Raw genomic sequence first — 57,671 nt, forward strand, 5'->3', positions numbered from 1 at the left:
TACATGGTTTCAGTAGCTTGATCGTACCTAAGTTCTTCTAGCGAAATTTTTTTATTGTCCACTTCAACAAAATCAATTTCAAAAGGTAAGCCAATGAAATTAAATCTCAAGGTCTCATATTCAGTTGTGAATTTTCCATCCTTGTACTGAGAGATCACCATTTCCTTTTCTGAGCCTCTGAATTGTAGATTGCGCAGACTGAAACGACCTTTTTTATAATCGTATCCATCATTGGCATCTTCATAAACAATGGATTTCTCAGTTCCAATCTTATAATACACGTCCAAGGTCAGGAACTCAATGGGCTTTTCACCGACATACTGCATGACTGGGTATCTCGGGATGATAGAGCCAGTTTTTACAAATAATGGGATTTCATCAATATCGGCATCCACCCAGGCCTCCTTTCCACCGGTGATCGTCTTACGTGTCCAGTAGTTATACCAATCTCCTCGAGGGATGTACATCCTACGTCCTTTGGCATTCGGCTCCTGAACTGGACAAACGAGTATTTTATCACCAAAAATAAATTCGTCATTCCGATAATGCGTCTGCGGATCTCCCTGATCGTAGACTACCAAGGATTTTAGCATCGGGATACCTTCTTCTGCATACTGCCAGAAAGCAGTATAGATATACGGCAAGAGTTTGTAGCGCAACTCAACAAACTTTCTTGTAATGTTGGTCACATTCTCATCAAAGGTCCAAGGCTCTTGATCACCGTGATCACCGCTAGAATGTACCCTACAAAACGGATGAAAAATCCCTAGGGCAATCCATCGTGCAAACAGCTCTCCCGTGGGCTGCTCAGCAAAACCGCCTATATCAGAACCAGCAAAGGATAGTCCTGACATGGCCATGCGTTGGGCTTGAATATTGGCGATATTGAGATGTTCCCAGGTAGCCACATTATCGCCAAACCAACTTGAGGTATAGCGTTGGGTACCTGAATAAGCTGAACGGGTGATCACAAAGGGTCTTTTGGGATAAATGAATTTCTTGACGCCTTCATAAGTGGCCCGTGCCATTTGAGCACCATAGATATTATGCGCCTTTCTGTGGGAGCAAGGATGCCCGTCATAGTCATGTCGAACGTCATCAGGGAAGGTCTTATTGGGCACTTCCATGACCGCAGGCTCATTCATATCGTTCCAAATACCCGACAATCCATTGTCTGCGATCAGTCCCTTGAACAGATCAGCCCACCATGCTCGTACTTCTGGATTGGTATAATCTGGGAAGTAACATTGGCCTGGCCAAACCTTTCCTTTCATATAGGGTCCATCGGCACGTTTACAGAAGTAATCATTTTTCATGGCCTCTTGATAGACATAATAATCTGGATCTACCTTGATTCCCGGATCAATGATGGCAATGGTTTTAAAACCGTCCTCCTTGAGGTCGCTGATCATTTTTGTGGGATTGGGAAATTTTTCCTTGTCCCAGGTAAAACAACGGAATCCGTCCATATAATCGATGTCCAAATAGATGGCATCACATGGGATTTGCAACTCACGGAACTTTGCTGCGATTTCCCTGACATTGCTCTCTGGGTAATAAGACCACTTACATTGATGATAACCCAGCGCCCAAAGTGGCGGCATTTCTGGCTTACCGGTCAGGTCGGTATAATTGCTAACCACACTGTCGATTTCCGGACCATAGATAAAATAGTAATCCATGTTCCCTCCTTGCGCCCAAAAACTGGTTACATGATGACGTTCTTGTGCAAAATCAAAATAGGATCTAAAAGTGTTGTCAAAGAATATCCCGTAGGCAATCTTGTTTTGAAGGCCTATAAAAAAAGGAATGTTCTTATATAATGGATCGGTATTTTTTCCAAATGCATATTGATCAGTTCCCCAAAGTTCAAAACGCTTGGCGCGTAAGTTATTGTCAGCTGGTTTGTCCCCCAGCCCATAATAACTCTCGCCTGGTTGGGCTTTTTTGGACATCTTTACGATCTCCCCACCATACTGATAGCTTTCTTCATAATGAAAACCTAATTCATCCTCACATACAATGTTTCCAGCCAGGTCAAAAATGCGCGAACGCAAATCCAGCTTTGAAATATGACATACGATTTTAGCGGTGGTAATCTCGTAATGATCATTCTTTTCTACTACTTCAAGCTTATTATAACCTCTGTTGCCTTCTTCACTGACTGCATAAGAAAAATCCTTGACCAGTTTTCCTCCGGTACCGTACTTGAATCTCAATACACTGTCCCTAAACACCTGAAGTCTTAAGATTACTCCATTGGCCGTATGGAAGGTTAAAGTATCTACTACTTGTTCAAAGTCGGTTAATGATCCAGGAAATATATTACCCGTCTGATGTAATTCTGTATTTGTGATCATAGGCAGTCGTTGAAGTCTTTAGGTTTTTCCCTAAAAATATGCGTTCCAAATTTAGAGGGAAAGTATTAAAAAAGTCACTGAATCCTGCGTTTTTGCGAATTAACTTACGCAAGCGATTGAGGTAGGCAGTTCAAAGCATTGATTGGCGAATTTGGTTGAAAAATTATTGTGTTCTGGACATCATGTTCCACTGAATGAATGAAATCTCACTTGTTACGATATCTTGTATCACTACTTTATGTATGAAAAAAAAACAGCTCTTGAAGATCTGTTTTTTTCATATTCAAATCGGGACGATTTGCCAACCTATACGGAGAATCACTATTTTTTTAAGGGATATTCCTCAAAAATGGCATTCACCATTTCGTTCATAGCGGCAATGTTTCCTATATCGTAAATGGCATCACTACTGACACCTCTCCATACGTTATTTTTGGTTTCACGATCCACCAATTGCACTACTAGAGTACCTTCTTTGTATTGGTAGGTATCTTTTTCATAACCGACTACACCATTATAATTACGATATCCCGTAAAATAATAGTTATTATAATATGGACTCACTGTCACATTAGGCGTGTTGTAAAAGCCGTAGGAGGCATATACTGGATCCACTTCTGTTTCAGTTTCTTGGTCCACTTGGGTACTTACAAGCACCAACAGATCAGGATTGTCTCTATCTAATCTGTATCCTTCGTCCATCATATTTTCATTGATGGTTTCTACAACCAGCGAATTGACGCGATCTTTCATTTCCCGATCAGGCAATTCCAATTCTGCATTGGGTAAATAGGCAAACGTTTGATAGCTGTCCAGATCGGCTGACGCTGATTTTATCGTGGAGACCGTCGGTCCACAAGCCGTTAAACTTACCGCAATCAATAATAAAGTAAGGGTTTTAAAAATTTTCTTAGCGTTTTTTATTTTAAGATAAGCATCCACATTCTTGAAGTACCAGAAATAATTCCTAATTGAGCTAAGCTTAACGCCATAAGCGGCTTTTTATCAATTATTTGGCACTTTTACGGTCAGATGCGAACCAGAATTCATAAAGATCGTACGTCAAAAACAAGACTTTATATTCAACCCTTCCAAGAATCATCTTCTGCATGAACTCAATGAAAACTTTATGATCTCTCACATCTTTTTTTTGTCATTCCTGCTGTATAATAATTGGTAGCGCTCTATTTTGATAGCCCCAGTCGATAATAGGATCTGGGTACTGATGTAAGATTGAATAATACATCGACAAACTCTGTCTCAGCCTTTCTAGCAAAAGACAGCACCGGATTTCACAGTGATCGATCCTTTGAAGACCTCCTGACCCAAATGGCTTGTCATTTAGCGACCTAGATCCTCTATATCATTCAATTATAGCAGTAAACCAATCAGTATAACCTTGATGCGGTGCATATTCGAACAGATACCAATCCAAACTACCTTCAAAATTCCATCCCTCACGCGGACCGAATTCTGTATTGGTTATTATAAAAAGAATGGGTTGTAAAACGTATTGATTGAGAAGGAACTCTATCAAATCAAGATCCAAATCAAAGAAATCAGGCGGTATTTTAACTGTTAAAACGCAATTTGTCCCCCAAGCGATGGCGATAGCAAAAACTGACTTGTACTTCTTATAAACACTGGCTTCAAGTACTCATCAATCATCAAAATCAGCTTTAAATCTTTGTTAAGCGACCCGTTAAAAATGGTTAATTGCCGCTTCGAAATTTTGACACAGAACTATTTTTCGGCAACTCTAAACAATTAATTAAAAAAATCATGAAAAATTTAATGAAGTTTTTAGCATGTGTCATGTTATTGGGATTCACCTTTTCCTGTAGCGACGATGATAATTCTGCTGAACCTGCCAGAATGAGTGTCCGACTTGTGGATATGCCAGGAGATTATGAAAATGTATTTATCGACGTACAAGATGTTGTCGTTAAATATGAAGGTGAAGATGATGAAACTGTTATCGGACCTGTAAATACTGGAATTTACGATGTATTAGAATTGACTGGTGGTGCCAGCGTTCTATTAGTAGATGACGAATTGCCAGCAGGTCGTATCAGCCAGATCCGTTTGATTTTGGGTGAAAACAACTCTGTAGTGATCGATGGTCAAAGCTATGATTTAGATACACCCAGTGCACAACAATCTGGATTGAAACTCAATTTAAATGAAGACCTTGAAGGCGGTATTTTCTATGAGTTCGTACTTGATTTTGATGCAGATAAATCAATCGTTGAGCGCGGAAACGGAACTTATTCTCTACAACCTGTTATAAGAGCAGAATTAGTAGCAGAAACTGGTGCGATAGCAGGAAGTATCACTCCGATTACTGCGCAAACCATGGTGACTGCGACAGATGGGGTAACCGATATCACCACTTTTGCTGATGATGCAGGAAACTACGTTTTAAGTGGAGTACCAGATGGAACCTATACAGTGACCATTACACCAGATCCAGCTTCTGGGTTGCAAACAGTAACCATTTTAGATGTGGATGTAGTTTCGGGTCAAATTACCGATTTAGGAAGCTCTGACTTGAACTAATTGAACAATTTAATTGCCCTGACGGCAGTTATAGGGGAAGCAGGTCCAATTATGGGCCTGCTTTTTTTATACTAACTTATAAACCAAAACCGATAGGCCTGGCAATTCCACGGTACTACTTGTCGCTCTTCCATGCCAACTTGTTTTTTCTGGTTGCAGCCATTCTTTAACTTCCATTCCTGCACCATAATAAGAAATGTCATCACTATTAAATCGTAGTTGAGCCTTTGCTTCTCCCGGCCATCCAATCCTATAGTTGGATCTAGGCACCGGAGTAAGGTTGCAAATCACCAGTAGCTTTTCTCCTCCACCTTTACGTACATACGCAAGAACTGAGTTTGCAGCATCATCATAGGAGATCCACTCAAATCCATCCGCATTGAATTGCTCTTTATATAAGGCAGGTTCCTGTTGATATAAATCATTTAATCCGCGCACGCAGTCTAGGAGTCCTTGATGCGGTGCATATTGGATCAGGTGCCAATCCAGACTACCTTCAAAATTCCATTCTTCGTGCTGACCAAATTCTGCGCCCATCATCATTAGTTTGGTACCTGGATGGGTAAACATATAAACGTATAACAATCTTAAGTTGGCAAATTTCTGCCATTCATCACCTGGCATTCTTCCCAACAGCGAACTTTTGCCGTACACCACCTCATCGTGGGAAAATGGTAACATAAAGTTTTCTGTAAAGGCATAAGTCATGGAAAAAGTTAAGTCATTTTGATGATGTCTACGATAGATGGGTTCTTTTTTAAAATATTGCAAGGTGTCATGCATCCAACCCATCATCCATTTCATACCAAAACCTAGACCTCCCATAGAGGTAGGCTTGCTGACCATGGGAAAACTCGTACTTTCTTCCGCTATGGTCTGGACGTCAGGATAGTGTCGATAAATGGCTTCGTTACACTCTTTAATAAACGCGATGGCTTCCAGGTTTTCCCTTCCCCCATATTGATTAGGTTCCCAGTCTCCTTCATCCCTAGAATAATCCAAGTAAAGCATGCTGGCTACTGCGTCCACACGTAAGGCATCGATATGATATTGATCCAGCCAAAAAAGCGCATTGGAAATTAAAAAGCTTTTGACCTCATTTCTACCATAGTTAAAAATTAAAGATTTCCAGTCTGGATGATAGCCTCGTTTAGGGTCCGGATGCTCATACAGGTGGGAACCGTCAAAGCAGCCCAAACCATGAGCATCTTCTGGAAAGTGGGAAGGCACCCAATCCAGAACGACTCCCAACCCAGCCTTATGGCAGGCATCAACTAGTTCCTGGAATTCCTCAGGGTATCCGTAACGGGCAGTGGGTGCAAAATAGCCGGTGATCTGATAACCCCAGGAAGGATTATAGGGATGCTCCATGATAGGCATGAATTCAATATGAGTATAGTTCATCGCTTTCGCGAAAGCGACCAGTTCTACCGCCAATTCCTTATAACTCAAACTTCTGTTTTCCTTTACAACACGCTTCCAGCTACCCAGATGCACTTCATAAACAGACCAGGGAGCGTCCAGGCTATTGTTTTTGTATCGTTGATTCATCCATTCCTGATCTGACCATTGCGGCAGGTAATTCCATACTACACTGGCCGTTTTAGGTGGATGCTCAGCCCGACGTGCATAGGGGTCTGCTTTCTGGGTAACCGCAGTCGCAGACTGGATGTGGTATTTGTATAGTGCACCTTGTGCTACTTTTGGGATAAAACCCTCCCATATACCGCTCTTGTCCCAACGTACTTGTAAAGGATGAGTTGCTGGATCCCAATCATTGAAATCACCAATGACTGATACGACTTCTGCGCTTGGAGCCCATACGGCAAAATAAGTACCTTTTTCACCATCTTTTTCCAGCATATGGGATCCAAAATGCTGATAAAGTCGGTAATGACTTCCGGACTTAAAAAGGTAAATATCTTCTTCAGAAAATAGGCTGTGTGTGAGAACGCCCATGGATTACAAACTAAAACCTTTAGGAATCACAGCATTCTTTTTGATCACCACAATACCATCCTTGACCACATATCTATCTGTTTCATGATCTTCTAGGTGAGGGCCTCCATCTATGCGCACATCATCACCAATACGTGCATTTTTATCTACGATCGTATTTTTAATATAACATCGCTCCCCTATTCCCATTAAAATATCAATCTTGGAATTTGCAATTTCTTCTAGGGTCTCATACTCGTCATTCCCCATCATATAGGTATTAATTATCGTCGACTCCTTTCCTATTCTTGAACGAATACCGATCACCGATTTCTCGATGCGCTGGGCGTGAATAATACAACCGTCTGCAATAACAGCCTTATCGCATACGGTACCGGTGAGTTTTGAAGTAGGTAGCAGTCTGGGTCTGGTATAAATACTCTGTTGGGTATCGTAGAGGTTAAATTCAGGCAGCTCATCCGTCAATCCCAGATTGGCTTCAAAGAAGGAATCAATGTTTCCTATATCAGTCCAATAGCCCTCGTATTGGTAACTCATAGTTTTGTATTTCCCGATGGAGCTGGGAATAATTTCTTTTCCAAAATCAATCATCGACTCATCGGCCATTAGATCTTCCAATAATTGCCGATTAAAAATATAAATACCCATGGAAGCCAAATGATTTTTACCCTTGGACTTCATTTCATCACTGACAGGAGATGTCCATTCAGGTAACAAATCTGGACCTGGCTTTTCTGTAAAAGAAGTGATCCAATTTTCCTGATCTGTTTTGAGGATACCAAAAGAAGGTGCATCCTTTTCCGTCACAGGAATAGTTGCAATAGAAATATCAGCGCCCGCCTTTATATGCGCATCGATCATTTCATTAAAGTCCATTTGATATAACTGGTCCCCAGAAAGGATCAACGCATATTCAAATTCGTGCCGATTGATATGATGCATGCTTTGTCGTACAGCATCAGCTGTTCCTTGGAACCAACCTTTATTATCTGGCGTTTGTTCAGCGGCAAGTACATCTACGAATGCAGAACTGAAAAAGCTAAAATGAAAGGTATTTTTGATATGCCTGTTCAGGGAAGCAGAATTGAATTGTGTCAAAACAAACATGCGTTTTATATCCGAATTCAAGCAGTTAGAAATAGGAATATCTACCAGGCGATACTTACCGGCAATAGGCACTGCAGGTTTGGATCGTGTTGCTGTAAGGGGATAAAGTCGGGTTCCTTGACCTCCACCCAGAATGATGCTCAATACCTTGTCATTAATCATGATAATGCTTTTAAAGATTCATAAACGTTGAGATAGTTGGTGGCAGCATTTTCCCAGGAATGGTCAATTCCCATAAGACGCTGTCTGTTTTTTTGCATTTTTGGATCCTGTTGATAATACGCGATAGCCCGCTCGACCGTTTGAACGATCTCATCTACTTCGCACTGTTGATGGACAAATCCAAAACCACCCGCCGCGATATCGACCACCGTGTCTTTAAGTCCACCGGTGGCACGTACTATTGGAATAGTCCCATAAGCCAGTGAATACAGTTGATTAAGCCCACAAGGCTCTACTCTTGAAGGCATCAATAGAAAATCTGCTCCTGCATAAATTTGATGGGAAAGTTGCTCGTCATAACCTATATAGTGGTTATAGGTTCCCAAATCCTTTTCCTGGAGTTGGCGCAGTGCTTGCTCGGTTGCTGGATCGCCTGATCCCAATAGGAGAATGCTGCATTGCTTTCGCGAAAGTAATGACTCAAACACCGCTGGAAATAAATCGCTTCCTTTCTCATATACAAGTCTGCCAATAAAAGCAAACAAAGGCAATTCTACCGGCAGATTAAATTTGTTACAAACATATTTCTTGTTGGCTTTTTTACCTGAGAACACGCTTGTCGCTTTATAATTTTTATGGATCAGCGGATCTGTCATTGGATTCCATACTTGGGTATCGATCCCGTTGAGAATACCCAGACATTTTTCCCGTTCATGAAACAGCAAGGATTCTAGCCCATTGGCATTGTTTTGCAATTCTTCCATATAACTGGGAGATACAGTGTTTACCTTCCAGGCGCATTTGATAGCCGCAGCCAGTGGATTGATCACTCCATCCCAATCCAGCAGACCTATATATTTACGGTCAAAATCCGGAATTATATGACCTTGATCATGTGAAAACCATCCCTGATATTGGGCGTTATGAATGCTGAGCATACTGGGAATCGACTTCAGTCTTTCAAACTCGTGGCAATAACTCATCATAAACGGTACCAGACCCGTATGGTGATCATGACAATGCAGGATATCAGGCAGCTGGCTCCAAGTGCATATCCATTGCAGGGCTGCACGTTGAAACGCAGTAAATCTATGACTGTCGTCATGTGTATAAACGCTATCAAGGTCCAGCAATCCAGGAATGTGTACAAAGTGAACCTCAAAGCCGAGTTCAGATTCAGATAGTGATTGAATATAAAAGTCATACAACTGATCACCCAAATCTATCTGTCCTGAATATACCTCCCTGAACTTGTGTTTTAAAAAGAAAGGCAACTGGTAGCGCGGCATGATTACCTGAGCCTTGTGGCCGTTAAGAGTTAGATATTTTGGTAAGGCCCCCACCACATCAGCAAGTCCGCCAACTTTGGCAATAGGATAACATTCTGCTGATAAATGGAGGATATTCATAGGTCTTGGGAAGTGTTATAAATATACAATTGTTATCAAGAGAATTTAAAACTAAGTACACAAAAAATTATAGGTCAGCCAAATCTGGTTGAAGTATGGAATCTGACATCCGTCCATCCACTCGTCTATAGTGAAGTAAATCAATTTTTCTGACGTTTAAAATCGGACAAGTATTGTCAAAAATACTTTAGGATAGATTTACTATCTTTAAATCACTTAATCCAACTTTATGAAAAAGAATTACTTACCTCTATTATTTAATTTGTTGTTACTATCCCCAGCCTTGATTTGGGGGCAACAAGCCGCTTCCTTAAATTTTGATGGTCAAAATGATCAAGTGAACTGTGGCAATGGCAATTCTGCACGAATTACCGGTTCAAATATTACGCTGGAAGCCATTGTCAAATTTGATTCATTCAAAACTAATGTTTGGGAAGGGAACATCATCAACAAGGAACAAGGCGGCGCCGGAACCGATTTTGGCTATATGCTACGCGCTGGTCAGAACGGAATGGTTAATTTCAACTTGGGTGATGGGAATTGGCATGAAATCAGCAGTCCCATCAATACTGTGAGTACAGGTGTTTGGCATCATATTGCTGGAACTTATGACGGGACAACTATGCGACTTTTTGTAGACGGGTCACAAGTCGCTCAACAAACTATAGTTATGAGTATTGGAAATTCCAATGAGAATTTAGTCATTGGAAATTGGTCCCAAGGTCCTGGCCGTGAGATCGATGCCTCTATCGATGAGATACGCATCTGGAATATCGCAAGAACTCCCACGGAAATCGATACGTTTAAAGACAGCTCGATCCCAGTCAATTCTAATGGATTGGTGGCGTTGTTTGACTTTAATCAAGGTATTGCCGGTGGTAGCAACCCTAGTGAAACGACCTTACTGGACTCAACAAATAATAATAACGGCACTCTCAACAACTTCTCATTGAGCGGCAATGTTTCCAACTGGATCGGAGACTCATTGCTCTCAGAACCCGATCAGTCAGACCTAAGTGTCATGACAATATCGCCCAACCCAATGAAGGATAGGTTTGTTATCAATCATCTCCCTTCTATTAGCTCCTACCGGATTTACAATAGCTTGGGAAGTTTGGTGGCCAAAGGAAATGCCAAGCCCGAAGAATTCATCATGGTCGATCAGTTACCTAGTGGCATTTATTTTCTGCGTTTAAAAGATCAACACACCTTTAAATTAGTTTTGCGCTAGTCATTTTAAGTAAGGATGATGACCAATTGAACAATCCTAAACAAATATGAAGGAATAAAAAAGCCCCTGTGAAATTCACAGGGGCTTTTATTTTCTATATTACTAGGATGATATATTTAATCCTTTTTTTCAACTGGCGCTTGCAGTTTCTTGGTAAGTTCAACCGAAATAGCAGAACGCTCAAAGGTGATTTTTCCAGCGCCGGTCTCAATCAGTACTGTTCCTTTATCGCTATTGATCTGTTGGACCTTTCCGTGTATTCCACTGGTGGTCACGACTCGATCACCCACCTTTAAAGATTCAGCAAACTCCTTTTCTTCTTTTCGCCTTTTGGCTTGAGGTCTCATGATCAAAAAGTAAAAGACCGCAATGATTGCCAGATAAGGCAAAAAGTTGATGACAGTATCTAAATTCATTTAGGCAATGCCTTATGCGTTGGGCTGTCCAGTCTTTGCTCTTGGCGTCACAAAACCTTTGATACGGATGGACTCAGTACCTTTTTCTGTATTGGCCTTAATCGTCACGGTTTTGGTTTGAGCATTTGGCTTTCCATTGGTGTTGAATTTAACCAACATAGATCCTTCAGCACCTGGAGCGATAGGCTCTTTAGACCAAGTTGGTACAGTACAACCACAAGAACCTTTGGCATTTACTACGATCAAAGGAGCGTTACCAGTATTGGTGAATTTGTATTCATGCTCTACAACAGTTCCTTCTTCTACCGTTCCAAAATCGTATTCAACTTCCTCAAAAGTCATTACTGGAAAATCTCCAGCTACTTCCTTGCTTTCTGCAGCAGCAGTAAGATTGGCCTCATCGATCTTTGCGGTGGCCTTTTCATTACAGCTGGTCAATGTCATTGTAGCTACGGCAGCTACCATCAAAATTAATTTTTTCATTGTAATATTTTTTAAGAGCGTCAAATGTAATTAAAATGAGCTTGCAAAACAATTTGTTAACACCTGTTTGCACTTGCAAGGGGCTGATTTTTTCTATTCAAGCCAATGGAATTCAAGTCCCATACCTGAATAACAGCTGGTGATGATTAAAGCAATCCGCGGCCCACTTTGTTCAATTGATCGTTTTTCTCGAACTCCTTGAGCAAATTATCTAAGATTCCATTAATAAAGGTGGCACTCTTTGGTGTACTATAATCCTTGGCAATTTCCAGATATTCATTCAGCGTGACTTTTACCGGGATGCTGGGGAAATATAGAAATTCAGCCTGAGCCATCATGATCAAGACCAAGTCCACTTGAGCAATACGATCTTTCTCCCAATTGGGTGTTCGTTCAGCGATGCGCTTTTGTAATTCTTCCTGATTGAGTATGGTTTTTCTAAAGAGACTCATGGTGAAACTGGCGTCGCTTTGGTCTTTGAGTAGTTCAGGCAATACCACCTCCCTGGACGGTTTCACCTTGCTTAAAAAACGAATCATAGCAGAATTCACCAATGGATAATCATCCGTCCAAGTAATATTGACATCTTCTAGGTAATCCAATAATTCATCACTTGGGGCGATAATATCCTCATAAATACTAGCCAAAAATCGATAATCTGCTTTAAGAGAAGGATTTTCATCCATGGCATAAACTACAAAGGTCTTACTCTCCATGATTTTGAGGTACAGATTTTCGACGTATTTCGAATCCAAGTGCCAGGGATCCAGTTTCCTCTTCTGCAAAGCCTCCTTCAGCGCCTCACTTTCACGTAATTGTAGCAGGACCTTATTTTCAATGAGCTGTGTGGCCGGATTCCGTTCTGCATCTGTAGCTAGGTGTCTATGCTGGGCCTTCTGGTGACGGTCTACCGCCAACTCATGAATTTTTACCAATAATTGCGTCATGTATAAGAACAGCACATAAGTTTGCGTCATACTGGTATTGATAAATTTCTCCAAATCCTTGAGATCATCAGGGTGTTGTCTCTGAAAGGAAAAAATGGCTTGCATGACTTTGATGCGCAACTGTCTTCTGGTAAGCATAAGAACGTAATTTTAAAGGCGAAGGCCTGTTAAGACGCTTTCGCGAAAGCGATACCAATTTTACTCCCCTATCGCTTTACACAAGGGATTTTTAATTTTATTTTCCGGCCAGAGCCTCCTGTTTCCTGGCAGCAATACGGGCCTGAGCAATCTCCAATGCTGCCTGGTGCGTAGTCACTTTAGTTTCCGCAGCCCGGTTAAGGATCTCGATGGTCGTGGTGTAAATATTTTCTGTTTTCCTCATGATCTCTGAGCGGTCATACCCCTCGAGTTCTGCATAAACATTGATAATACCTCCAGCATTGATCAGAAAGTCAGGTGCATATACGATACCCCTATCTTGAAGCATTTTACCATGTTTTATTTCATTTTCCAACTGATTATTGGCAGCACCAGCGATGATATCGGCGGTAAGTTTATTGATGGTTGTGTTATTAACCGTCGCCCCCATGGCGCATGGCGCATAAATATCCATTTGCTCGCCGTACAAGTCATTACCGCCATAGATGGTAGCTCCATACTTATCGCGAACTTCTTCCAATCGGTCTTGGTTGATATCAGCAATAACAACGTCAGCACCTTCCTGAGTAAGATATTCTACCAGGGTCTCTCCTACATTTCCAATACCTTCAACATAAATTTTCTTGTCTTCCAAGACATCACTTCCATATTTGAATTCGGCTGCTGCCTTCATTCCCATAAAAACGCCATAAGCAGTGATGGGTGAAGGATTTCCAGCACCACCTTTGTGCTCAGAAATACCGGTAACATAAGGCGTGACCTCTCGCACGGTATCCATATCCTCGGTCGCCATGCCTACATCTTCGGCAGTGATATATTTCCCGCTTAATGAATGAACAAATTCGCCAAATCTGCGCATGAGCTCAGGGGTTTTTTGGGTTTTTGCATCCCCTAAGATCACAGCCTTACCACCACCTAAGTTCAGTCCTGTGATGGCGCTTTTAAAAGTCATCCCTCTGGATAAGCGCAATACATCGTTCAAGGCAGCCCACTCATTTTCATAATTCCACATCCTGGTTCCACCGAGGGCAGGTCCAAGAACCGTATTATGGATACCGATGATGGCCCTTAATCCTGTATCTTTGTCGTTGCAAAAAACGATTTGCTCATGACCATCAAAAGACACCTGTCCGAAAACAGGATCTTGACGTATGATTTGTTCCAGAGAGTCAAATTCTTGAGACATATAATGTGTTTGTACCGCTTGGGATTTGGTTTTAAAAAACGTGCAAAAATAACGTCATTTTAGGGAATTAGCAATTTACCAAACGTAATTTACCGAGCTTTCAACCGAGTTGATCGTTACAAAGGTATGTCTTCTATATATGAAAGAACTTCTAAAACTGAACAAACTATTTTCCCGATATAAATGGCAGTTATTGGGTGGGATTCTGGTCACCATTGCGGCTCGCATCTTATCGCTCGTATTGCCCAAATACGTAGGAAAGATTATCAACTTGCTGAACGATTATGATCAAGGTCGGGTGGAAAACACCGATGCGATGAAGGATGATTTGATCAATTATATCTTAATTATATTGGGAGCAACCCTTCTGGCAGCGGTGCTTACGTTTATTATGCGCCAACTGATCATCGTGGTTTCAAGGCACTTGGAATATGATTTAAAGAACATCGTGTACCAGCAGTACCAAAGATTATCACTTGGATTTTACAAGCAGAATCGTACGGGTGATCTGATGAACCGCATCAGCGAGGACGTTTCTAAGGTACGTATGTATATGGGACCTGCGATTATGTATAGTATCAATATGCTCACTTTATTTGCAGTTGTGATCCCAGCCATGATCGACACCGCACCAACTTTAGCCATTTACACGATTATTCCGCTACCTATTTTGTCCGTTGCTATTTATGTCATCAGTCGTGAGATTCACAAGCGATCTACCTTGGTTCAACAATACTTATCCAACCTGAATACCATATCTCAGGAATCATTTAGCGGGATATCTGTCATCAAAGCCTATAATTTGGCCCCACAAATGACCGCGCAATTTACTGAAGTAGCCAATGATAGTAAGGACAAAAACATCGACTTGGCCAGAGTACAGGCACTGTTTTTCCCATTGATGGTACTGCTGATCGGTTTAAGCAATATCATGGTCATCTATTTGGGAGGTAAACAGGTTATCGATGGAATCATAGAGGTGGGAACCATACCTGAGTTTTTAATCTATGTCAACATGCTCACCTGGCCCGTGGCAGTGGTAGGATGGGTAACAAATATGATCCAGCAGGCAGAGGCTTCTCAAAAAAGAATCAACGAATTCTTGGATATTGAACCCGATATTAGAAATCATACAGAACAGCACCATGAACTACAAGGTCATATCGTATTTGACAAAGTTAATTTTGTATATGACGACACCAATATTCACGCCTTAAAAGATCTCTCTTTTGAAATCGAAGCAGGCAAAACACTAGCTATTTTAGGTAAAACCGGTAGCGGTAAGTCCACCATTCTGGAATTGATTGGCCGACTGTATGATATAGAACAGGGATCGATCAGCATAGATGGCCGTGAAATCCATCAGTGGAATCTGGATGATCTGCGTCAAGCCATAGGTTATGTACCCCAAGATGCCTTTTTATTTTCAGATACCATAGGAAACAATATTGCTTTTGGAAAGAAAGATGCCAGTCAAAATGAAATCGAGCAGGCGGCTAAAAATGCAGTCGTACATAAGAACATCGTAAAATTCACCAAAGGATATGAAACCGTGCTTGGCGAGCGAGGTATCACCTTGAGCGGTGGTCAAAAACAGCGGGTATCTATTGCCAGAGCTATCATTAAGACTCCTAAGATTTTACTTTTTGATGATTGCTTGAGTGCAGTAGATACAGAGACCGAAGAAAAAATCCTTAACAATCTTAAAAAGCTAACCAAGGATACAACCACCATCATCGTAAGTCATAGGGTGAGTAGTGCTAAAAATGCAGATAAAATTATTGTGCTAGATGACGGTAAAATCGTAGAAGAGGGTAATCATACCAGCTTGGTCGATGCTGGAGGTTATTATGCAGAACTATTCACCAATCAGATGCTGGAGCAACAAGGCTCGTGAAAGTGGCTTAAGACTTCTTCACTTAGAAAGGACTTTTCTTCTCATAAGAAGGAGTTCACGACACAATGAATATGACTAAAAATCCGTATGGATTAGGTATCATAAATGAGCTTTCATACCAGGTAGGCTTTTCCAGTCTCCTTTCTCAGCATACTCTTTTAAGGTCTGATTACGAGTTGACAATAGTTCACGCATGTATTTTTTGAGAAAAAGTAGGTCAGCCAGGTTACCTAATAGGCCTAAAGGTGAGGTATAAATAAAGATATCTTTCATCAAAGTACGACCTTCTTCTAATCTCTCAAAATGATGTTCATGTTTAAATTTCTTGAAAATACCCTGCTGCATTTCGTCAGCAAAAAAGCTGTAGGGACGTACTTCAGTTATTCTACTGGTTAATTCCTGTCGAAATCCAAAATGCGTAGCTCGCCAAGTCACTGTATCTCCTTGTTCGACAAGACCAGAGGTTCTACCGGCAACTGCTTCCTCGCCCGTATGATCTAAAGATTTTTTGTGCAGATCTATACTGCGAGACAAATCAAAAACGATTTTGAGTGGTGCATTAATATAGGTAACTAAATGTATTTCTGGCATCTTAATATTCTGGTGAAGTTGGCAAAAATACAATATTGAACCAACCTACCACTTACCCATATCCACAAGACCATCAAGGCTTTACCCCCTTAATCAGATGATATCCAGCGTTTTTTTGAAACATAAAAGTCCGAGCTCCTGAATGATAATGGATGTGATGTAGTGATTTAATCTGGAGCTAGGATTATGCAATTACCAAAGCATAAGCTTTCACATTTGACATTTTTTTCTATTTTTGGTCGCCTAACCCCACATATTGAACATGAGCGATAGAGATTACAAAGACCAAGAAGAGATATATTCAAAAGTGGTGCGCGCTGGAAGACGTACCTATTTTTTTGATGTACGTTCCACCAAAGCAGATGATTACTATCTGACCATAACGGAAAGTAAAAAATTCACAAACGACGACGGTAGTTTCCATTTTAAGAAACACAAAATCTACCTTTATAAAGAAGATTTTCAGGAATTTGGAGAGACATTGAAGGAAGTCACCGACTATATCATTGATAAGAAAGGGGACGAAGTTATTTCTGACCGTCACCAATCTGATTTCAAAAAGGAAGAGAATCGATCTGCCGATGATGACGCTGCAGAGCCAAACCATCCCGCAAGTTTTACCAACGTAAATTTTGAGGATATTTAAAACCCTCGATTGTCTCAACTCCTAGCCTTTCTCAACGAAAGGCTTTTTTATTTGTAACTTCCCTATTCTTGAATTGTATGGATATGAAAAAGCACTTGGCGTTTTTATTGTTTTCTTTAAACTTACTTCCTGTACTCGCGCAGGTCCAACTTGATCCCGCCATGCAGGATTACCTACCCGCAAACACCAGCTACAACGATCAAATACCTCTTCCAGAAGATATCATTGGCTTTGTCCCTGGAAAATGGCACGTTTCCCATGATAAACTCATAGAGTACATGAAAGCCCTTTCCGTAGCCTCTGATCGTATTCAGATTGAAAACCGTGGAAAAACATATGAAGATCGCGGTCTTTACCTGTTGACCATATCAAGCCCTTCCAATCTCAGGAATCTGGAAGAAATACGCACCAATCACCTCAAAAACACTACTTCAGATCAAATTGACAATTCCACTGCGCCTATTGTGGTCTATCAGGGATTTTCTATACATGGCAACGAACCCAGCGGATCGAATGCTGCGTTAATCTTGGCCTATCATTTGGCTGCCGCCGAAGGACCAGAAATTGAATCTCTTTTAAACAACACAGTCATTCTTCTAGACCCAAGTCTCAACCCAGATGGCCTACAGCGATTTGCGGGTTGGGTCAATCAACATAAAAGCGATTTGGTCAATCCTGATAATTATGACAGAGAATATGATGAAGTTTGGCCTGGTGGACGCACCAATCACTATTGGTTTGATATGAATAGAGACTGGTTACCAGCACAATTACCAGAATCCCAGGCCCGAATTGCGACCTTCCACAAATGGCTGCCTAACATCCTAACCGATCACCACGAGATGGGAACCAATGCTACCTTCTTTTTTCAACCAGGAATCCCCTCACGTACCCATCCTCTGACTCCAAAAATGAATCAGGAACTAACGAGAAGGATTGGTGAATACCATGCACGAGCATTTGATAAAATTGGTTCACTGTACTATACCGAAGAAAGCTACGACGATTTTTACTACGGTAAGGGATCCACCTTTCCAGATATCAATGGCTCCGTCGGAATACTATTTGAACAGGCAAGTTCGCGAGGACATGCTCAGGAATCAGAAAATGGTATCTTGACATTTCCCTTTACCATAAAAAATCAGTTTACCGCAGCTTTAAGTACGCTGGAGGCAGCCCAAGGCATGAGGGCAGAGCTTTTGAACTACCAAAAGGATTTTTATACCAACGCACGCAAGGAAGCTGGGAAAGATGCATACATTTTTGGAGACGCTACTGACGCCAACCGCACCAAAGCTCTGGCTGACATATTGAGCCGTCACCAAATCAAGTTGAAACCAGTAAACCAGGACTTCACAAAGAATGGGAAGCTTTTTAAAAAAGGCTATGCTTTTATGGTGCCTAAAAATCAAAAAAACAGCAGATTGCTTCAAGCCATGTTTGAAAAACGCACTGAATTTCAGGATAGTTTATTCTATGATATCAGCGCCTGGACATTGCCATTAGCCTTTGATATGGATTTTGAAGAACAAGGTTCCTTGGATTTAGCTGGTTCAATGAGTGATATGGAAGAGAGTCCACGGGTTGAAAAATCTGATTTTGCCTACTTATTAAGATATAATGACTACTATGCTCCTGCAGCGCTGTATCAGATATTGTCAGAAGGCATTCGCGCTAAGGTGGCCATGCAACCTTTTGGTTTGAGTGATAGAAATTATGACTATGGTACCATTCTTATTCCCGTCATGAATCAGGAAAAGAATGCGGAAGAGTTGGAGGTGTTTTTGAAGAATTTATCCAAGAGGTTTAATATAAATTTTGAAGCTGCTCCAACTGGATTGACTTCAGGTATTGATTTAGGCTCCCGCCAATTCAGGGCGTTGGAATTACCTAAAATCGCAGTATTAATTGGGGAAGGAATAAATCCGTATGACGCGGGAGAAATCTGGCATTTAATGGATCAACGTTACCAGATTCCGATCACAAAAATTGACCTCCAGGATATCAATAGAAAGGACTTGAATAAATACACTACTATAGTAGTTCCCGCTACGGCAGCCCAGAAAATGAGGTAGTCGATCAGTTAAAGACCTGGACGCGCCAAGGTGGTACATTAATCGGTTATCGCAGCGCCCTGAGGTGGCTAAGTAATTCTAAATTACTACCCCTGACCTTCAAGAAAACGGAGAACCCTGCAAAAAACATCAGTTTTGAACAACGAAGTGATTTTTACGGTGCCCTAAATATCGGCGGTGCCATATTTGAATCCAAACTGGATCGTTCTCATCCCATCGCATTTGGTTATAAAGATGACAAATTACCTTTATTTAGAAATACAGAGCTGTTTATAGAAGCGGATGATAGTTCTTTTAAAAATCCTATACGGTATACAGAATCACCATTGATGAGCGGATACATTTCCGATATTAACTTACAAGCCCTCAAGGGTAGCGTTCCATTCCAACATAATAACTATGGCCGAGGTGAAGTAATTGGATTTACAGATAACACCCAATTTAGGGCCTTTTGGTATGGCACCAACAAGTTATTGATGAACGCTATTTTCTTTGCCAAAGAAATGTAATCGGCTGTAGCGTTCAAGTGCATAGCTTAAAGACCAATCAACCTATGCGATCACCATTTTCGGCCTCACTTTCTGGCTGTAGAAGAATCACATCCTTATTTTCTCCGAGTATGCCTAATAGTAGACATTCACTGATAAAATTGGCAATCTGTTTCTTTGGAAGGTTAACTACGGCAATCACTTGCTTGCCCACAAGATCTTTTTTGTTGTAACCTTGGGTGATTTGGGCACTGGTTTTTTTTACACCCAGGACTCCGAAATCAATCTGTAATTGATAAGACGGGTTATGGGCTTCAGGAAAATCACCAACAGTAATGACAGTCCCCACGCGCATATCAATTTTCTGGAAATCGGACCAATTGATTTCCATTAAGGCATCTTGAGTTTCTTGATCATTTCTGGAGAAATATACTCATCGGCGCCGTAAGCATCTACTAGTAATCCCTTCTCTCCAGACTCACAAGAAATAGCGTACAAGATGGTATTGTCCCCTGTACTACTCATTCCCTCAAACCTGTAAAATTTATCTACAGTGAGTTCGCCCGCTTTCCAATCCTGCTGAAGGTCCTTTGAATGGACTCCATTTTCAACTAAATCAAAATTTACTGTATATCCGGCTTTCTGTAGATCACCTACTGCCTCAGAAAGGGTGTCATATGCTTTTTTCATGGTATCATGTCAATTTGAATTCAAGATAACGAATCGTCTCGGCTTGCCAGGGCTGTTTAAAACAAGTTTAGCGTTTTAGAGAATTGTCTGGCAATTCCCAGGAGTTGATAACAAGTCTACATGTTGTAACGAAAACATTATTTGAAGGACTAACAACAAGAACTATATCGGGAATAAAAGAAAAAAATATGGCATTGACTCCATCCAATATGATTGATTTGGGCACATCAGCCCCAGATTTTGAATTATTAGATACTGTAAGTGGTGATCTGAAATCACTTAACCAATTGAAAGGTAGAAAAGGCACAGTTATCATGTTTCTATGCAACCATTGCCCGTATGTACTGCACGTCAACGAAGAGCTTGTTCGTGTGGCCAATGACTATCGGGTCACCGGATTTGGTTTTGTAGCCGTTTCCAGTAACGATATCATTAAATACCCACAGGATGGTCCGTCCTATATGAAACAACATGCAGACGAACAAAATTATCCTTTTCTTTACCTATATGATGCCACTCAAGAAGTAGCCAAAGCTTATGATGCGGCATGTACACCTGACCTGTTCTTATTTGATGGTGAATCAAAACTAGTGTACAGAGGGCAATTGGATGACAGCAGGCCGGGAAACGGTATACCACTTACTGGTAGATCTCTGAGAGAGGCTATGGACGCCATCTTAGGAAATAAGCCAGTACCCAAAATCCAAAAACCCAGTATGGGTTGCAATATCAAATGGAAATAAAAGCTGTGGTAGTTTTCAGGGATAAACAGTAATTTAGCAGCAAATCCAATTTGATATGTTTTCACTCAAAGTGATCTGGAATCCCATAGAAGGTTTAGACCTGGGAATGTTCACCATTCATTTTTATAGTCTATCGTACATCATTGCTTTTATTTTAGGCTGGTACATCATGAAACCTATCTTCAAAAGAGAAGGTGTAGATAAAGAGAAGTTGGATCCCTTATTTATGTTCACCGTTATCGGTTGTTTAGTTGGTGCTCGATTAGGACATTATTTGTTTTATGAGCCATCTACTTTTTGGACCGATCCTCTTCATGTTTTTCTACCTTTTAGACTGGATCCTTTTGAATGGACTGGCTTTGCTGGTATGGCGAGTCATGGTGCAGCGATCGGTATTATTATCGCCATGTTTTATTACAGTCGCAAGCATCTCAAAAAAAATATGCTATGGATCTTGGACCGTATCGTAATTCCTACAGCCATAGGTGGAACTTTTGTACGACTAGGAAACTTGATGAACAGCGAGATCAATGGTAAAAACACCGATGCCTTTACCGGTTTTAAATTTGTGAGGGATACAGGAGATAAACAAGTGAGGATGGCTATTCAACAAACTGGCATTCAAGATACCGACAAGGCCATTGATGCCTTAGTAGAGAATCCTGCTTATGCCGATCTTTTAGCTAGTATTCCTTACAAACACCCAGCCCAGCTCTATGAGGCGATCTGTTATATTTTTGTTTTTATCGCATTGTATCTGGTGTATTGGAAAACGGATAAATCAAAGAAATTGGGTTATCTATTAGGCTTGTTCTTTGTTTTGTTATTCACGGTAAGATTTTTTATTGAATTTGTTAAAGCCCCCCAAACCGAGGCTGATAGCTTTTTTGGTGGTGCATTGAATACAGGGCAACTATTAAGTATACCTTTTGTTTTACTAGGATTGTTCCTGATGTTCCGTCCAGAAGGAATGTTTAATAAGAAAAGTGCAGATTGATAAGAGCTCTAGCCAAATAGACTCGTCCGTAGAAACCAGCTTTCATTCGATCAGCTATGATTGACAGGTATGTTTTTTAATAATCCTTGTCCACCGAATATTCAATTGATGATCTTAGCGCTTTCGCGAAAGCGAACAAAACGGATGCATTAAGCTGATTGAATGGATTGACAATACTTCACTTGATCGATCTTTTGACCTTGAGATTACAGCAAAAAAAATCCCGACCAAATGGCCGGGATTTTTAATTGTAGGATGATGATCACATTAATAATTGATGTATACCCATCTGGCCAAATCTTCTTGATCTGGGTCATTAAATTTAAGCGTGTAGAAATAAGTCCCGACAGGTAATAATCCATCTCCTGAACCTAGTCCAGCATTAGGTATACCTGCAAATTCGACGTAATTGCTGGAATTGGTTTCGTACACAATGTTTCCATATCTATTGAAGATTTTTAATTCAAAATTATCAAATTGTTCAATATTAGGAATTCGGAAGGTATCGTTAATACCATCATCGTTGGGAGAGAAACCTTCAGGCATCATTACTTCACAAGTCTCGATGATCAATTCAAAGCTCGTAGTTTCAAAACATCCAGTGGCATTGCTTTCCAATCTGGCGTAAATGGTTCCTGCGCTTGCAGTTGCTCCTGCTGTCAACGGATTGGTTCCCATTTCTGCCTCAGAGAGACTGGCATGGTAAGTTATACTGAAGTCATTAGGAGATTGTCCGTCCAATACTGCTGAATCATTCACGGAAAAATCAACAGCAGCAGCATTGTCCAACGGCGCATCATCGCATTCCGTCAGGTCATCAGCTACACCGATTCTAGGAGCATCCAAGACAGCAATTTCAAAAGAACTGGTATCAAAACAATCTGAATCTGCCGCGTTTTCCACTCTAACAAATATTGTCTCTGTAGGTCCAGCAGAATAGGAAGTGGGAGTAGAAATTGGATTGGCTGGCGTCTGTGCGTCAGTTAGATTATTGTAGTAGCTTACCACAAAATCGTTGGGATCTTGCCCGCCTAAAATTTCAGATTCGGCCAAGGTTAGATCAAACATCTCTACCAAGTCCCCACTTGGGTCATCACATAATTCCAATGTGGACGCTGTATTAGCTTGAGCGGTGGAATAGGTAATATTTAAAGTTTGGACCTCAAAACAGTCAGCATTATTGCTTTGAACACGTACGAACACAGACTGATCGGTTGTCACCGTATAACTGGTACTTCCTGCAATGGGATTGACTCCATCATTAGCATCGGCCTGGTTTTCATAAATTGTCAATGTATATGCAGTCGGATCAAGTCCATTGAGGATTTGATCGTTTCTACTCGTCAAATCTACCTGAGCAGTACCTGAGGTTTGACAAACAATAATATCATCTGGAACAGCTGGAACAATTTCTTCATTCACATCAATACAAACCGTTTCTACGTACGAACAACCGAAGCTATCCATAAACACAAAGTCATAGCAATGTTGACCAGCAGCAGGCGGCTGTACGGTAATAGTGTTTCCATTGGTCGCGATGATGTCCGCATTGGCTGTCCATGCTTCGGAAACCTCCCCAGGTGTGTAACGCTCAGCGACCGGAACGATTGAGGGGTTGAAGTTCAGCCCCCATTCAAAAATATAACCGTTATCACTCGAAAGGTTGTCAGTTACTCTAAGACACCACAATCCATTGAGAGAGGTACCTATAAGGTTGGAAAACGGTTGTTCTGCCAGATAATCACCCGCCGGTAATGTAGCATTGGTTGCCGCAGCCTGAACAAAGGTTTGTGTAGCTGAAGGGCCTTCAGTAAAATTATAAACAAATCCGACCCCAGGGCTCAAGTCCGTATCCACATCAATGGGTATCCCCAAGAAGGTTCCTCCGCCTGCAAATACTCCCGTCTTAAGATCTAAGGTAGCTCCGTTGGGTGCAATGAGTACAATATCTAAATCCCCAAGAAAACTGTGTTCTATATCAATAAAAACACTAACAAGATCTGAAGGATTTTGTAAAGTTGCCCCGGGTGCAAAACCTTGTACATCAATACAAGTTTCATAAAAAGTAGTCCCGTTATCATCTGGCAAGAAGGTCTGTCCAGAAACTGGTGGAGCTACTTCAGCCACAAACTCTGTGGCAGTAACCGCTCCTACAATATCAACGGTTTCTCCAAAGCAAATACTAGATTCAACCGCCTCAGTTCCGGTAAAATCAGGAGTTGTTGAGACCTGTACAACAACGTCTTCTAATGAACGGTCCCGACATCCATCAGGCGCAGTCGCAACAAAGTCATATCTATAGATTCCAGGCGTATTTAATGTCTGAGTCAGTGTATTACCCATGGATTCAGTTCCATCGGGTAGTATAAATTTAAAGGTACTGCCTGTTCCATCCACTGAAAAAGCGGCTGATCCAGTGAAATCAATTACTTCACCTTGACAAACCCTCAAAATGCCATCTGGATCCAAAGCGGGCATAGTTGTCACGTTAGTAGTAATTGTTTGACAACTATCAAAACAAGCTACCGTCGCTTCCCAACCTGCAGCCGTATTGGAACTGTCTGAGATAAATCTAAACGTCAAACATCCAGAAGTATTAGCCGCTGAAGCTTGTATGGTACCTGGTGAATTTGTCCCCAGGAAAACGCCTGATGGTGCGCCGTTAGCATTATCAGCATCATACACAAGCAATATATCTCCGGTACCGAGTTGAAAACTATTAAAAGTGATTAACATATCATCGGTAGCAAATGGTGAGCAGAAAGTGATCACTGATTGCTCGCCGTTATCATAGTTGGCAGATAGTCCACCAGAGTCGGTAAAACTACCACTACAAGTAACAAAAGACCCGTCGTCCATGGTAAATTCCTGAGCTTGGGAAATAACTACGACCGAAAAAAATAAAAGAAATAAAAGTTTTTTCATAATGAAGAATAGTTTGGTTTGTGACCGGATTTGGATATGCAAAATAGTGAAAAAGAAATATTAAGTATAGAACTTCCAGTCTTAAAACGCTGAAATCATCAGAAATAAGGATAAAAAAAACCGCCCATTATACAATGAGCGGTCTAAAGGTTATTATACCGTTTATAATTACACTTGATCTGATTTTGAATCTTCTTTAACCGGCTTTGGCGCAATCTTTCCTTTGGACTTATTCATAGTATCGTACATCACTGGAGTTGCGATGAAAACAGAAGAATAGGTTCCCACCAACACACCTATGATCAATGCGAGCATAAAGCCTTGAATGGATTCACCACCAAATATAAATATAGCCAACAATACGATTAAAGTAGTCAAAGAGGTATTCAACGTACGAGAGATGGTACTGCTGATGGCAGCATTTACTGTACGAGGGAAATTCCAGTTGGTACGCTCGTTGATAAACTCACGTATCCTATCAAACACAACCACGGTATCATTCAGGGAGTAACCGATTACCGTAAGTATCGCTGCTATAAATGCCTGGTCAATTTCCATATTAAAAGGAAGAACCTTGTAAAGTAACGAGAAGGCTCCTAAAACAATGATTACATCGTGGAACACAGCTGCAACAGCACCCAATGAGAATTGCCATTTCCGGAAACGGAAAAGGATATAAAGGAATACCACGATCAAGGATCCCATGATGGCGTAAAGCGATCCAGTAAGTATGTCATCTGCAATGGTAGCCCCTACCTGGAAGGAGGATCTCAATCCATATTGTTTGTTTTCATCACTGATATCAGCAAACTCGGCTTGGGTCATTCCTTCTGGCAAATAAGGTTGAAGCACCTGATAAAGTTTATCTTCAATTTCCTGACTCACCACACTATCGTCGCGATCAATACCGTACTTAGTACTGATCTTCAATTGATTGTCGGCACCATATGTTTTGGCTTCTGCACTACCAAAGATATCGTCTGCACTTAACAGCTTAGTTACTTCGGTCGCATTCACTGGCTCTTGAAAACCTACAATAGCTGTACGACCTCCAGTAAAGTCAATTCCTAAATTCAATTTATTAATCGCCAAGGAGGTCAAACTCACGGCAATAAGTAATCCAGAAATAATGTAAGCCACCTTACGCTTTTTCAGGAAATCAATGTTGACATTCCTGAACCAGTTTTTAGTCACCGCGGTAGCAAACATCAAAGACTTTCCATTTTTACCATACCCATCAATGAATAATCTCGTGATAAAGATGGCCGTAAACAAAGAAGTAAGAATACCGATCATTAATGTGGTCGCAAATCCTTGGATCGGACCTGTACCAAATATATATAGGATCAAAGCGGTAAGAAAGGTCGTAATGTTGGCGTCAAGAATTGAACTCAAAGCATTGTTGAAACCATCTCTAATGCTATCTGCCTGAGATTTTCCTTTGGCTAATTCTTCTCGTATACGCTCAAAGATAAGAACGTTGGCATCTACAGAAATACCAATCGTCAAAACGATACCTGCAATACCTGGTAAAGTTAATACAGCCTTCAGAGAGGCAAGTGCACCAAAAATAAACAGGATGTTCACCAATAAGGCAATATCTGCATAGAAACCAGCCCTACCGTAATAGAATATCATCCAGATCAATACCAGCACCAAAGCAATGGCAAATGACCACAAACCACTATTAATAGCTTCTTGCCCTAAAGATGGTCCGATTACGTCACTTTGAATAATTTCAGCACTTGCAGGAAGTTTCCCCGCTTTTAAGACAGTGGCCAGATCCTTGGCCTCATCTACCGTAAAGCTTCCAGAAATCTCAGTACGACCACCAGAAATTGCTTGCCTGGCAGTTGGTGCGCTATACACCGTATTGTCCAATACAACTGAAACCTGAGTTCCATTGGTAGCCGCATAACCAGTCATCTCTTCCCAAATACGCGCACCTTCACCATTCATTGCCATGGTTACGATAGGCTCTGCATTGGCATTGAAATCTTGTGCTGCATCAGTGATCACTCCACCAGATAGTGGTGGTTCATTTTGAACATTCCCTTTTAAAGCATATAAGTCAACGATTTCAGCGCCTACGCTTTCGTTAAAAACAGGCAATCCCCAAGCAAATTTCACATTACGCTGTTCTGGAGCTAATCTTGTCCTGGTCTGTGGATCATTTAAGTATCCCATGATTAGGTCCATATCATCTGCCTTAAACGCAGCTAAAGCCCCCATAGGGGACTGATACATTCTTGAGAAGATAGGATTGGTATCATTGCCGCCCAATACTTCTTCAACATCTTCTTCTATGCTATTGTCGTTGTTCAAAAGATCAGAAATTCCTGTTTCAGTAGAATCCTGAGCAACCTCCTCGCCTTCGACCTCAGTTGTTGCACCTGCTGTGGCCTGCTCGATGTTGGCAGCAATTTTCTCAGCCCAGTAACTATCGGCTGCGCTCAAATAAGGAGCAATTTCCTGTGCCTTGTATACGTGCCAGAACTCAAGTTGAGCAGATTTGGTTAAGATATCTCTGATACGTTTGACGTCTGTTTCACCTGGTAACTCGATGAGAATTCGCCCAGAAGTACCGAGTTGTTGGATATTCGGTTGGGTCGTTCCGAACTGGTCAATACGCTTTCTTAAAACTTCAAAAGCACTGGACATGTAGTCTTTTAACTCGGAACGAAGTTTACCGGCTACTTCATCATTACTCATATCATATTCGATATTTACAGCCGCCATTTCCTGGTTGGCAAAAATATCCGGAGAGGCAAGTCTAGCTCCCTCAATCTGATTAAACTCTTCAATGAAGTAGTCAAAGTAGTCATCCTGGCCATCTTTGATACGTTCATCTGCAGCGTCTAATGCCCGGCGGAAGTCTCCATCCGTTGAGCCATCTGCCATACCGATCAACAGGTCACGTACGGATATTTGAAGAATTACATTAATTCCACCTTTAAGGTCAAGACCTTTCTTAAGCTCTTGTTCCTTGGCGTCATCATAGGTGGTAAAACCTCCCCAGACATCAGAACCTCCTAAACTATCCAGGTATCTTTTACGGGCATCGTCCCTTAGTAAAGCCGAATTTTCAGCATCTTCACTGATTAAGCTAGAGGCAAATATCTCTGCATCGCTTTCTACCTTGTTGGTGATAAATGTATAGGTAAGTTGGTAGATACTTACCAAAGCAAAAATGATCGCAAAAAATCTGATCAATCCTTTATTTTGCATGTTATTGGATTTAAATTAAAATATAATCAGCAAGTCTTTGTGACTTCCTGTAATTGTAAATGTTGATGTTAAAATGATGCGCTGGAAAAATCCTGCCAATAAGAGTTTAGGCATTGATCCAGCTATAGACAATATTAAACCACGCGAGGTCCTGCACGAGTCTCGGGAACTTCTTGAAGCCTTCGCTCCAAAGAGAATTCTGTGGTACCTATCGCTTGAAGCGAAAAGAAAGAATATCCACAGGACAGATCCTGGGTATAGGATTGTGTTCCGGAATTGTATTTAAGATCAGTGGCACGCTGAAGATCCTGTTTGGCCTCGACAATGGATTTTCCATCCATGCCAATATCGCTACTTTTCGGTGCGCCAATCGAGGTCACCGCAAGATCTAAATCCTTCTTGTTTTCAGAGCCCCAGTTAGTATCTAACAACTCCTGAATACTCATCGGACTCAGGTCGATGTAATAGGTTATTGACCAACGGCCTTCAACCCAATGGGCTTTCACATCGGTAGCCCCTACTTTGACCAGCAATCGTGTAATCTGATCCAGGTGCTCTGGTGGGTTCTGTTCATCTTGCTGGATGCCAGCATCTGACCACTGGATTTGCTGATTTGGTATATCCTCTCGCTGCAGGTCAAAAACCCACAGAGAGATCATAGCGACCATAGCGCTTAAGTACCATTTCAACTTCATGCGCCAAATATATACTTTCAAACCATTTTGGACAATTTATCTTGCCTTAGTTTACCATCACGAACACATATAATAGTACACTGGCTGTCAAATACTTGCTGTCAGGAAGAATGCAGGTTGTGTTTCTAAGGATGGGATTTCGCCTTGAGCGGAAAAAAAATGGGAATAAAACCGCTAACTAGCATAAAAAAAGCCGCTCTACAGAGCGGCTAGATGTTATATTTTATGAAAAGTTACTGAAGAAGTGAATTCGTAGCTTTAACTCCTTCTGCACTTTCCTGCATTGCTGCCTTTTCTTTATCGCTCAACTCAATCTCCACCACCTTCTCGATTCCATTTTTCCCAAGAACAACAGGTACTCCAATGCAAAGATCAGACAGACCATATTCTCCGTCTAGCAATGTGCTACAAGGGAATATTTTCTTTTGATCGCAGGCTATAGCTTGAACTAGTCCAGAAACTGCTGCACCTGGCGCGTACCAAGCACTTGTTCCCAACAAACCTGTAAGCGTGGCTCCTCCGACTTTCGTGTCCTGTAATACTTGTTCTAACCTCTCTTCAGAAATAAATTCGCTAGCCGGTACTGAATTACGGGTAGCTAATCTTGTCAATGGTACCATTCCTTTATCCGAGTGACCACCGATGACCATACCATCTACATCAGAAATAGGAGCTTCTAAAGCTTCAGCTAATCGATACTTAAATCTGGCACTATCCAAAGCACCACCCATTCCGATGATTCTGTTTTTAGGAAGGCCAGTTTCCTTGTGTGCCAGGTAAGTCATGGTATCCATTGGATTGGACACAACGATCAAAATGACATTGGGAGAATGTTCCACTAGACTGGCAGATACGGATTTGACAATCCCTGCATTGATTCCAATCAGCTCCTCGCGTGTCATTCCAGGCTTACGCGGAATTCCAGAAGTAATTACTGCAATGTCGCTACCAGCAGTCTTGGTATAATCATTAGTCACCCCAGTAATTTTGGTGTCAAAACCATTGAGAGATGCGGTTTGCATCAAGTCCATGGCTTTCCCTTCGGCAAAACCTTCTTTGATATCCAGCAAAACGACTTCACTGGCAAAATTTTTAATAGCGATATACTCTGCACAACTGGCGCCTACAGCACCTGCTCCTACTACGGTAACTTTCATTTGATTTTAATTTTTGGGTTTAGGTTGAGATCCTACTTTGGATTTACGGCAAAAATAAGCATTAACAGCCTTTTAATTAGGTAAAAGGATCTTAAAATACGGTCTGCAAAGACCCCGAATGTACCCGAAAACAATATCCAACAGCTACTGCTAACAGTCGATACTTTTTCAAATTTACAGATGTGTCTAGTAAGAAAGCACGATGCTATGACAGCCAAAAACTTCAACATGAAGCAGCAGAGTGATGGCTAACGTGATATGCCGCTTTATCTCACCTGTTCTGGCTTTAGGATCCAGCATAAGATAATAAGCCAAAGAAGGATTTATATCCTTAAGAAAAGCGATGCACTGGCCGTGCTGTATTCTCCAAAAGTAAAATCAGCATTAAGATTGAAGGCTCCCAGAGTGAGTTTGGCACCAATGGTACCTAGAGCTCCACTTACATCTGTAGAAATAGATAGCGGATCCTCTACGGTCGCAGCAACTGGAAAGAATACGGTACTGGACCTAAAGGTGTAAGTTCCTAACAAATCTGTCTGAGTAGTACCGGTCACATAATTTAAACCTCCATAAAGATTAAATACTTTGAAATTAGTACTGGCGATAGCTGCAAAGCTGAAACTATTGGCCTTGCTCTCGATGCGTTGATCACTTCCATCAACCACCAGACCATCCTCAAAATCGTATGTCGCATCCAACCTAGAATAACCTACCAGGACAGAACCCGCAACAGGAAAACTTTCCGCCTGTTCTCCAAGTATCAATTGGGTTAGTTCCCACTGCAATCCAGCGCCATACAATCCCGTTTCTACTTCATCTGTCTGAATTTTTGGAATAAATCTGGCTTTTAATTCCAATCCAGCTCCCAGTCCAATACCTCCCTGTAGAAAAACTGAGGGAACTATATCTAAACCAGTACTACCCAACCCCTGCGCCAGGGTGATCCTATCTTCTTGAATAATCAATCCTGTGGTAGCGTCTCTACTACTGATGACCAATTGCTGATCTGGGTCGTTTTGGCCTAGAGCGGTAGCTACCAATCGAGGGAGATTGCTTCCATCTCCAAAAGTGACAGAAATATCGCCCGGCGGATTATTAGACGCGTCATAACTGTCTTGAATAATTTGTTCATATGCTTGCGGAGAAAGCAAAAAGCTTTTCTTCTCATCGGGCGCAAATGTCCCCTGTGCTTTTATTTGAATGGTAAATTTACCAGGCTTCAGAGCGTGTCCATCATCGTACCAACCAGACCCCAGATTAAAGGTAAAGGCTTCAGCAGCGGGTCGGGTATAATCGTTAGAATATTTATTTGCCGCTTCAATTCCTGCAGCGAGAATATCTGCAAAACCGTTTTGGGCGATTCCCATCCAACCACATAAACAGACAAAAACGATACAAAAAGCACTTCTCATAATCGGGAGATTTTATTCAAAGAAAAACCCTTTGAACTGAATTTCAAAGGGTTTTGCAATCGGTTAACAATATTGTTATTTAGGCATCAATATTGGCATATTTGGCATTTTTTTCGATAAACTCCCGACGTGGCGGTACTTCATCGCCCATCAGCATGGAGAAAATTCTATCCGCCTCGGCCATACTATCAATAGATACTTGTCTCAAGGTACGGAACTCTGGGTTCATGGTCGTGTCCCATAACTGATCCGCGTTCATCTCTCCTAGTCCTTTGTATCGCTGAACGTTGACTCCACCACCAAAACTCTCAGCGATCTCATCGCGCTCTTTGTCGTTCCAAGCATATCTTTTCTTTGCTCCCTTCTTAATTAAATAAAGTGGAGGGGTAGCGATATAGATATAACCATTTTCAACCAATTCCTTCATATAGCGGAAGAAGAAGGTCAGGATCAAGGTTGCGATATGCGATCCGTCGATATCGGCGTCACACATAATAACGATCTTGTGGTATCTCAACTTATCCAGATTAAGTGCTTTTGAATCCTCTTCTGTACCTACGGTCACTCCCAGTGCGGTATAGATATTTCGGATTTCTTCATTTTCAAAGACTTTGTGCTGCATGGCCTTTTCTACATTGAGGATCTTACCTCGCAGCGGAAGAATAGCTTGGAAATTACGATCCCTTCCTTGCTTAGCTGTTCCTCCTGCAGAATCACCCTCTACCAGAAATACTTCACAAAGTGTTGGGTCAGTTTCAGAACAGTCAGACAATTTCCCTGGCAATCCACCTCCGCTCATCACTGTTTTACGCTGCACCATTTCACGCGCCTTTCTGGCAGCATGTCTAGCCTGAGCAGCAAGTATAACCTTCTGAACGATGATTTTTGCATCGTTAGGGTGTTCCTCCAGATAATCTTCTAGCATTTGAGAAACGGACTGAGACACAGCGCTCGTGACTTCCCTGTTTCCCAATTTTGTTTTGGTCTGTCCTTCAAATTGTGGTTCAGCTACTTTTACTGAGATAATGGCGGTCAAACCTTCTCTAAAGTCATCCCCAGACACATCAAACTTGAGTTTATCCAGTAGACCACTGCTATCTGCATATTTTTTCAAAGTCGTTGTCAAGCCTCGACGGAAACCAGCCAGGTGTGTTCCACCTTCGTGGGTATTGATATTGTTGACGTAAGAATGAAGATTTTCTGAGTAGCTATCATTATAAATCATAGCTACCTCTACAGGTATTCCATTCTTTTCCCCTTCCATGGATATCACGTCTTCGATAATGGGGTGACGGGTATCATCCAAAAAACGGATAAATTCCTTCAACCCTTCTTCAGACTGGAAAGTTTCAGTAATAAAGTTACCATCCTCATCCTTACGGCGTTCATCCGTAATAATGATTTTAATTCCTTTGTTTAAGAAGGAGAGTTCACGTAACCTGTTGGCTAAAGTTTCATAGTTATATTCCGTAGTTTGCTGGAAAATGGAACGATCTGGGGTAAAAGTCACCACAGTTCCTCTTTTGTCTGTCTCTCCAACTGCCTTTACCGGATAGAGGGGTTTTCCTCGCTCGTATTCTTGCTCCCATATTTTTCCATCACGGAAAACTGTGGCTTTTAAGTGGTCGGAAAGCGCGTTCACACAACTCACCCCTACACCGTGTAATCCTCCGGATACTTTATAGGAATCCTTATCAAATTTACCTCCTGCACCTATTTTGGTCATAACAACCTCTAGTGCAGAGACGCCCTCCTTTTTATGCAGATCCACTGGTATCCCACGACCATCATCAGAAACAGTAATACTATTATCTTTATTAATCGTGACTTCTATATTGTCACAGTGTCCGGCAAGGGCCTCATCAATGGAGTTGTCCACTACTTCATATACCAAGTGGTGCAATCCTCTTACTCCTACATCACCGATATACATCGATGGTCGCATGCGCACGTGCTCCATTCCCTCCAGTGCCTGAATCGAATCAGCACCGTAATTTTTCTTCTTTTCTTCGCTCATAAAATGCGTGTGGTTTTTACTGTAATATGCGTAATGAACAAATATAAGAAAGCCATAGTGTTTACAGGACTTCAGGCAATTAAAACGCTATTTAAGTTATTAACAAACTATTAATAGGTATATGGCATTAAGATTGCCATTTTTAGGCTTAAAATACACCTGCACCCATGAATAGATATTTGTCGGCACTTGCCATTACATGCCTTGCGCTCTTTAGCGCAGCACAATCTCAAAATAACCTCAACTTCTCAGCCTTGGATAAGAGTCCGCTGGATGTGGTGATGTACCGAGATACTGATAGAAATGCGATCGCACGGGTCATCTACAGCCGGCCTAGCAAAAAGGACAGAGATATTTTTGGAAATTTGGTTCCATATGGAGAAATATGGCGAACTGGCGCCAACGAAGCCACCGAAATTGCTTTTTATCAAAATGTATACATCAACGATCAACTGGTGCCTGCCGGGTCCTATTCCATTTACACTATCCCAGGACCTAATTCCTGGACTTTTATCCTGAACAAGGCAACCACACAGTCTGGGCTGGAATACGACAGTAGTCAAAACCTTCTGCAAGCAGAAATGGACATCATTCCTTCTCCACAAGAAATCGAATCCTTTTCCATCAGTTTTATGGAGCAATCCAACGGCGGAATGATCTTCTTAGGCTGGGATGACACTATTGCCAGCTTGCCATTTACCTTGGAAAAATCTTAGGGGATATTAAGGTATTTATGCGTTTGCAGAGAGACTTGCCAGTTTGGATTGTCCATCACAAACGCTGTAATCAAGGGAATCATTTTTTCCCTGACGGACCACTCGGGCTGGAGATATAGTTTGCAGTCAGCCGATACTTTTTCTGATTCCGCTTTCGCGAAAGCGAAGTCATGCTTATTGTAAACTATCACTTTAAGCTCATGAGCAGCTTCATAGGCCTCATCCAAGGGCATTTTTGCTTTTTTGGGAGATAGACAAATCCAATCCCAAGAACCCGTTAACGGATAGGCGCCACTGGTTTCTATATGCACGTCCAGACCCTTTTCCTTAAGACCAGCGGTCAACGGCTCCATGTTCCAGGTCAAGGGCTCTCCTCCCGTTACCACAATGGTATTGCTATATTTTGCAGCATTTGCCACAATCTGATCCACTGCAGTGGGCGGGTGTTTCTCTGGCGCCCAACTCTCTTTCACATCACACCAATGACAACCTACATCGCATCCACCAACCCGGATAAAATACGCGGCTCGACCCGTATGGTAGCCTTCTCCCTGAATGGTATAGAATTCTTCCATCAGAGGCAACATGGTTCCTTTCTCTACTTCCTGCTGTACCGTTTTTTCTAGCATGCGACAAAGATAAGCCAGTAGTTCTACACTGACCGCCAAGTTACTTCAAAATATAGCTGGCTGCTTTCTGCTGTAGTTCATCCAGTATATGTAACATCTTCCTCATACGGTGCTCATGGATTTCTCCAGGATATAAAACCTTTATAATTTTGAAACAATCTCACTCATCAGGACTTGGTCTTTGAGGTTAACGAATCAAAATCATCCTATTAACGTATTTTTACGTGTAAATTAAAGTTGATGTCTAAGCAAGAAAGTTTTTTTAAACATATTACTGAATCTTATCAACCCAAAGGGAGGTCGATTACCATGGGTGCTGCGATGATTGACGGTCAGGCCTTAACTGGAGCCCACGTCAAAATTCCATTAAAAACAATGAACCGCCATGGCCTTATCGCTGGCGCGACTGGAACCGGAAAGACCAAAACCTTACAAATTATCGCCGAGCAGTTATCCCAACAGGGGGTTCCAACTCTACTTATGGATATCAAAGGTGATCTTTCTGGGATCGCTGCCGAGAGTCCGGGACACGTTAAGATAGATGAAAGGCATGAGAAGATAGGTCTTGAATTTAAGAAGAGAAAATCACCTGTAGAGATCATGACCATTTCAGAGCAGGATGGTATCAGGTTACGAGCTACGGTGAGCGAATTTGGCCCGGTGCTGCTTTCGAGGATTCTAGACGTCACCGAAACCCAAGCGGGTATTATCTCGGTTATTTTCAAATATTGCGACGACAACAAATTACCTCTACTGGATCTGGAGGACCTAAAAAAGGTACTTCACTATGCCACTGGAGTCGGCAAAGCAGAATTTCAAGAGGCTTACGGGCGAATCTCTACCTCATCTACTGGAGCTATATTAAGACGCATCATTGAACTAGAACAACAAGGAGCAGACTTGTTTTTTGGAGAGCGCAGTTTTGAAGTACAAGATTTGTTGCGTAAAAACAAAGATGGACACGGCTATGTCAATATCATTAGACTGACAGACATCCAGGACAGACCAAAGCTATTTTCTACCTTTATGCTGAGTCTACTCGCCGAAATTTATAGCACTTTTCCTGAACAAGGTGATAGTGAGCAACCTGAATTAGTGCTATTTATCGATGAAGCGCATCTCATTTTTGACAATGCGAGTCGTGCGTTGCTGGATCAAATAGAAAGCATTGTTAAACTTATCCGCTCCAAAGGTGTGGGCCTCTATTTTGTAACCCAGAATCCGACAGATATTCCAGACGGTGTCCTGGGACAGTTGGGATTGAAGGTGCAACACGCATTGCGTGCTTTTACTGCCAAGGATAGAAAAGCCATCAAATTGACCGCACAAAATTATCCCTTGACGGATTACTACGATACAGCCGAAGTGTTGACTTCATTAGGTATTGGAGAAGCCTTGATCAGTGCATTGGATGAAAAGGGAAGACCAAGCCCACTAGCGGCCACATTATTGCGCGCACCAGAAAGTAGAATGGACGTGCTAACAGATCGGGAATTGGGAGACCTGATTGCCGATTCACCCCTGACTGACAAATACAATGAAGTCATTGATCGGGAAAGTGCAGAGGAATTACTCCAGGTAAAGATAGAAAAAGCCAACGAAGCTGAAATTAAAGCCAAAGCGAAAAAAGAAAGAGCCAAAGCAAGCCCTTCCAGGTCCAGAAGCCGTTCAAAAGAGAGTCCGTTGATCAAGGTATTGACAAGCGCCACTTTTATTAGAGGCGTTATGGGCATTTTAGGCAAGGCATTGCGCTAAGAATCGTTAATTAAAAATTAACAATATCAAAAAAAACTATTGATTTCTCGTGTAGTTAAGAGAAGCCTCGTAATTTTACCCTTTAAACCCGATACATGAAAAAAGTATTTTTAATCACCTTCGCCATTGTACTCTTTGCCAGTTGTGCCGACGAACAGAATCCGTTTGAGTGGAGCAAGGACCGCGTAGGACACTTGACCAAAGGAACCCAAGTCTATCAGCTGGACAGTTTATATCAAAATGATAGTATAGTAAGAGCAATCAAAGGTGACGAGTTCAGCAATGGCGCCAATGCTATTGAGGTCTATGAAAAAGGAGGTGCTCATTTGTTGACGCTGACTCCCAGTGAAGCCTTGGATAGTACGGCAGTAATAGAAAATATCATCATTCGTGACGACAGATTTATCACAGAAAAAGGAATTACCAAAAACAGTAGTTTTAAAGAAATCGATGAAGCCTACAAGATCTCAAGTGTAGACAATATGATTGATGATGCGGTAATTTGGGTGAATGACCAGAACTTTTACTTTACTATTTCAAAAGAAGGTCTACCTACAGACGTCAAATTTGACATCAGTGCCAACATCGAAAAAACCATGATTCCAGACGACACCAAACCACAATACATGTTTGTGGCCTGGTAAATAAGAAAGGATGAAGAGATTTATACAAAAAGCCATACCTAAGTTGTATGGCTTTTATTTTAACCTATTGCAACTGTTTTCTTCTCAAAAGGCTGCAGCATTGGCCCTAAGAGTATTCAGTATCCCACGCAGTGGCTTTCTCAAAGAGGATCAGCAGGCTTATTTGGATAAGGCCAGAAAACAACAAATAGGCTATGAGGATGGTTTGATTATGTTGTACCATTGGAAAGGAGATGGCCCAACCGTTTTATTGAACCACGGATGGGAATCCAATTCTTGGAGATGGAAGTACCTGATCGAACCGCTCAAAGCAGAAGGATACAATATTGTCTCCATTGATGCTCCTGCGCACGGAAATAGTTCTGGGAAGCTATTTACTGCGGTCAAATATTCCAAAGTCATCCGCACAGTAATGGAGTTGTACGAGCCCAGTATAGTCATAGCCCATAGTGTAGGCGCAATGGCAACAATTTATCAAGAATCACAGCATCCTCACCCATTTCTGCGTCGTTTGGTGTTGCTGGGAAGCCCCAACAAACTCGAAGTGATCATGAAAGGCTATCAGAACATAGTTGGGTTCAATAAATCTGTCTATAGTAGCCTCAATCAACACCTGAACCAGCAGTTTGGCTTTCAAATCAAAGAATTCAATACCGCCGATTTTGCAAAAAAGGTAAATGTTCCTACATTACTGATCCATCACACCGAAGATGCCATTGTAGGTTATGAAGCCATGCAAGAAATTGCAAGTCAAATGCCTAATGCCACCACCTACACCTCTTCCACCGGTGGTCACAGCTTGCACACGCAAGAAGTAATTGACCAAGTCATGGAATTCTTAAGGAAATCAGATTTGCCAAATAATTAACGGCATCAATAGAAGGCTTTTCATACTTTTAAATAAAAAGTAATGGAACGACCGAGTATCAAAAACGAAGATCAATACGAGGCTTTAAGGGATCAAGGTTACAGTAAAGAGAAAGCTGCTAGAATCGCCAACACCCCAAACGCAGGCAAAAAGGGCGGGCAAGCAGAGCAGTATGAAAAACGCACCAAGGAAGAACTCTACGACAAAGCAAAAGAAGTAGATATTGAAGGGCGTTCGACTATGAGCAAAGACGAATTAATTGAAGCCTTAAGAAACAACTGATCGTGAGCCGACAAATACCAGCCTCCATTATCCGACAATTTTTTATTCTGCTTTTTTTGCTAGGATTATTATTCCTGATCTCTAGGGAAATGATGACCTATCTAGGCGGAGTGTTGGGTGCAGTGACCCTTTATGTCTTATTGGAACGCTTCCAGGTGTGGCTGGAAGACAGAAAATGGAAACCCGCTCTTGCTGCAAGCCTGTTGATATTTTTATCTTTTGTAATTATCCTCCTGCCTATTGCAGGTATAGGTATGATGCTTACCTCCAAAGTAAAGACGGCTATTAAAAATTCAGAGCAAATCACTGAAGCTGTCAAATCACAATTGGACAGTCTGGAAGAATTTATTGGCTTCAATTTGTCCGAAAGCATAAGTTCTTCTGAAGTGAGTACTTGGGTGTCTGACAATATTCAAAATCTGGCCAGTTCAGGAGTTAATGTCATTATATCCGTAGGTATTATGTTTTTCCTGTTATACTTTATGTTGGTAGAACGAGATACTTGGAAAAAGGCAGCGATGACATATATGCCACTAAAAAAGAAAAACCTGGAAACCATTGCTGATGAAAGTGTAGACTTGGTAAAATCTAATGCGATTGGTATTCCACTGGTTGCCTTGCTTCAAGGTGTTGTAGCATTGATTGGGTACTTTATATTTGGAATTGACAATCCATTTTTTTGGTTTGTAATCACAGTAATTGGCAGCATGATCCCTTTTGTGGGAACCGCTTTGGGAATATTACCCGTCTGTATCCTGATGTATTCACAAGGTAATACTGGGGGAGCTATAGGCATGTTAATTTATGGAGCAGTGGTCGTAGGCTCGACCGATAATCTTTTTAGATTGGTGGTGCAAAAACGACTGGCTGACGTACATCCGCTGGTTACCCTGATCGGAGTCGTTGTAGGTGTTCCACTATTTGGGTTCATCGGACTGATATTTGGCCCTCTACTGGTAAGTTTATTTTTATTACTGGTGAAAATTTATAAGAATGAATACGGAAAAGAAGGAGAAGGGATTTAAGCAATAGCCTGACTTCAATTTTACGATAATGCGTATTTTTAACACAAACAAAATTTGAATGAGTAAAGTAGCAAAACTTCAAGATAAGATAGATGAAAAGTTTATAGAACAGCGCAAGCTATTCATTTGGGGAATGGTCGATGACAAAACCGCCAAGCACTGTGTGGATCGATTGCTGTACCTGGATGCCCTGAGTGACGAGGAAATCACCTTTGTGATCAACAGCCCTGGAGGTTATGTGACCGCAGGTTTTTCTATATATGATACGATGCAATCCCTGAACAGCCCAGTAAGTACAGTATGTAGTGGTCTGGCTGCTTCCATGGGTTCCATTTTATTATCTGGTGGTGCAAAAGGACGCCGTTTTATCCAACAACACGGGCGAGTGATGATTCATCAGCCTAGTGGTGGTGCAAGAGGTACCAGTGTTGATATAGAAATTACCGCACAGGAAATCATGAAGACCAAAGAATTAAGCGCCCAACTGTTGGCCGAGAATTGTGGGCAGGACTTTGATAAAGTCATGAAAGATTTCAATCGCGATTACTGGATGGGTGCCGATGAAGCTGTGGACTACGGCATCGTAGACGGTATTCTCTAAGGAAAACAAAAAAAGTTGGCACAGCCTCCAAAACAACTGAAGCTCAGAAAGCTGTTCAGATACTATTTCAGGATATTACGATTGTGCTTTTGGCATTGGTAGTGTGTGGCGGTTTACAAGGTATTAATAGCGAGTAGTAACTTCAATAATTTGCATTGAGGATGAATAACCTTTCTCAATGGATGATTTGGATAATGGTTCCTCCTATGCTGACTTATAAAGTATTAACAATAATAAAGTTCATATGAAGCTTACCCCTTTCCACCTGGCGATTCCGGTAAAGGAAATCACTACCACCCGAGCATTCTACAGAGATACGCTAGGTTGCGTAGAGGGCAGAAGTTCGGATCACTGGGTTGACTTTGATTTTTTTGGTCACCAACTGGTTATTCATATCAGCGAGGAACGGCAGAAGGAGGCAGTGAATCCAGTAGATGGAAAAGCCGTCCCAGTGCCACATTTTGGTGTGGTATTGGAATGGGAAGTTTTCCACGCTTTCGCGAAAGCGATCAAAGAAAAGGGAATCGAATTTATCATTGAACCATATACCAGATTCGAAGGTCAACCTGGCGAACAAGCCACTATGTTTTTTAAGGACCCCAGCGGAAATGCCTTAGAATTCAAATCATTCAAAGATTTTAATCAAATATTTGCCACATGAAACTATTTAATCGATTAAAAAATTTACCTGACGAGGAATATACCTTACAGGAAATTGAAGCTACTTCTATCTCAGACGTGGATGAGGCCATTGAACAAGAAGAGTCTATCACCCACAAGATTGCCAACAGTGGTTTTCTGAAGAAGTATGCCAAAATGGGGCAGATCATGTTTATGATGATCAAGGATTATAGAAAAGGGATTTACACCAAAATACCCTGGTTTACCATTGCTGCCATTACAACAGGTTTGTTATATGTATTTAGTCCAATCGACTTAATACCTGACTTTATTCCAGGCTTGGGATTCATTGACGACCTCACCGTTCTTTCCTTTATTACAGGATGGATAGAAACAGATTTACACAGTTATCTAGACTGGAAGCTTAAACAAAAAGCCTACTTAGAAGCATCATAAACCTTTTGACCATTGATGTAGGTTTGCTCTACCGTGAGCTTTGGAATTTCATCAAGATCTACCTGCATGATATCTTTTTTCATCAGAATAAAATCTGCTGCTTTTCCTGGTTCAAGGCTTCCTTTTTCCTGTTCTTCAAAATTGGCATAAGCAGCCCAAATGGTCATGCCTTGTAATGCCTCTTTTCTAGTTAACGCCTGTTCTGGGAGAAACCCTTCTTCAGGAAAGCCAGAGGTGTCCTTTCTACCAACCGCAGCATAAAAGGTTAAAAATGGACTCACTTGTTCTACCGGATAATCAGTACCGAGGGCAAGCCTACCAGATTCATCAAGCAATTTTTTATAAGCATAAGCACCTTTGATACGCTGGCTACCCACCCTATCTTCTGCCCAATACATATCGCTAGTCGCATGCGTTGGTTGTACAGAAGGAAGAACATTGTCGTGATCAAAAAAATGGAAGTCCGCCGGATCAACTATTTGAGCATGTTCCACCCTCCAGCGTCTATCTGTTGAACCAGATAGCAATTTCTTGTAAGTTTTTAATACTACATAATTGGCACTATCACCGATGGCATGGGTATTCATTTGATAATCGGTTTGAGCGATACGCTGCGCTGTATTTTCAAATTCCTCCACACTGCTCAACAACGCACCAAAATGATTATGCTGATCTGAGTAGGGTTCTTTCATAGCTGCACCGCGACTTCCCAGCGCACCATCAGCATAGAATTTAACCGATCTTACATGTAAACGATCAGTTTTAATAATTCCTTTGGAGAGAAAATAGTCCAGATTTTCTGGCGTATTACTCACCATGGCATAGATTTTAATACGAAGATCGCCAGCCTGCTGTAGGCTATCAATCAATTCGATCGTCGCCTGATGCAGCCCAGCGTCATCCACTGTTGTCAACCCATAAGAAAGGTTGATTTGTTGGGCATCAAGCAAAGCCGTAATATCCTCTTGCCTCCCTGCACTGGGAAAAACAGCTTCAACTAGCTCCATTGGGTTATCGACAAGTATACCGGTTAGTTTTCCATCCTTACGCACGATATCTCCACCCTCTATTTTAGTATCTACATTGATTCCCGCCAGATCCAAAGCCGCTTGATTGGCAATCATAGCGTGACCATCAATTCGTGTTAGCGCTACAGGTGTATCGGGGAACATCTCATTCAGTCTGGCATTGGTGGGAAATTCTTTTACCGACCAATCATTTTGATCCCATCCGCGGCCAATGATGAAATCAGGTTGGCGCTCCTCATTAAATTGCTGCACGCGATCCAGAACTTCTTGATAGCTTTGGGTCCCCACTAAGTCTACTCGTTGCAGCTGTTGACCCAATCCATAAAAATGGCAGTGAGCGTCAATAAAACCAGGATATATGTATTGTCCTTGCGCATCGATTATATCTTTGGATTCAAAATCTGCTAGCATATCTATGGAAGAGCCGAGCGCAACGACTTTGCCATCACGTATGGCCAAGGCCTCCGCTTGGGAAAATGCTTCATCCACAGTATATATATTAGCATTAGTGACAATTAAGTCGACCTTTTCTTGAACAGGTTGACAGGCAGTAAGTCCGAGAATACAGAATAAGAACAGTAGTTTTTTCATTAGGTTAAAAATAAGGTGAACTGGGCATTCTAAAAAGCTTTTGTTCATAGACCGTTCACTTGCCTGGTCATTGACTTTGGTTCAGTGTACATTGGATATATAATCTTGGCATATTTATGAAAACCCCTATCTAAATTCATGAATCCAGTGTCAATCAATCCTTTATAACTATGCCAATTGCCTTTTCCCTATTAGTTTTGGACAAACAAAAAGTTTGATCCCCATGAATTTTGAATAGCCATGGAATTTAAAAATGATCGGGTATCTACTTTAAGTTATTTCAATTTTAATCATTCGCTAAAACCATTTCAACATGAAAACTTTAATCATTTCATTATTCGTACTCTCTGCAAGTATTTCATTCAAGGCCCAGCCTGTAGAATCACCTCTATCTGAAGGACAGCGATGCTGCACAGATAAACAACAGTGCGACGAAAACCGAACAACGTCTAATCGTGTATGCGTCACGTTTTCAGACCATACGGATCGACTGGCAGCGTCAAGAGCTGAATTTTCTGCCTGTCTCAGTGCTCGGGCCATGAGTGTTGGTGCCTGTGGATCAAGCGCCTCGATTACGGTAAGTAAATGATCGGGAATTAAAAGTTGTGGTAGAATAATCTTTGAATAGAATGAGATAGCTATTGATGTTGGGAACTAAACGAATTGCTTTCTTTTTAAGGATTTCATCGATATTCTAGAAGATCACTTTTTGAAGATTTTTTCTACCACACATTAAATTAAAAATCTATTGAAATATGAAAATTTTACTTCCTCTCAGTTTGCTATGTTTTGCTCTCATACAACACGATCAGCCGCAAACAGAGATTCATCAGGTTGAATATCTATTTTATATCAACGATCCTGATCCCAATTGGGGCCTACATGATTCCTACATGACTAAGGTAGTGACTGATGGGAGTCTGTCGAATAGTTTATCGAAAGATGTAGATACAATCATACCCCTTTCCGATGGTTCTATCCTAGAAACTATGAATCCTTATTTCGTAAAAGACTATCACTTGAAATCAATCTATAGCAGCACTGAAGATGAATTTGTATTGAATATGGGATCTATTTCGCGACCAATTTACATTTCAGATCAGGTACGTTTGGATTTCACATTAGGTACGGCCAAGAAAACCATATTGGGATATACTTGTGACCAGTACTATCTGAATTATGAGGGGCGTCAATATGAGGTGTATATCACGGATCAACTTACTTATCCTATTGGTCCCTACAAATTTATTTCCCCAATAGGGGCAGTGCTTGAAGTACGGAGTTTTGATAATGCAGTGAGTATTGTCGCAAAGTCCCATACAATTTTGGAACAATATGAGTTACAAAGCTCGTTTGCCGAAAAGCCTAGCATGGATTTTCAATCCTTTGTGGCTCTTTACATGAAGCATTACACTGATCTTAAGACCAAACTTGAGTCCGAATTTGAAAACTCTGAAAACTTCTTTACCAGCCGTAAAATCGAAATATATCCTAATAAATATGATAAACGCCAATAACATACTTTGCTTGATTTTTATCTTTGGCTGCTCTCTGGCCACTGCACAAGAATCAACAAATCATCAGCAAATCATCGATGACACTTACCAAGAGCTTCTGGACAGTAAAAGAAGTTTTAGATTGTTATGTGTTTCCGATCAGGAAGATCTTACCACCGGACTTTTTATCGGCTTGAATAGGGATGGAAAAATAGGTGTTTCCTTCAGGGAATATAGTATGTCTAAAAATAAGTTTGCCAGCCTGCCCAATTTGTTTAAAGACTATGATCCCTATAAAGAAATAGACATCATGCATCATGGTGATCCTCCTAAAAGAACAGAGCTACTTTCCTATCGCATCAATTTTGTGTTATCTAAAGAAATACTCGCAGATGTTTTGAATAGATATTTTGACCTAAAATCCGCTGACAGAAAACTTTATCTAATGTTCCCATGAGCATGGTTGGTAGATTGTCATAAAGCATTCGTACATCAATGAGTCAACAATAAATCTCTACTAATGCAAAATAAACCTAGAAGTCTGATTTTAAGGAATATCAACTGAATTGAGATGGTGAGTCTTATCCTTTCCTATGACCAGAAGCTTTAAGTTGGGTATTGTTTAATTAAAAGCTACCTGTTCCAACCAACTATCAACTTATGTTTAAATGTATTTTAGGTCTGTTTATTTTCCTTGGTTTAGTTCAGTTTCTCCCTGCACAAACCATAGAAGCGGTCAACGAAGCGGATATCGGCATTCCAGATGTTCGGATCCTGATTGAGGATGCGGACCATAAAATTCTATTTATGGGCAATACTGATGCCCAGGGAACTTTACAACTTCCAGAGCTCAGTGGCTCCGTAAGCTTGCGAACTTTCCACCTGTCCTATGAAGAACATATACAGCGGTTGGAGCTTCCGCAAAAGCGGGTCAAAATACAATTGATAAAAAAAGTCAACCAGTTGGACGAAATCACCTTTCAATTGAGTGGGTTTATAAAAAGGTCTGGAGATACCACAACAATTTCCCTCCCTAAAATCAAGGATGGAAAGGAAAGAAGTGTGTTGGATCTTTTGAAAAAAATTCCTGGCGTCGAATTATTGGAAGATGGTAGTGTGATTTTTGAAAACCACAGAATCACCGATGTATTGATCAATGGAAAGAAGCTCTTTGACGAAAACTATAAAACGACCCTTGAAAATATCCAGCCACATAAAATGACTGAGGTCCAGTTCATCACCAACTATGACGACGACAGTATTCTGGAAGAAAAGGAACATCCTGAAACCGCCATGAATTTGGGATTTGAAAGGGAGTACTTTTCCTCAGCCAGCGTAGATATAGGTGCGGGAAACGCATTTGACATGGGCGGGACACTGTTGAACTCCAATTCCTTGACCTCCTCCTACCACTCTTATAAATTTAATAATTATGGAAAAGCTTTATACCGTAGAAGATTTAGCGGAAGTACATCTGGCTACTCAGAACCAGAAAAAGTTAACCTGCTTGAAGAGCATTCATTAGATTACTTGAATTTTGCAGGTTCGAGTAAGAACGACGACATTAACGAGTCCCATTTTTTTGATAATAATATTGCGGTACAATGGGACAATAGTTTGGAGTTGAACATCAAGAACAATAATATTTGGGAGCAACTGGAGCGCGAAAACACTAATCTGTACCAATTTTTTGACGATGATAATACTATCCGAACAGACCGTAGGAGGCGGATGGTAGATTATACCCATAACGATTTTGCCATTAAACTGAAAAAGAAATGGAAAAAACGATTGATGGTGGTACAGCTTGATGGGCGACAATTAAGGTATGGCAAAAACGAACGCAATCTTTTAAACAATATAGAAAACCTGAACACTATACGGACAAATGTGACCGATTTTGGCATCTATCTCAATTATCAGGATATTGAAAACACCAAGCTTCCCTTTACGGTCCAAGGAAACTTTTATCAAACAGAACTTGATGAATCCTTTCAAAGCATCGGTTTGTCAAATTTTGATCAAGAATTGAAAAAGAAGAATTCAAATCTTCATCTGGCGCTGGATAAAAGACTGTACTCCAGCCAGAAATTAGGCCTGCAATTAAGCAGTGAGAACCGCTTGGAATCCTATCATTTGAAATTGAACAACATGGATACGCTCAATGAGGAAACCTATTTCATTCATGGTTTGGAAGGACGATTATTTCAACCTCAAAAGCAGTTCCAAAACTACCTTTCTCTAGGGTATAGATTCTTACGATATCAATTAGACGACGACACAAAGGTTGCTATGTTTTATCCTTATCTGGATGCCAAATGGTCCACTCAGAAAAAAAATAGAAAATGGAACTATCAGACTGCCTTGACCGCACAACCGCTTTTTATTCGGAATCAATGGTTCAATAGAGAAAACCTCTTTGTTGATTTCAATCGCATTGTACGGAATGACCTGATGAATGAAGTGGCCTACCGGGTAGATGGTAGATTTGAGGTCAGCTACCGTAACGGGCATTCCAAATATACTTCCTTATTCAACTTTGAATTTCAGGACAAGTCCGTTTTTATAGATTTTGATATTGATGAAAACATCAGTATAATCAGTTATGCGCGTACGGATGCGATCGTGTATAGGTTGAACAAATCATTTTCTTTCGACACTTTACTCTGGAGCAGTTTTTTCTTAAAAATCAGCAACAGCAACTCGATTCAAAACTCTTACTACCGACTGAATACAAGTAACTCTCAGATCGATGAAAACAGCATTTTGGGCAATAGCTTGGGAGTAGAACTTAAGCGTAGGCATAACAAACAACTATATTTGGGCAGTAAGGCTTCCATCAATAGTTTTAGAATCATCAACCAGCCTGGCTTGCCGGCCAATTTTGACTATCACATTGAATTTTTTTCAGATGTGAATTGGCGCCAGTTCAAATTCTATCCGAAATGGAAAATGACCAAATTCAAGAACAGCGAAACCTACCAGAATCTTTCCCTCGAGATCAGCTACACTCCCGAGGGGTCTCAGTTTCACTTTGGTCTTAGAGCTTTCAATTTATTAGACAACACTGGGCTCAACAGCTTGAACATTAACAATATATATGAACTAAGAAGACAAACCAACATCTTGGAGCGCAGGGGGTTCGTTTATTTAAGTTATAACTTTTAACAACCATCCAAAACTTCACCTAAGACCCTGGACAAATCATGGTAAATAAAAACAATCTTTTGAGTTAGAAATCAAATTTATAAACCGCCCCTGCCATGACCTGTAAGTTTTGCACAGGATAATCTAGGTAATATTGGTAATTGCCACCAGTTAGATTATTGGCTCTCAAAAAGGCAGAAAGCTGTGGGTTGATTTTATAGTTGACATCAAAATTTAGGTCTACAAATGAATCCAGAGTTTCTGTCCCGATCCCATTTCTGAATACCTGCCTTTCACCAATATAATACAGAGTAGTTCCCACGCTCCATTGATCGTTGATTATATAATTACCGACCAAATCTGCTGTAAACTCAGGGAGTTGAGATGCTGTATTCTCAAAATCCCCTCCTTCTGATACCTCATAACTGAAACCTTGTGCATTCAGTGTTAAATTAAAATCAGTAGTCAAGTCAACGCTTAGTGCCCCACCGTAAGAAGTCGTATTCAAATCTGCATATTGCGTGTAAAAAACGTTTCCTGAATGATAAGGCTGAACAGGCCCTACAGTAAAGGATGCGCCTGTATCCTTGGTATAAAAATACCTTCCTTCTTCCATGCGATAACCGGCAAATACTTTGTAGCCCACGCGCTCTGCAATCTTACCTTTCAAACCAACCTGAGCATCAAGCTGCCTATTGGTAGGCGCAACGGCTACCGCAGGCGCTAGAAATAGATTCTCATCAGCAAACGAGCGCAACGAATTCATGTCCAATCCACCGCCCAAATTAAGATAAGGAATCAAATTTTCTGGAACCAGTGCATAACTTGCGACAATATCCGGGTAAATGAATACTTCTCCTTCTGACAACTCCAAATCGTTAAGGTAATTGACCGTGGCTCCTAGTTCAACTTTATATTTATCTCCGTACAGATTAATACTGGGATTCAGACCAGTCTTCAAATAAGCGTATTCTTCTGGTGCGGGAAAAAGCCCTTGGGTATTAAAACTACCTTGAAGATAGTCCACTTCCAACCCTAAAGCTACTTCTGTATCTACAATTTCAAAAGCCAACCTTGGCAAGGCGCTCACCCTTATTTCACTGGCGTCTTCACCAGATTTAGTTCCAGAGAACTGCACATCCACATCTTTGAAAATACCATCAAAAAACTGGGCTTTTCCACCAAGCGCATAAGAGAGGTAGTTCAGACCTACGTCGCTGTCCTCAGTCAACATATTGGGCGTATTTTCGTAAGAACCGTACCAATTGGCAGTCTGATACCTTGCCCCAGCACTAATCCCCCAATTAAAGTCCCGATTGCGCATACCGTAAGAAACATCCAGTGAGGTATCTGAAAAAGAATCATCAGTAACTACATCCTGAATGCCGCCCTGAGACGAATTGTGATTAAAGAAAACTCCAACATCACTGTCACGATCTACTTCAAAATTAGCCGCAAATTCGCCCAGAACATTGAAATAATTACCCAGTCCCAATCGCGCATAATTGGTAAAATACTTCTCACGCTTTTTAGGTCTTAATTTTGAAAGACCGGCTTTAACTGGCGTAAAAGTACTGGCCACAGGAACTGAAAAGATACTGTAAGTGACAGGTTTCTTCTCAATCTTAGTGGTATCATTAAATACAGGAACACTTTTTACTTTAAAGGCATCACTGATTGTTGGGTCATAAGAAGTAGTTACGGTAATAGAACCGCCGTTCAATCGATTTTCCTCTTCCTCTTCGGGGGTTTGGGCCAGAGCAATAGAACTCGTGCTTCCCAAAAGGGCACAGAATAAATATAATTTATGGGATACTTGCATAGAGATAGGCTTAGTTTTGACCTGTCGGTACTACAGACGAATTTGTTTTGGCTGCGTTGGTTTTGATCTTGTTTAATTCGGTTTGGGCCTCATTGACCACATCTGGATATTGTTTAAAATTGGCAATCACTGCCTCCAGGATAGTGGTGGCGTTTAAGGTTTCCTTTTTGGCCTGATATGATTTGGCCATCACGACCAATCCTTTGGCACTCCACAGTTTATATCCACCATAATTTTTACTCAACTCATTAACCGTGCTGATAGCAGCGTCATGTTTACCTTCTTTATTTTCAAAATAGGCTTTGTAGTAAATGGATTCGGCAGCAAGGCTTCCAGTAGCTGTTTTTCTCACGGCCTCGTAAGCGGTCTTGGCGGCAGACTCATTCCCGCGTTTCCACGAGCTCCTGGCAATAATGATTTGTGCATCTGACTGAAGGTTGTTATCAATATTTGAATTGGCCAGGACTTTTTCAGCATAGGTAGCCGCTTTGTCAAACTGTTCTAATCCATAGTAGGCTTTCATCAAATTGGATTGGGCATAAATAACATTTTGCGGAAAATCAGCCATTTGCTCCAATTGTTGTAGGACAGGTACTGCAAGCACATAGTCCTTTTTACCCAGATGTATTTCACTTAACCTAGCCAAGGCTTGCTCTGTATATTCATTTTTTTGTTTACTCACCACAAAATCATAATGGGCAATACTCTGGTCTTTTTGCCCATCCGTATAAAGTGCCTGGGCAAGATAAAAGTGAGCTTTCAGTGCATTGGCGCCGTTTGGAAACTCCTCCAAATATTTACGCATTCCTCTTATCGTGCCTTTGGTATCTTCCCTGAGTAGTGGTTGCTCCGCACTTTCATAGGCCGCCTCTTCCAGCTCGTTATCTGTGATTTCAACGCCGTCTATGGTTCTGGCCCAGGCAGCATAATCACTTACTCTTCCTTGATCAATATAAATTTGCTTGGCACTGGTCAATGCCTGATTGGCCTGAGGGGTTCCGGAATATTTCTCCGCAACCTTCTTAAATTCGGTCAATGCTGCATCCAGGTTACCGCTGTTGTATAACTGCAAACCTTTACGCATCATAGCCGGAGCGGTATAAATGCTGTTGGGAAACTCGCGGGTCAACTGGTCATAGGTTTTGATTCCCTTACTCATCTGATCGTTGTTGATATAGGTATTCCCCAATTCATAAAGGACATCATCCCTGTATTGCGAGGTTTTGAATCTTCGGATAAAGCCCTCAAGATCCTCGATTTTACGATCCACCTTACCGACAAATCCATAGGAAATTCCCTTTTGAAAAGCTGCATAGTCACCGTTGACTGTATTCATTTCGATGGCCTTGTTATAAGCTTCCATGGCTGGCCAATAATTTTTAGTAACAAAGTTGGCATCACCAATACGTAAATAAGCATCATTCAATCTCACCTTATCGGTCCCAGCATCGGCGGCGCGGGTAAATGACTCAAATGAGCTGATGGCCTCATCGTATTTCTTTAATTTAAATTGAGTGTAACCCATATCATAAGCAAAAAGCTGATCTTCCTCGATACGGGCATTCATTCCTTTGACAGTTTGAAAGGCCTCAAAAGCCGCACTAAAATTATTACTCTGATAAAGACTTTCGGCTTTCCAGAAGACGGCTTTCTTTTTCAATTCTGGATCGGTCAGGTTATCAATGGCTTTATTCAATTGAACAATGGCCTCAGCATAGTCAGCGTTGGTAAAAAGATTCAGACCGTGGTACAAAGCTACTTTACCATACACCGCTTCATTGCCTTTGATCCTTCCATCTTCCAGCAATTTAAGAGCTTCGGCATAATTTTTAGAAGAGAAGTAGGAATCAATAAGGAAACCATTCATTTCTTCTTGGTGTTCTGAATCCGGATAGCTTTCCAGATAATTGAGAATGACCGCAGGAACACTGTCATAAGGATTCCCATATTCATAACTCAACTTGGCGTAATTATAACTGGCATCCTCTTTAATTTGTGGATCCAATTCCATTTCGCTGGCTTTTTTAAACGCCGTCAGTGCATCTTCATTCCTATCCAGCTTGATATAACTCTGCCCTAAGTGGTAATAAGCATTTTGCGCGGTTTTGTTTTCCCCATCCACAATCTTATTAAAGGTCTCTACCGCTTTTTCCAAGTTTCCTTGTTTATAATAAGCGTAGCCCAGTTGGTAATAATCGTTGTTATTCCACTTCCCTCTTGTCCCTTCATATTTTTCTAGATATGGCAAGGATTCATCATAGCGTTCTAAATTAAATAAGGATTGGCCGATAATACGATTCAGTTGAGATTGCTCTCTTCGGTTGGATTTCGGCATTTGCTGCTCGGCCAGATCGATGGCTTTTTCAAACTTCCCCAATTTATAATTGAGATCAGCCTGGTAGTAGGAAAGCTTTTCATCCTCTTCTGGTGAAGTTCCGGCTTGATCAAACAAATCACTCGCTTCTTGAAGTTCATCCCCTTCATAAGCAATATACCCCAGATAATATTTGGCTTTAGAGCCATATTCAGGGTCATCGCTCACCCGATTCAGGTAAGGTTTGGCCTCGTCGTATTTTCGACTTTGTACCAGGGTATAACCCGTATTGAAATTGTAACGAGATATTTGCTTTCGCGAAAGCGTACTCTTATCCACTTTTTCATACCACACGGAAGCTTTTCGATAATTACCGTTATCAAAATAATAATCGGCCACATCGATAATGGCAGAACTCTTTTTGGTCGAAGTCGGATATTCCTCTACAAAATTCTCTACCAATTCATCGGCATTTCTTTGATTCAGACGCACGGCACAATTGGCGATATAGTAAGCTGCGTTTGCTTTGATCGTCTCGTCGGTAGTTGTTTCCTTTACTTGTTCAAAGAGTCTTTGCGAGGCCAGATACTGATCTTCTTGATACAGATCCAACGCCTGGTTGTATTCTGCCAGATCATCCGTAAAGATCCTGGATTGTTGCGCCGTCACAAAGGACCCGGCAAAGACGGCAATCATCAGTGCCGTTACAATTTTTCCCATAGCCATTCAGTTATTATTCTGTAAGTAAAATTAGGAGTTCCCAAAATAGAACGTCTTAATCCTTCATTAATTATTCAGAATCTTATTCACATCTTGATTAACTTTACCTCAAATTAAGCTTTTCATGTCTGAACACGTATTATCCTTGAGCCAAGTTGATGTATTCCAAAAGGATAACCTGATCCTCAAAAATGTCAACCTGGAAATCAAAAAAGGTGAATTTGTTTACCTGATCGGAAAAACCGGAAGTGGTAAAAGTTCGCTCATGAAAACGCTCTACGGCGATATTCCTTTAAAAAAAGGAAAGGGAACCATTGTAGATTTTGATTTGGCTCGCTTACGCGAAAAAGAAATTCCTCACCTGCGACGTAAATTGGGGGTGGTATTTCAGGATTTTAAGTTATTGACTGACCGTACCATCAATGAAAACTTGAAATTTGTACTCAGAGCAACTGGCTGGAAAGACAAAAAACAAATGGCCGAGCGCATGGAACAGGTTCTGGATAAAGTGGGCATGAAAACCAAAGGCTTTAAATATCCACACGAACTTTCAGGAGGAGAACAACAACGTATCGCAATTGCGAGAGCACTTCTGAATGAACCAGAACTTATCATCGCCGATGAACCTACTGGAAACCTCGATCCACAAACCAGTGTGGAAATCATGGAAGTATTGCAGCAAATCAATAAAAATGGTAATACTATTTTGATGGCTACCCATGATTATGCATTGATACTTAAATACCCTTCAAAAACCCTGAAATGTGATGATGGAGAAATTTTTGAAGTGGTTCAAAAAGCGGTATAATCCTTCAAAATCATGATCAGCATTTGTATTCCAGCCTATAAAGACAACCCTAATCCGCTGGTGAAATCTTTGCTCGATCAAAACAAGAATCTCAACGCTGTTAAGGAAATTTTGATCTATGATGATGCCTCTCCAGTACCTATTGAACTGGAAATGGATCACGATTTAGTTTCTATCACTAGAGGAGAAAAAAATTTAAATAACTTTTTTGCACGCAGGTATCTCGCTCAATTGGCTCAATCGGACTATGTATTATTCATGGATGCCGACTTGTTGCCGGCCCAAGAGGATTTCTTGCAACAATATCATCAGTTGATCCCCACAACTTACGACATTATCCATTCCACCATCAGCTATGAGACATCCCCACCTGCGCAAGATGGCATGCTCAGGTGGAAATACGGTCGTGAGAGGGAAATGAGAACTGCTACACGACCCGATAATAATTACGAATTATTTGTTTCGGCTTGTTTTATGGTCAAAAAGGATTTGTTTTTAGCCCGCACCTCTGCTACATTTCCCGATACAAGATATGGGAGCGATATATTTTTATCGGCCCTATGGAGACGAGCGGGACTACAATTATTTTTGATGGACAACCCGGTAATACATTTAGGGCTAGAAGACAATCAGTCTTTTCTTAACAAATCACTGAAAGCTATTGAAACCACAGTCGCCAATGAACGTGCTGGTTTAATCCCAGAAAACCATCGACCGGTTCAACGCGCATACCTCAGATTAAAAAGCTATGGTTTGACCATCCCTTTTTTAGGACTTATCAGCAGATGCAAAGCTTTTATGTGGCGCAACTTGGTCTCTAAAAAGCCAAAACTTCTTTATCTTGATCTTTTAAAGTTACACCACTATGCTCAGTTGAAACGATGATTCGCCACCTAGTTGCCATACCGCTATACAATAAAGCAGATACCATTCAACGGGCCATAGCTTCTGTGAACCGTCAGTCGGTTCGGGCAGATATTTTGGTGATCGACGATGGCTCTACCGATTTGAGCGCTGTACTTGTTGAGCGAATTGAATTGGAAAATCTCACTTTTGTCAAAAGACAAAACAAAGGAGTCAGCGCCACACGCAATGAGGCCATGAGTTATGCATTGGCCCACGAATACACTCATCTCAGCTTTTTGGACGCGGATGATTTCTGGCTGGAAAAACACCTCGAACAAATTGAGGAAATGATCCATTCTTTTCCCAATGCCGATGTTTTTGCCTGTAACTATCAATTGCAAATCAGGAAGCGTAAGCGTATAAACACTGAGATTTCTGGATTGACCACTTCTCAAGCTTTTTTGGTTGAAAATTTCTTTACCTACAATCATCTCCATTCCTTACTGAGCAGTTCAAGTATCTGTTTAGCTTTAAAAAATACTGATTTGCCCAATTTCCGAAAGGATATATCACACGGCGAGGATACCGACTATTGGATACGTTTGGGCTTACAATACAAGATCGCCTATCACCCACAACCTACTGTGGTGGTAGATCGCACAGCCAGTGGAAGAGTTGGAAACCTACAGATGAAAAAACGGAAATTGCTGGACCTGGACCAATATGAACCTCACACCTCAACTTATCCCGGACTTGCACGCTACCTGGACCTGAATCGGTTTGCCATTGCCATTGGCTTTAGATTGGAAAATGACATTAAAAATGCCACAGACTACCAACATAAGATTGATCCCAAGAACTTGAGCGATCGCCAAAATAAATTGTTGAAAATGAATCGGGTACAATTGAAGTCTCTGAAAAAGACTCAGCAGATTCTCGGCCACCTGGGCTTACGTCTACGGACGGGCCGCTGAAACAAACGCTTGCTTGTCCCTGATATAATCGGCTTCATCAAATTCTTCAGAGGCCAATACCAAACATACCGCCCCACTGGAAAAATCAGACAATTCCCTCCACATCATTTGAGGTATCAACAAACCTTTATCAGGTTTATTCAGTACCAATTCAGTGTGTTGCTCACCATCGTCCAGATGAACCGTAAAGCTTCCAGAAAGGGCTACCAACAATTCCATACATTCTTTATGGGCGTGACCACCTCTATAGGAATCACTGGGAACGTCATAGAGATAATAAGCCCGCTTGATCGTGTACGGAATTACCTCCTTTTCCACCACGGCCAAATTGCCCCTGGGATCTGAAATTTTAGGAATGTCGATAATGCGGTGTTGCATGGATCAAATATACTATTGTTTAGGGTGATTGATGCGGTGGCCCTCAAAACCCGTGATATAGTCATTAGCACCGTGATTGAACACCATATATTTATGCCAGAGTTCTCCGAGCGACCTGACATATCCCTTCCTCCAGAGAAAAAACACATACTTCAATTGATAAAAGCCGGCCGTCCAAATATTGCGACGTCCAGCCAATGCTCCTCTGGCATACACCACCCGATTACTGGCTACCTCATCACTGCTGGTCATACTGGAATGTCGAACGACGAATTCGGGAACGAAAGAAATGCTGAGTCCTGCGCTGAGGGCATCTTCCAAAAAAATAAAATTTTCGCTGTCCTGAAACTGCGCTCCCAACCCAAATCTGGTGTCAAACCAAAGCTCTCTTTCCCGAACAGCCGATCGCTTTAAGCATATCTCGGGAGAAAGCACTTTCCTTATCAGCCTTAGGTTCATGGGTTGATTTGTTGTTGGATAGTCCCAAAATTTTTGCCCTTCATCATTTATGGTCTGAAAACAAATTATCGCTGTCGAATCGGCAGAATGAGCATCAACGATATTCTGAAAGGCATCATCGATAATTTTACAATCATCATCCATAATCCAGCAAAGTTTTTTTTGGGCATTTTTCAGGGCTAGATTCCGACTCTTACTCAATCCGTAACTCCTGCTATTGATGACCCTAATGTGTGCGTGTGTACTTTTTGCCTGAAACTGCTTGCTCTGATTGACCACAAGAACAGAACAAGGTATTTCTTCAAGTGATCGCCCAAAAACCACCTCTAAAAAAGATAAGTCTTCCCGATCCATAGTGGACAGTAGTATTTCGAGGTCTTCGATGTGGTATGTAGCCAACTGCTTATCTTTACCCCAAAGATACCTTTTATGCGCATATTGCTGGTGGGAGAATACAGTGGGTTTCACAACTCCCTCAAACACGGTCTGGAACTGTTAGGGCATGAGGTGTGCATTATCGGCGATGGAGACGGCTTTAAAGGCTATCCGGTCGACATTGATATCAGTAGTCAATTCTTCCGAAAATATTGGCTGACTCATAAACTCAAAGTCGCTTGGTGGAAATTAACTGGTCACAACCTGGAGGATAGATTGAAATATGTTCGCTTTCGCGAAAGCGAACACCAGATCCAAGATTATGACATCGTCCAATTTATCAATAGCAACGCTTTTAACTGCAATGCACGTACGGAGCGTAAAATGATTGATCGATTGTTGAAAATCAAAGCCAGGTTTTTTCTGGTCGCCTGTGGTGACGATTATGAATATACCAGATATCTTACTGAAACGCATCAGGGTTACAGTATTCTGGAGTCCGTAAAAAACGGTGATCAACAACAAGCAGATTTTCAGCACACCTTTAAATACCTGCAACCGGAATATCGGGACAATTATGAACATATTGTCAATGCTGCCTCGCAAATCATTCCCAGTAATGTGGATTATGCCATGGCATTAACGCAACAGCCTAAAGCGACAGATATAATTCCTGCTCCAATCAATTGCGCGAAATTCCCGTTGGACATCAATGCAGACTTTTCCATTATCCAAATTTTCTTGGGAATCAATCGGGCCAATTATTGGAAAAAAGGCATCAATTATTTTGAACAGGCATTGAACGAAATCAAACGACGCTATCCTGATAAAGTAAGGATTCATGTGGTAGAAAATGTGCCCTATGCAGCCTATATCAAAAAATATCATACTGCGCATATCCTACTGGATCAGGTGTTGTGTTATGATCAAGGCTATAACGCCCTTGAAGCCATGCTACAGGGAAAAGTGGTCTTCAGCGGTGGCAGCGAGAGCTATCTAAAAGGTCATGGCTTTGAAAGCGTTCCCGTTATTGATGCGCGACCAGATGTAGATTACCTAATCGAAAAAATATCCCACTTGATTGAACATCCAGAGGACCTATTAAAGATCGGAAAAGCTGCCCGCAATCATGTTCTGGAGCATCATGAGAGCCTGATGATTGCCCAGCGCTATGAAGCATTATACACAGCAGCGACTACACATCAGTAAGAACGGAAAAGAAATGCTGGGTATCCGTTTAAATACTTCGGATCAGCGAGAGAACTGATTTGAATTTCCTCCATCTTTTCATTAAAACAGTGTGGATAATGTTCCAGAAGACCGATCAATTCCTGTATTTTTTGCTGGCGTAGTTCATCTGCAATCAGCTCAGGGTGAATGGACAAAAGCAAGGTAGGCTGAAACTTTTTGAGATATGTGGCCATGGCTGGTATCAACGCAAACTCACTTCCTTCCACATCGATTTTGATCATTTGGGGATGTTTGTTCACCAACAGTTCTTCAATGGTATGCCAACTCAGCACCAACGCATCAAAACCTTGCTTCTGAGTCTTGGGATCTGCGAGCAGGCTAGTCAT

Annotated in this window: 49 protein-coding genes (2 of these 49 only partly in view); 24 read left to right on the forward strand and 25 right to left on the reverse strand. The window is 41.3% G+C overall.

Features of this window, described 5'->3' with window-relative positions; translation table 11 throughout:
- Together EGM47_RS12335 and EGM47_RS12340 are read right to left on the reverse strand one after the other, a co-directional pair.
- A protein-coding gene (locus tag EGM47_RS12335) for a glycoside hydrolase family 31 protein (RefSeq protein ID WP_124981123.1) crosses the window boundary here: on the reverse strand, positions 1-2,360 show its 5' portion. 43 nt of this gene lie to the left of the window's left edge; 2,360 of the gene's 2,403 nt are visible here — the first part of the coding sequence; the start codon lies at positions 2,358-2,360; the stop codon falls past the left edge of the window.
- 321 nt (positions 2,361-2,681) lie between these two features.
- Positions 2,682-3,302 carry a DUF4136 domain-containing protein gene (locus EGM47_RS12340; RefSeq protein WP_164510885.1) on the reverse strand — a complete coding sequence of 207 codons (621 nt, stop codon included), beginning with the start codon at positions 3,300-3,302 and terminating at the stop codon, positions 2,682-2,684.
- Positions 3,303-4,142: 840 nt separating this feature from the next.
- On the opposite strand from EGM47_RS12340, the gene EGM47_RS12345 reads away from it, so the two are divergent.
- Entirely contained in the window at positions 4,143-4,919 is a 777-nt protein-coding gene (locus EGM47_RS12345) for a DUF4382 domain-containing protein (RefSeq protein ID WP_240642443.1), read from the forward strand.
- 66 nt (positions 4,920-4,985) lie between these two features.
- On the opposite strand, the gene glgB is transcribed toward EGM47_RS12345, so the two are convergent.
- Genes glgB through EGM47_RS12360 form a run of 3 tightly spaced genes read right to left on the reverse strand, consistent with a single transcriptional unit; the run spans position 4,986 to position 9,556 of the window.
- Entirely contained in the window at positions 4,986-6,878 is a 1,893-nt protein-coding gene (gene glgB / locus EGM47_RS12350; protein WP_124981125.1) for a 1,4-alpha-glucan branching protein GlgB, read from the reverse strand.
- Positions 6,879-6,881: 3 nt separating this feature from the next.
- Positions 6,882-8,147, reverse strand: coding sequence for a glucose-1-phosphate adenylyltransferase (locus tag EGM47_RS12355; RefSeq protein ID WP_124981126.1), 1,266 nt, complete (start codon positions 8,145-8,147; stop codon positions 6,882-6,884).
- Entirely contained in the window at positions 8,144-9,556 is a 1,413-nt protein-coding gene (locus EGM47_RS12360; protein ID WP_124981127.1) for a glycogen synthase, read from the reverse strand. Before EGM47_RS12360 ends, EGM47_RS12355 begins: the two co-directional genes overlap by 4 nt.
- A 229-nt stretch (positions 9,557-9,785) precedes the next feature.
- Between EGM47_RS12360 and EGM47_RS12365 the strand changes: the two genes are divergently transcribed.
- Positions 9,786-10,787, forward strand: coding sequence for a LamG-like jellyroll fold domain-containing protein (locus tag EGM47_RS12365; RefSeq protein WP_124981128.1), 1,002 nt, complete (start codon positions 9,786-9,788; stop codon positions 10,785-10,787).
- A 116-nt stretch (positions 10,788-10,903) separates the two neighbouring features.
- Here the strand turns inward: EGM47_RS12365 and yajC are convergent, their stop codons facing one another.
- The 4 genes from yajC to EGM47_RS12385 form a co-directional block, all read right to left on the reverse strand.
- The gene (yajC, locus tag EGM47_RS12370) at positions 10,904-11,203 is read right to left on the reverse strand and encodes a preprotein translocase subunit YajC (protein ID WP_124981129.1); all 300 of its coding nucleotides are present in this window, start codon (positions 11,201-11,203) and stop codon (positions 10,904-10,906) included.
- A gap of 12 nt (positions 11,204-11,215) precedes the next feature.
- Positions 11,216-11,686: a DUF1573 domain-containing protein gene (locus EGM47_RS12375; protein ID WP_124981130.1), complete on the reverse strand. Its 471-nt coding sequence runs from the start codon at positions 11,684-11,686 to the stop codon at positions 11,216-11,218.
- Between the two features lie 146 nt (positions 11,687-11,832).
- Entirely contained in the window at positions 11,833-12,771 is a 939-nt protein-coding gene (nusB, locus tag EGM47_RS12380; RefSeq protein WP_124981131.1) for a transcription antitermination factor NusB, read from the reverse strand.
- A gap of 97 nt (positions 12,772-12,868) precedes the next feature.
- Positions 12,869-13,978 carry a Glu/Leu/Phe/Val family dehydrogenase gene (locus EGM47_RS12385; protein ID WP_124981132.1) on the reverse strand — a complete coding sequence of 370 codons (1,110 nt, stop codon included), beginning with the start codon at positions 13,976-13,978 and terminating at the stop codon, positions 12,869-12,871.
- 139 nt (positions 13,979-14,117) lie between these two features.
- Between EGM47_RS12385 and EGM47_RS12390 the strand changes: the two genes are divergently transcribed.
- Positions 14,118-15,875: an ABC transporter ATP-binding protein gene (locus EGM47_RS12390; protein ID WP_124981133.1), complete on the forward strand. Its 1,758-nt coding sequence runs from the start codon at positions 14,118-14,120 to the stop codon at positions 15,873-15,875.
- A gap of 99 nt (positions 15,876-15,974) precedes the next feature.
- Here EGM47_RS12390 and EGM47_RS12395 read toward each other — a convergent pair whose 3' ends face one another.
- Positions 15,975-16,466, reverse strand: a complete 492-nt coding sequence (locus tag EGM47_RS12395; RefSeq protein WP_124981134.1) for an SRPBCC family protein — start codon at positions 16,464-16,466, stop codon at positions 15,975-15,977.
- Between the two features lie 262 nt (positions 16,467-16,728).
- On the opposite strand from EGM47_RS12395, the gene EGM47_RS12400 reads away from it, so the two are divergent.
- The 3 genes from EGM47_RS12400 (at position 16,729) to EGM47_RS16605 (ending at position 19,696) form a co-directional block, all read left to right on the forward strand.
- Positions 16,729-17,112 (forward strand): PUR family DNA/RNA-binding protein, encoded by a 384-nt coding sequence (locus EGM47_RS12400; RefSeq protein ID WP_124981135.1) that lies wholly within the window; start codon positions 16,729-16,731, stop codon positions 17,110-17,112.
- 83 nt (positions 17,113-17,195) lie between these two features.
- Positions 17,196-19,187: a M14 metallopeptidase family protein gene (locus tag EGM47_RS12405; protein WP_317126897.1), complete on the forward strand. Its 1,992-nt coding sequence runs from the start codon at positions 17,196-17,198 to the stop codon at positions 19,185-19,187.
- A 329-nt stretch (positions 19,188-19,516) separates the two neighbouring features.
- On the forward strand, positions 19,517-19,696 hold the full coding sequence (locus tag EGM47_RS16605) for a hypothetical protein (protein WP_317126898.1): 180 nt from the start codon (positions 19,517-19,519) through the stop codon (positions 19,694-19,696).
- A gap of 37 nt (positions 19,697-19,733) precedes the next feature.
- Here the strand turns inward: EGM47_RS16605 and EGM47_RS12410 are convergent, their stop codons facing one another.
- Both EGM47_RS12410 and EGM47_RS12415 read right to left on the reverse strand, forming a co-directional pair.
- Positions 19,734-20,066, reverse strand: coding sequence for a tRNA-binding protein (locus tag EGM47_RS12410; RefSeq protein WP_124981136.1), 333 nt, complete (start codon positions 20,064-20,066; stop codon positions 19,734-19,736).
- Positions 20,066-20,365 carry a phosphoribosylpyrophosphate synthetase gene (locus EGM47_RS12415; RefSeq protein WP_124981137.1) on the reverse strand — a complete coding sequence of 100 codons (300 nt, stop codon included), beginning with the start codon at positions 20,363-20,365 and terminating at the stop codon, positions 20,066-20,068. Before EGM47_RS12415 ends, EGM47_RS12410 begins: the two co-directional genes overlap by 1 nt.
- 188 nt (positions 20,366-20,553) lie before the next feature.
- On the opposite strand from EGM47_RS12415, the gene EGM47_RS12420 reads away from it, so the two are divergent.
- The gene (locus EGM47_RS12420; protein WP_124981138.1) at positions 20,554-21,108 is read left to right on the forward strand and encodes a thioredoxin family protein; all 555 of its coding nucleotides are present in this window, start codon (positions 20,554-20,556) and stop codon (positions 21,106-21,108) included.
- Between the two features lie 55 nt (positions 21,109-21,163).
- On the forward strand, positions 21,164-22,105 hold the full coding sequence (lgt, locus tag EGM47_RS12425; RefSeq protein ID WP_124981139.1) for a prolipoprotein diacylglyceryl transferase: 942 nt from the start codon (positions 21,164-21,166) through the stop codon (positions 22,103-22,105).
- A gap of 267 nt (positions 22,106-22,372) precedes the next feature.
- Here the strand turns inward: lgt and EGM47_RS12430 are convergent, their stop codons facing one another.
- The 6 genes from EGM47_RS12430 to gyrB all read right to left on the reverse strand — a co-directional run bounded on the left by EGM47_RS12430 (position 22,373) and on the right by gyrB (position 33,539).
- A complete protein-coding gene (locus EGM47_RS12430) occupies positions 22,373-25,030 on the reverse strand; it encodes a T9SS type B sorting domain-containing protein (protein WP_124981140.1) in 2,658 nt (885 codons plus the stop codon).
- Between the two features lie 168 nt (positions 25,031-25,198).
- Positions 25,199-28,258 (reverse strand): protein translocase subunit SecDF, encoded by a 3,060-nt coding sequence (gene secDF, locus EGM47_RS12435; protein ID WP_124981141.1) that lies wholly within the window; start codon positions 28,256-28,258, stop codon positions 25,199-25,201.
- A 134-nt stretch (positions 28,259-28,392) separates the two neighbouring features.
- On the reverse strand, positions 28,393-28,953 hold the full coding sequence (locus tag EGM47_RS12440) for a hypothetical protein (RefSeq protein WP_124981142.1): 561 nt from the start codon (positions 28,951-28,953) through the stop codon (positions 28,393-28,395).
- 233 nt (positions 28,954-29,186) lie between these two features.
- A complete protein-coding gene (gene mdh, locus EGM47_RS12445; protein WP_124981143.1) occupies positions 29,187-30,110 on the reverse strand; it encodes a malate dehydrogenase in 924 nt (307 codons plus the stop codon).
- A gap of 323 nt (positions 30,111-30,433) precedes the next feature.
- The gene (locus EGM47_RS12450; protein ID WP_124981144.1) at positions 30,434-31,522 is read right to left on the reverse strand and encodes a DUF6588 family protein; all 1,089 of its coding nucleotides are present in this window, start codon (positions 31,520-31,522) and stop codon (positions 30,434-30,436) included.
- 79 nt (positions 31,523-31,601) lie between these two features.
- Positions 31,602-33,539 carry a DNA topoisomerase (ATP-hydrolyzing) subunit B gene (gene gyrB, locus EGM47_RS12455; RefSeq protein WP_124981145.1) on the reverse strand — a complete coding sequence of 646 codons (1,938 nt, stop codon included), beginning with the start codon at positions 33,537-33,539 and terminating at the stop codon, positions 31,602-31,604.
- Between the two features lie 167 nt (positions 33,540-33,706).
- Between gyrB and EGM47_RS12460 the strand changes: the two genes are divergently transcribed.
- Entirely contained in the window at positions 33,707-34,255 is a 549-nt protein-coding gene (locus EGM47_RS12460) for a DUF2911 domain-containing protein (protein ID WP_124981146.1), read from the forward strand.
- Here the strand turns inward: EGM47_RS12460 and EGM47_RS12465 are convergent.
- A complete protein-coding gene (locus EGM47_RS12465) occupies positions 34,252-34,884 on the reverse strand; it encodes a 7-carboxy-7-deazaguanine synthase QueE (protein ID WP_124981147.1) in 633 nt (210 codons plus the stop codon). The two genes, EGM47_RS12460 and EGM47_RS12465, sit on opposite strands and share 4 nt — an antisense overlap.
- A gap of 240 nt (positions 34,885-35,124) precedes the next feature.
- Between EGM47_RS12465 and EGM47_RS12470 the strand changes: the two genes are divergently transcribed.
- From EGM47_RS12470 to EGM47_RS12505, 8 genes are all read left to right on the forward strand, one after another.
- Positions 35,125-36,639: a helicase HerA-like domain-containing protein gene (locus tag EGM47_RS12470; protein WP_124981148.1), complete on the forward strand. Its 1,515-nt coding sequence runs from the start codon at positions 35,125-35,127 to the stop codon at positions 36,637-36,639.
- 95 nt (positions 36,640-36,734) lie between these two features.
- On the forward strand, positions 36,735-37,283 hold the full coding sequence (locus tag EGM47_RS12475; protein ID WP_124981149.1) for a hypothetical protein: 549 nt from the start codon (positions 36,735-36,737) through the stop codon (positions 37,281-37,283).
- Between the two features lie 10 nt (positions 37,284-37,293).
- Positions 37,294-38,151 (forward strand): alpha/beta fold hydrolase, encoded by an 858-nt coding sequence (locus EGM47_RS12480; protein ID WP_164510886.1) that lies wholly within the window; start codon positions 37,294-37,296, stop codon positions 38,149-38,151.
- A 42-nt stretch (positions 38,152-38,193) separates the two neighbouring features.
- On the forward strand, positions 38,194-38,433 hold the full coding sequence (locus EGM47_RS12485) for a DUF7218 family protein (RefSeq protein WP_124981150.1): 240 nt from the start codon (positions 38,194-38,196) through the stop codon (positions 38,431-38,433).
- A 2-nt stretch (positions 38,434-38,435) separates the two neighbouring features.
- Complete coding sequence (locus tag EGM47_RS12490) at positions 38,436-39,458, forward strand: AI-2E family transporter (RefSeq protein ID WP_124981151.1); 1,023 nt, start codon at positions 38,436-38,438, stop codon at positions 39,456-39,458.
- Between the two features lie 58 nt (positions 39,459-39,516).
- Positions 39,517-40,059, forward strand: a complete 543-nt coding sequence (locus EGM47_RS12495) for a ClpP family protease (protein ID WP_124981152.1) — start codon at positions 39,517-39,519, stop codon at positions 40,057-40,059.
- Positions 40,060-40,303: 244 nt separating this feature from the next.
- Positions 40,304-40,720, forward strand: a complete 417-nt coding sequence (locus EGM47_RS12500; protein WP_124981153.1) for a VOC family protein — start codon at positions 40,304-40,306, stop codon at positions 40,718-40,720.
- The gene (locus tag EGM47_RS12505) at positions 40,717-41,136 is read left to right on the forward strand and encodes a YkvA family protein (protein ID WP_124981154.1); all 420 of its coding nucleotides are present in this window, start codon (positions 40,717-40,719) and stop codon (positions 41,134-41,136) included. The genes EGM47_RS12500 and EGM47_RS12505 overlap by 4 nt, the downstream gene beginning before the upstream one ends.
- Here the strand turns inward: EGM47_RS12505 and EGM47_RS12510 are convergent.
- Entirely contained in the window at positions 41,118-42,755 is a 1,638-nt protein-coding gene (locus EGM47_RS12510) for an amidohydrolase (RefSeq protein WP_124981155.1), read from the reverse strand. The genes EGM47_RS12505 and EGM47_RS12510 overlap by 19 nt on opposite strands.
- Before the next feature lie 755 nt (positions 42,756-43,510).
- On the opposite strand from EGM47_RS12510, the gene EGM47_RS12515 reads away from it, so the two are divergent.
- The 3 genes from EGM47_RS12515 to EGM47_RS12525 all read left to right on the forward strand — a co-directional run bounded on the left by EGM47_RS12515 (position 43,511) and on the right by EGM47_RS12525 (position 47,419).
- Positions 43,511-44,272, forward strand: coding sequence for a GLPGLI family protein (locus EGM47_RS12515; protein WP_124981156.1), 762 nt, complete (start codon positions 43,511-43,513; stop codon positions 44,270-44,272).
- 10 nt (positions 44,273-44,282) lie between these two features.
- Entirely contained in the window at positions 44,283-44,708 is a 426-nt protein-coding gene (locus EGM47_RS12520; RefSeq protein ID WP_124981157.1) for a hypothetical protein, read from the forward strand.
- 203 nt (positions 44,709-44,911) lie between these two features.
- Positions 44,912-47,419, forward strand: a complete 2,508-nt coding sequence (locus EGM47_RS12525) for a hypothetical protein (protein WP_124981158.1) — start codon at positions 44,912-44,914, stop codon at positions 47,417-47,419.
- Positions 47,420-47,483: 64 nt separating this feature from the next.
- Here the strand turns inward: EGM47_RS12525 and EGM47_RS12530 are convergent, their stop codons facing one another.
- Both EGM47_RS12530 and EGM47_RS12535 read right to left on the reverse strand, forming a co-directional pair.
- Positions 47,484-49,220 (reverse strand): TonB-dependent receptor, encoded by a 1,737-nt coding sequence (locus tag EGM47_RS12530; RefSeq protein WP_124981159.1) that lies wholly within the window; start codon positions 49,218-49,220, stop codon positions 47,484-47,486.
- Positions 49,221-49,230: 10 nt separating this feature from the next.
- Positions 49,231-52,254: a tetratricopeptide repeat protein gene (locus tag EGM47_RS12535; RefSeq protein ID WP_124981160.1), complete on the reverse strand. Its 3,024-nt coding sequence runs from the start codon at positions 52,252-52,254 to the stop codon at positions 49,231-49,233.
- Between the two features lie 124 nt (positions 52,255-52,378).
- On the opposite strand from EGM47_RS12535, the gene EGM47_RS12540 reads away from it, so the two are divergent.
- Genes EGM47_RS12540 through EGM47_RS12550 form a run of 3 tightly spaced genes read left to right on the forward strand, consistent with a single transcriptional unit; the run spans position 52,379 to position 54,882 of the window.
- On the forward strand, positions 52,379-53,062 hold the full coding sequence (locus EGM47_RS12540) for a cell division ATP-binding protein FtsE (RefSeq protein ID WP_124981161.1): 684 nt from the start codon (positions 52,379-52,381) through the stop codon (positions 53,060-53,062).
- Between the two features lie 12 nt (positions 53,063-53,074).
- On the forward strand, positions 53,075-53,947 hold the full coding sequence (locus tag EGM47_RS12545) for a glycosyltransferase family 2 protein (protein WP_124981162.1): 873 nt from the start codon (positions 53,075-53,077) through the stop codon (positions 53,945-53,947).
- The gene (locus EGM47_RS12550) at positions 53,944-54,882 is read left to right on the forward strand and encodes a glycosyltransferase family 2 protein (protein WP_124981163.1); all 939 of its coding nucleotides are present in this window, start codon (positions 53,944-53,946) and stop codon (positions 54,880-54,882) included. Before EGM47_RS12545 ends, EGM47_RS12550 begins: the two co-directional genes overlap by 4 nt.
- Here the strand turns inward: EGM47_RS12550 and EGM47_RS12555 are convergent.
- Positions 54,865-55,260, reverse strand: a complete 396-nt coding sequence (locus EGM47_RS12555; protein ID WP_124981164.1) for a sugar 3,4-ketoisomerase — start codon at positions 55,258-55,260, stop codon at positions 54,865-54,867. The two genes, EGM47_RS12550 and EGM47_RS12555, sit on opposite strands and share 18 nt — an antisense overlap.
- A 12-nt stretch (positions 55,261-55,272) precedes the next feature.
- Positions 55,273-56,118, reverse strand: a complete 846-nt coding sequence (locus EGM47_RS12560; RefSeq protein WP_124981165.1) for a glycosyltransferase — start codon at positions 56,116-56,118, stop codon at positions 55,273-55,275.
- Positions 56,119-56,148: 30 nt separating this feature from the next.
- On the opposite strand from EGM47_RS12560, the gene EGM47_RS12565 reads away from it, so the two are divergent.
- Entirely contained in the window at positions 56,149-57,303 is a 1,155-nt protein-coding gene (locus tag EGM47_RS12565) for a glycosyltransferase family protein (RefSeq protein ID WP_124981166.1), read from the forward strand.
- Here EGM47_RS12565 and EGM47_RS12570 read toward each other — a convergent pair.
- Positions 57,297-57,671, reverse strand: partial view of an FkbM family methyltransferase gene (locus EGM47_RS12570; protein WP_124981167.1) — the 3' end only. Its footprint extends 420 nt past the window's final position; only the last 375 of its 795 coding nucleotides appear in the window; the start codon falls outside the window, past its right edge — the gene reads right to left on this strand; the stop codon is at positions 57,297-57,299. The genes EGM47_RS12565 and EGM47_RS12570 overlap by 7 nt on opposite strands.

Source organism: Nonlabens xiamenensis (assembly GCF_003865345.1).
GTDB lineage: Bacteria > Bacteroidota > Bacteroidia > Flavobacteriales > Flavobacteriaceae > Nonlabens > Nonlabens xiamenensis.

Bases quoted from the DNA above. Each gene is read 5' to 3' on its own strand.
- glgB (WP_124981125.1), bottom strand. From the start codon at position 6,878: ATGGGCGTTCTCACACACAGCCTATTTTCTGAAGAAGATATTTACCTT.
- EGM47_RS12385 (WP_124981132.1), bottom strand. From the start codon at position 13,978: ATGTCTCAAGAATTTGACTCTCTGGAACAAATCATACGTCAAGATCCT.
- EGM47_RS12470 (WP_124981148.1), top strand. From the start codon at position 35,125: ATGTCTAAGCAAGAAAGTTTTTTTAAACATATTACTGAATCTTATCAA.
- EGM47_RS16605 (WP_317126898.1), top strand. From the start codon at position 19,517: ATGAGCGGATACATTTCCGATATTAACTTACAAGCCCTCAAGGGTAGC.
- EGM47_RS12390 (WP_124981133.1), top strand. From the start codon at position 14,118: ATGAAAGAACTTCTAAAACTGAACAAACTATTTTCCCGATATAAATGG.
- gyrB (WP_124981145.1), bottom strand. From the start codon at position 33,539: ATGAGCGAAGAAAAGAAGAAAAATTACGGTGCTGATTCGATTCAGGCA.
- EGM47_RS12555 (WP_124981164.1), bottom strand. From the start codon at position 55,260: ATGCAACACCGCATTATCGACATTCCTAAAATTTCAGATCCCAGGGGC.
- mdh (WP_124981143.1), bottom strand. From the start codon at position 30,110: ATGAAAGTTACCGTAGTAGGAGCAGGTGCTGTAGGCGCCAGTTGTGCA.
- EGM47_RS12525 (WP_124981158.1), top strand. From the start codon at position 44,912: ATGTTTAAATGTATTTTAGGTCTGTTTATTTTCCTTGGTTTAGTTCAG.
- EGM47_RS12500 (WP_124981153.1), top strand. From the start codon at position 40,304: ATGAAGCTTACCCCTTTCCACCTGGCGATTCCGGTAAAGGAAATCACT.
- EGM47_RS12430 (WP_124981140.1), bottom strand. From the start codon at position 25,030: ATGAAAAAACTTTTATTTCTTTTATTTTTTTCGGTCGTAGTTATTTCC.
- EGM47_RS12475 (WP_124981149.1), top strand. From the start codon at position 36,735: ATGAAAAAAGTATTTTTAATCACCTTCGCCATTGTACTCTTTGCCAGT.
- EGM47_RS12405 (WP_317126897.1), top strand. From the start codon at position 17,196: ATGAAAAAGCACTTGGCGTTTTTATTGTTTTCTTTAAACTTACTTCCT.
- EGM47_RS12465 (WP_124981147.1), bottom strand. From the start codon at position 34,884: ATGCTAGAAAAAACGGTACAGCAGGAAGTAGAGAAAGGAACCATGTTG.
- EGM47_RS12345 (WP_240642443.1), top strand. From the start codon at position 4,143: ATGAAAAATTTAATGAAGTTTTTAGCATGTGTCATGTTATTGGGATTC.
- EGM47_RS12460 (WP_124981146.1), top strand. From the start codon at position 33,707: ATGAATAGATATTTGTCGGCACTTGCCATTACATGCCTTGCGCTCTTT.
- EGM47_RS12505 (WP_124981154.1), top strand. From the start codon at position 40,717: ATGAAACTATTTAATCGATTAAAAAATTTACCTGACGAGGAATATACC.
- EGM47_RS12360 (WP_124981127.1), bottom strand. From the start codon at position 9,556: ATGAATATCCTCCATTTATCAGCAGAATGTTATCCTATTGCCAAAGTT.
- EGM47_RS12410 (WP_124981136.1), bottom strand. From the start codon at position 20,066: ATGGAAATCAATTGGTCCGATTTCCAGAAAATTGATATGCGCGTGGGG.
- EGM47_RS12395 (WP_124981134.1), bottom strand. From the start codon at position 16,466: ATGCCAGAAATACATTTAGTTACCTATATTAATGCACCACTCAAAATC.
- EGM47_RS12540 (WP_124981161.1), top strand. From the start codon at position 52,379: ATGTCTGAACACGTATTATCCTTGAGCCAAGTTGATGTATTCCAAAAG.
- nusB (WP_124981131.1), bottom strand. From the start codon at position 12,771: ATGCTTACCAGAAGACAGTTGCGCATCAAAGTCATGCAAGCCATTTTT.
- EGM47_RS12440 (WP_124981142.1), bottom strand. From the start codon at position 28,953: ATGAAGTTGAAATGGTACTTAAGCGCTATGGTCGCTATGATCTCTCTG.
- EGM47_RS12355 (WP_124981126.1), bottom strand. From the start codon at position 8,147: ATGATTAATGACAAGGTATTGAGCATCATTCTGGGTGGAGGTCAAGGA.
- EGM47_RS12535 (WP_124981160.1), bottom strand. From the start codon at position 52,254: ATGGGAAAAATTGTAACGGCACTGATGATTGCCGTCTTTGCCGGGTCC.
- EGM47_RS12485 (WP_124981150.1), top strand. From the start codon at position 38,194: ATGGAACGACCGAGTATCAAAAACGAAGATCAATACGAGGCTTTAAGG.
- EGM47_RS12545 (WP_124981162.1), top strand. From the start codon at position 53,075: ATGATCAGCATTTGTATTCCAGCCTATAAAGACAACCCTAATCCGCTG.
- EGM47_RS12450 (WP_124981144.1), bottom strand. From the start codon at position 31,522: ATGAGAAGTGCTTTTTGTATCGTTTTTGTCTGTTTATGTGGTTGGATG.
- EGM47_RS12495 (WP_124981152.1), top strand. From the start codon at position 39,517: ATGAGTAAAGTAGCAAAACTTCAAGATAAGATAGATGAAAAGTTTATA.
- EGM47_RS12415 (WP_124981137.1), bottom strand. From the start codon at position 20,365: ATGAAAAAAGCATATGACACCCTTTCTGAGGCAGTAGGTGATCTACAG.
- EGM47_RS12365 (WP_124981128.1), top strand. From the start codon at position 9,786: ATGAAAAAGAATTACTTACCTCTATTATTTAATTTGTTGTTACTATCC.
- EGM47_RS12530 (WP_124981159.1), bottom strand. From the start codon at position 49,220: ATGCAAGTATCCCATAAATTATATTTATTCTGTGCCCTTTTGGGAAGC.
- EGM47_RS12480 (WP_164510886.1), top strand. From the start codon at position 37,294: ATGAAGAGATTTATACAAAAAGCCATACCTAAGTTGTATGGCTTTTAT.
- EGM47_RS12550 (WP_124981163.1), top strand. From the start codon at position 53,944: ATGATTCGCCACCTAGTTGCCATACCGCTATACAATAAAGCAGATACC.
- lgt (WP_124981139.1), top strand. From the start codon at position 21,164: ATGTTTTCACTCAAAGTGATCTGGAATCCCATAGAAGGTTTAGACCTG.
- yajC (WP_124981129.1), bottom strand. From the start codon at position 11,203: ATGAATTTAGATACTGTCATCAACTTTTTGCCTTATCTGGCAATCATT.
- EGM47_RS12375 (WP_124981130.1), bottom strand. From the start codon at position 11,686: ATGAAAAAATTAATTTTGATGGTAGCTGCCGTAGCTACAATGACATTG.
- EGM47_RS12400 (WP_124981135.1), top strand. From the start codon at position 16,729: ATGAGCGATAGAGATTACAAAGACCAAGAAGAGATATATTCAAAAGTG.
- EGM47_RS12420 (WP_124981138.1), top strand. From the start codon at position 20,554: ATGGCATTGACTCCATCCAATATGATTGATTTGGGCACATCAGCCCCA.
- EGM47_RS12510 (WP_124981155.1), bottom strand. From the start codon at position 42,755: ATGAAAAAACTACTGTTCTTATTCTGTATTCTCGGACTTACTGCCTGT.
- EGM47_RS12515 (WP_124981156.1), top strand. From the start codon at position 43,511: ATGAAAATTTTACTTCCTCTCAGTTTGCTATGTTTTGCTCTCATACAA.
- EGM47_RS12565 (WP_124981166.1), top strand. From the start codon at position 56,149: ATGCGCATATTGCTGGTGGGAGAATACAGTGGGTTTCACAACTCCCTC.
- secDF (WP_124981141.1), bottom strand. From the start codon at position 28,258: ATGCAAAATAAAGGATTGATCAGATTTTTTGCGATCATTTTTGCTTTG.